The organism is Pseudomonas sp. BP11-1-1, from assembly GCF_052112105.1.
GTDB lineage: Bacteria > Pseudomonadota > Gammaproteobacteria > Pseudomonadales > Pseudomonadaceae > Aquipseudomonas > Aquipseudomonas alvandae.
On the sequence record NZ_JAUTYU010000010.1, the window covers coordinates 113,418 to 168,661 of the forward strand.

At 56.3% G+C, this 55,244-nt stretch carries 54 protein-coding genes and 1 pseudogene (1 of these 55 only partly in view); 31 read left to right on the forward strand and 24 right to left on the reverse strand.

Going from position 1 to position 55,244, the window contains the following annotated elements; genetic code table 11:
• Positions 1 to 140, reverse strand: partial view of a GMP/IMP nucleotidase gene (gene yrfG / locus Q7C33_RS19430; protein WP_030141534.1) — the beginning only. It extends 523 nt beyond the left edge of the window; only the first 140 of its 663 coding nucleotides appear in the window; the start codon lies at positions 138 to 140; its stop codon lies off the left edge, out of view.
• Between the two features lie 88 nt (positions 141 to 228).
• Between yrfG and nudE the strand changes: the two genes are divergently transcribed.
• Both nudE and cysQ read left to right on the forward strand, forming a co-directional pair.
• Positions 229 to 795: an ADP compounds hydrolase NudE gene (gene nudE, locus Q7C33_RS19435; RefSeq protein WP_030141533.1), complete on the forward strand. Its 567-nt coding sequence runs from the start codon at positions 229 to 231 to the stop codon at positions 793 to 795.
• Positions 792 to 1,619 (forward strand): 3'(2'),5'-bisphosphate nucleotidase CysQ, encoded by an 828-nt coding sequence (cysQ, locus tag Q7C33_RS19440; RefSeq protein ID WP_407683959.1) that lies wholly within the window; start codon positions 792 to 794, stop codon positions 1,617 to 1,619. Before nudE ends, cysQ begins: the two co-directional genes overlap by 4 nt.
• Positions 1,620 to 1,775: 156 nt before the next feature.
• On the opposite strand, the gene Q7C33_RS19445 is transcribed toward cysQ, so the two are convergent.
• Genes Q7C33_RS19445 through rfbB form a run of 7 tightly spaced genes read right to left on the reverse strand, consistent with a single transcriptional unit; the run spans position 1,776 to position 8,874 of the window.
• Positions 1,776 to 2,231, reverse strand: coding sequence for a YiiD C-terminal domain-containing protein (locus Q7C33_RS19445; RefSeq protein ID WP_407683960.1), 456 nt, complete (start codon positions 2,229 to 2,231; stop codon positions 1,776 to 1,778).
• A gap of 38 nt (positions 2,232 to 2,269) precedes the next feature.
• Complete coding sequence (locus Q7C33_RS19450) at positions 2,270 to 3,658, reverse strand: sigma-54-dependent transcriptional regulator (RefSeq protein WP_407683961.1); 1,389 nt, start codon at positions 3,656 to 3,658, stop codon at positions 2,270 to 2,272.
• Positions 3,655 to 5,463, reverse strand: coding sequence for a sensor histidine kinase (locus Q7C33_RS19455; RefSeq protein ID WP_030141529.1), 1,809 nt, complete (start codon positions 5,461 to 5,463; stop codon positions 3,655 to 3,657). The genes Q7C33_RS19450 and Q7C33_RS19455 overlap by 4 nt, the downstream gene beginning before the upstream one ends.
• A 36-nt stretch (positions 5,464 to 5,499) precedes the next feature.
• Complete coding sequence (gene rfbD, locus Q7C33_RS19460) at positions 5,500 to 6,381, reverse strand: dTDP-4-dehydrorhamnose reductase (RefSeq protein WP_407683962.1); 882 nt, start codon at positions 6,379 to 6,381, stop codon at positions 5,500 to 5,502.
• Entirely contained in the window at positions 6,378 to 6,923 is a 546-nt protein-coding gene (rfbC, locus tag Q7C33_RS19465; RefSeq protein WP_407683963.1) for a dTDP-4-dehydrorhamnose 3,5-epimerase, read from the reverse strand. The genes rfbD and rfbC overlap by 4 nt, the downstream gene beginning before the upstream one ends.
• Positions 6,920 to 7,795 (reverse strand): glucose-1-phosphate thymidylyltransferase RfbA, encoded by an 876-nt coding sequence (rfbA, locus tag Q7C33_RS19470; protein ID WP_407683964.1) that lies wholly within the window; start codon positions 7,793 to 7,795, stop codon positions 6,920 to 6,922. Before rfbA ends, rfbC begins: the two co-directional genes overlap by 4 nt.
• Entirely contained in the window at positions 7,792 to 8,874 is a 1,083-nt protein-coding gene (gene rfbB / locus Q7C33_RS19475) for a dTDP-glucose 4,6-dehydratase (RefSeq protein WP_407683965.1), read from the reverse strand. The genes rfbA and rfbB overlap by 4 nt, the downstream gene beginning before the upstream one ends.
• 199 nt (positions 8,875 to 9,073) lie before the next feature.
• Between rfbB and Q7C33_RS19480 the strand changes: the two genes are divergently transcribed.
• The 6 genes from Q7C33_RS19480 (at position 9,074) to Q7C33_RS19505 (ending at position 17,055) form a co-directional block, all read left to right on the forward strand.
• Complete coding sequence (locus tag Q7C33_RS19480) at positions 9,074 to 11,986, forward strand: aminotransferase (protein ID WP_407683966.1); 2,913 nt, start codon at positions 9,074 to 9,076, stop codon at positions 11,984 to 11,986.
• 252 nt (positions 11,987 to 12,238) lie between these two features.
• A complete protein-coding gene (gene aguB, locus Q7C33_RS19485; RefSeq protein WP_407683967.1) occupies positions 12,239 to 13,117 on the forward strand; it encodes an N-carbamoylputrescine amidase in 879 nt (292 codons plus the stop codon).
• A gap of 3 nt (positions 13,118 to 13,120) precedes the next feature.
• The gene (gene aguA, locus Q7C33_RS19490) at positions 13,121 to 14,227 is read left to right on the forward strand and encodes an agmatine deiminase (RefSeq protein ID WP_323154297.1); all 1,107 of its coding nucleotides are present in this window, start codon (positions 13,121 to 13,123) and stop codon (positions 14,225 to 14,227) included.
• A gap of 243 nt (positions 14,228 to 14,470) precedes the next feature.
• Complete coding sequence (locus tag Q7C33_RS19495) at positions 14,471 to 14,671, forward strand: hypothetical protein (protein WP_030141521.1); 201 nt, start codon at positions 14,471 to 14,473, stop codon at positions 14,669 to 14,671.
• Between the two features lie 176 nt (positions 14,672 to 14,847).
• A complete protein-coding gene (locus Q7C33_RS19500) occupies positions 14,848 to 15,519 on the forward strand; it encodes a DsbA family protein (RefSeq protein WP_407683968.1) in 672 nt (223 codons plus the stop codon).
• Positions 15,520 to 15,768: 249 nt separating this feature from the next.
• Positions 15,769 to 17,055: an OprD family porin gene (locus tag Q7C33_RS19505; RefSeq protein WP_258648712.1), complete on the forward strand. Its 1,287-nt coding sequence runs from the start codon at positions 15,769 to 15,771 to the stop codon at positions 17,053 to 17,055.
• 60 nt (positions 17,056 to 17,115) lie between these two features.
• Here Q7C33_RS19505 and Q7C33_RS19510 read toward each other — a convergent pair whose 3' ends face one another.
• From Q7C33_RS19510 to Q7C33_RS19540, 7 genes are all read right to left on the reverse strand, one after another.
• Positions 17,116 to 17,616, reverse strand: coding sequence for a DUF2247 family protein (locus tag Q7C33_RS19510; RefSeq protein WP_407683969.1), 501 nt, complete (start codon positions 17,614 to 17,616; stop codon positions 17,116 to 17,118).
• A 199-nt stretch (positions 17,617 to 17,815) separates the two neighbouring features.
• Positions 17,816 to 18,241, reverse strand: coding sequence for a hypothetical protein (locus Q7C33_RS19515; protein WP_217861016.1), 426 nt, complete (start codon positions 18,239 to 18,241; stop codon positions 17,816 to 17,818).
• Positions 18,242 to 18,284: 43 nt separating this feature from the next.
• The gene (locus Q7C33_RS19520) at positions 18,285 to 18,683 is read right to left on the reverse strand and encodes a hypothetical protein (RefSeq protein ID WP_225936082.1); all 399 of its coding nucleotides are present in this window, start codon (positions 18,681 to 18,683) and stop codon (positions 18,285 to 18,287) included.
• 204 nt (positions 18,684 to 18,887) lie between these two features.
• Positions 18,888 to 19,277: an Imm50 family immunity protein gene (locus tag Q7C33_RS19525; RefSeq protein WP_407683970.1), complete on the reverse strand. Its 390-nt coding sequence runs from the start codon at positions 19,275 to 19,277 to the stop codon at positions 18,888 to 18,890.
• Positions 19,278 to 19,841: 564 nt separating this feature from the next.
• Positions 19,842 to 20,234 carry a hypothetical protein gene (locus tag Q7C33_RS19530; RefSeq protein WP_217861020.1) on the reverse strand — a complete coding sequence of 131 codons (393 nt, stop codon included), beginning with the start codon at positions 20,232 to 20,234 and terminating at the stop codon, positions 19,842 to 19,844.
• On the reverse strand, positions 20,231 to 24,955 hold the full coding sequence (locus tag Q7C33_RS19535; protein ID WP_407683971.1) for an RHS repeat-associated core domain-containing protein: 4,725 nt from the start codon (positions 24,953 to 24,955) through the stop codon (positions 20,231 to 20,233). Before Q7C33_RS19535 ends, Q7C33_RS19530 begins: the two co-directional genes overlap by 4 nt.
• Positions 24,955 to 25,701, reverse strand: a complete 747-nt coding sequence (locus Q7C33_RS19540; protein ID WP_198797066.1) for a DUF4123 domain-containing protein — start codon at positions 25,699 to 25,701, stop codon at positions 24,955 to 24,957. Before Q7C33_RS19540 ends, Q7C33_RS19535 begins: the two co-directional genes overlap by 1 nt.
• 390 nt (positions 25,702 to 26,091) lie before the next feature.
• Here Q7C33_RS19540 and Q7C33_RS19545 point away from each other — a divergent pair, with 390 nt between their 5' ends.
• From Q7C33_RS19545 to Q7C33_RS19560, 4 genes are all read left to right on the forward strand, one after another.
• Complete coding sequence (locus Q7C33_RS19545; RefSeq protein WP_030141513.1) at positions 26,092 to 26,838, forward strand: 2OG-Fe dioxygenase family protein; 747 nt, start codon at positions 26,092 to 26,094, stop codon at positions 26,836 to 26,838.
• 73 nt (positions 26,839 to 26,911) lie between these two features.
• The gene (locus Q7C33_RS19550; protein ID WP_030141512.1) at positions 26,912 to 27,289 is read left to right on the forward strand and encodes a GNAT family N-acetyltransferase; all 378 of its coding nucleotides are present in this window, start codon (positions 26,912 to 26,914) and stop codon (positions 27,287 to 27,289) included.
• Complete coding sequence (locus tag Q7C33_RS19555) at positions 27,286 to 27,999, forward strand: AzlC family ABC transporter permease (RefSeq protein ID WP_030141511.1); 714 nt, start codon at positions 27,286 to 27,288, stop codon at positions 27,997 to 27,999. The genes Q7C33_RS19550 and Q7C33_RS19555 overlap by 4 nt, the downstream gene beginning before the upstream one ends.
• A complete protein-coding gene (locus tag Q7C33_RS19560; RefSeq protein WP_030141510.1) occupies positions 27,978 to 28,295 on the forward strand; it encodes an AzlD domain-containing protein in 318 nt (105 codons plus the stop codon). The genes Q7C33_RS19555 and Q7C33_RS19560 overlap by 22 nt, the downstream gene beginning before the upstream one ends.
• Here Q7C33_RS19560 and Q7C33_RS19565 read toward each other — a convergent pair.
• On the reverse strand, positions 28,212 to 29,135 hold the full coding sequence (locus Q7C33_RS19565; protein ID WP_198797067.1) for a LysR family transcriptional regulator: 924 nt from the start codon (positions 29,133 to 29,135) through the stop codon (positions 28,212 to 28,214). The two genes, Q7C33_RS19560 and Q7C33_RS19565, sit on opposite strands and share 84 nt — an antisense overlap.
• A 327-nt stretch (positions 29,136 to 29,462) precedes the next feature.
• Between Q7C33_RS19565 and Q7C33_RS19570 the strand changes: the two genes are divergently transcribed.
• Both Q7C33_RS19570 and Q7C33_RS19575 read left to right on the forward strand, forming a co-directional pair.
• Positions 29,463 to 29,873 (forward strand): MbcA/ParS/Xre antitoxin family protein, encoded by a 411-nt coding sequence (locus Q7C33_RS19570; RefSeq protein ID WP_198797068.1) that lies wholly within the window; start codon positions 29,463 to 29,465, stop codon positions 29,871 to 29,873.
• Positions 29,873 to 30,550, forward strand: a complete 678-nt coding sequence (locus Q7C33_RS19575) for an RES family NAD+ phosphorylase (RefSeq protein WP_030141507.1) — start codon at positions 29,873 to 29,875, stop codon at positions 30,548 to 30,550. Before Q7C33_RS19570 ends, Q7C33_RS19575 begins: the two co-directional genes overlap by 1 nt.
• Positions 30,551 to 30,632: 82 nt before the next feature.
• Here Q7C33_RS19575 and Q7C33_RS19580 read toward each other — a convergent pair whose 3' ends face one another.
• Positions 30,633 to 32,240, reverse strand: coding sequence for a methyl-accepting chemotaxis protein (locus Q7C33_RS19580; RefSeq protein WP_407683972.1), 1,608 nt, complete (start codon positions 32,238 to 32,240; stop codon positions 30,633 to 30,635).
• Positions 32,241 to 32,411: 171 nt separating this feature from the next.
• Complete coding sequence (locus Q7C33_RS19585) at positions 32,412 to 33,368, reverse strand: LysR family transcriptional regulator (RefSeq protein WP_198797096.1); 957 nt, start codon at positions 33,366 to 33,368, stop codon at positions 32,412 to 32,414.
• A 97-nt stretch (positions 33,369 to 33,465) separates the two neighbouring features.
• Between Q7C33_RS19585 and Q7C33_RS19590 the strand changes: the two genes are divergently transcribed.
• On the forward strand, positions 33,466 to 34,212 hold the full coding sequence (locus Q7C33_RS19590; protein ID WP_407683973.1) for an SDR family oxidoreductase: 747 nt from the start codon (positions 33,466 to 33,468) through the stop codon (positions 34,210 to 34,212).
• Positions 34,213 to 34,322: 110 nt separating this feature from the next.
• Here the strand turns inward: Q7C33_RS19590 and Q7C33_RS19595 are convergent, their stop codons facing one another.
• A complete protein-coding gene (locus Q7C33_RS19595; RefSeq protein ID WP_334598653.1) occupies positions 34,323 to 34,601 on the reverse strand; it encodes a DUF3077 domain-containing protein in 279 nt (92 codons plus the stop codon).
• Between the two features lie 474 nt (positions 34,602 to 35,075).
• Here Q7C33_RS19595 and Q7C33_RS19600 point away from each other — a divergent pair, with 474 nt between their 5' ends.
• The 5 genes and pseudogenes from Q7C33_RS19600 to Q7C33_RS19620 all read left to right on the forward strand — a co-directional run bounded on the left by Q7C33_RS19600 (position 35,076) and on the right by Q7C33_RS19620 (position 39,667).
• Positions 35,076 to 35,282, forward strand: coding sequence for a type II toxin-antitoxin system RelB/DinJ family antitoxin (locus Q7C33_RS19600; RefSeq protein ID WP_334598654.1), 207 nt, complete (start codon positions 35,076 to 35,078; stop codon positions 35,280 to 35,282).
• Between the two features lie 67 nt (positions 35,283 to 35,349).
• Positions 35,350 to 35,511, forward strand: a pseudogene (locus tag Q7C33_RS19605) (BRCT domain-containing protein); the annotation flags it as partial.
• Between the two features lie 594 nt (positions 35,512 to 36,105).
• A complete protein-coding gene (locus Q7C33_RS19610; protein ID WP_407683974.1) occupies positions 36,106 to 37,104 on the forward strand; it encodes a CBASS cGAMP-activated phospholipase in 999 nt (332 codons plus the stop codon).
• A gap of 2 nt (positions 37,105 to 37,106) precedes the next feature.
• A complete protein-coding gene (locus Q7C33_RS19615; RefSeq protein WP_407683975.1) occupies positions 37,107 to 38,516 on the forward strand; it encodes a cyclic GMP-AMP synthase DncV-like nucleotidyltransferase in 1,410 nt (469 codons plus the stop codon).
• 575 nt (positions 38,517 to 39,091) lie between these two features.
• Entirely contained in the window at positions 39,092 to 39,667 is a 576-nt protein-coding gene (locus Q7C33_RS19620) for a hypothetical protein (RefSeq protein ID WP_407683976.1), read from the forward strand.
• A 433-nt stretch (positions 39,668 to 40,100) separates the two neighbouring features.
• Here Q7C33_RS19620 and Q7C33_RS19625 read toward each other — a convergent pair whose 3' ends face one another.
• Positions 40,101 to 40,805, reverse strand: a complete 705-nt coding sequence (locus Q7C33_RS19625) for a hypothetical protein (RefSeq protein WP_407683977.1) — start codon at positions 40,803 to 40,805, stop codon at positions 40,101 to 40,103.
• A gap of 88 nt (positions 40,806 to 40,893) precedes the next feature.
• Here Q7C33_RS19625 and Q7C33_RS19630 point away from each other — a divergent pair, with 88 nt between their 5' ends.
• Genes Q7C33_RS19630 through Q7C33_RS19640 form a run of 3 tightly spaced genes read left to right on the forward strand, consistent with a single transcriptional unit; the run spans position 40,894 to position 44,186 of the window.
• Positions 40,894 to 42,060, forward strand: coding sequence for a CBASS cGAMP synthase (locus Q7C33_RS19630; RefSeq protein ID WP_407683978.1), 1,167 nt, complete (start codon positions 40,894 to 40,896; stop codon positions 42,058 to 42,060).
• Between the two features lie 3 nt (positions 42,061 to 42,063).
• Entirely contained in the window at positions 42,064 to 43,743 is a 1,680-nt protein-coding gene (locus tag Q7C33_RS19635; RefSeq protein WP_407683979.1) for a ThiF family adenylyltransferase, read from the forward strand.
• 17 nt (positions 43,744 to 43,760) lie between these two features.
• Positions 43,761 to 44,186, forward strand: coding sequence for a Mov34/MPN/PAD-1 family protein (locus Q7C33_RS19640; protein WP_407684017.1), 426 nt, complete (start codon positions 43,761 to 43,763; stop codon positions 44,184 to 44,186).
• 126 nt (positions 44,187 to 44,312) lie between these two features.
• Here the strand turns inward: Q7C33_RS19640 and Q7C33_RS19645 are convergent, their stop codons facing one another.
• The 3 genes from Q7C33_RS19645 to Q7C33_RS19655 form a co-directional block, all read right to left on the reverse strand.
• The gene (locus tag Q7C33_RS19645) at positions 44,313 to 44,579 is read right to left on the reverse strand and encodes a hypothetical protein (RefSeq protein ID WP_407683980.1); all 267 of its coding nucleotides are present in this window, start codon (positions 44,577 to 44,579) and stop codon (positions 44,313 to 44,315) included.
• Positions 44,576 to 45,556, reverse strand: coding sequence for an integrase domain-containing protein (locus Q7C33_RS19650; protein ID WP_407683981.1), 981 nt, complete (start codon positions 45,554 to 45,556; stop codon positions 44,576 to 44,578). Before Q7C33_RS19650 ends, Q7C33_RS19645 begins: the two co-directional genes overlap by 4 nt.
• Positions 45,557 to 46,467: 911 nt before the next feature.
• Positions 46,468 to 47,790 (reverse strand): tyrosine-type recombinase/integrase, encoded by a 1,323-nt coding sequence (locus tag Q7C33_RS19655; RefSeq protein ID WP_407683982.1) that lies wholly within the window; start codon positions 47,788 to 47,790, stop codon positions 46,468 to 46,470.
• 854 nt (positions 47,791 to 48,644) lie between these two features.
• Between Q7C33_RS19655 and Q7C33_RS19660 the strand changes: the two genes are divergently transcribed.
• Together Q7C33_RS19660 and Q7C33_RS19665 are read left to right on the forward strand one after the other, a co-directional pair.
• Positions 48,645 to 48,950, forward strand: a complete 306-nt coding sequence (locus tag Q7C33_RS19660; RefSeq protein ID WP_407683983.1) for a type II toxin-antitoxin system TacA family antitoxin — start codon at positions 48,645 to 48,647, stop codon at positions 48,948 to 48,950.
• The gene (locus tag Q7C33_RS19665; protein WP_407683984.1) at positions 48,908 to 49,426 is read left to right on the forward strand and encodes a GNAT family N-acetyltransferase; all 519 of its coding nucleotides are present in this window, start codon (positions 48,908 to 48,910) and stop codon (positions 49,424 to 49,426) included. The genes Q7C33_RS19660 and Q7C33_RS19665 overlap by 43 nt, the downstream gene beginning before the upstream one ends.
• 97 nt (positions 49,427 to 49,523) lie before the next feature.
• On the opposite strand, the gene Q7C33_RS19670 is transcribed toward Q7C33_RS19665, so the two are convergent.
• Positions 49,524 to 50,222, reverse strand: coding sequence for an SOS response-associated peptidase family protein (locus Q7C33_RS19670; protein ID WP_407683985.1), 699 nt, complete (start codon positions 50,220 to 50,222; stop codon positions 49,524 to 49,526).
• Between the two features lie 97 nt (positions 50,223 to 50,319).
• Here Q7C33_RS19670 and Q7C33_RS19675 point away from each other — a divergent pair, with 97 nt between their 5' ends.
• From Q7C33_RS19675 to Q7C33_RS19700, 6 genes are all read left to right on the forward strand, one after another.
• Positions 50,320 to 50,751 (forward strand): LexA family protein, encoded by a 432-nt coding sequence (locus Q7C33_RS19675; protein ID WP_057452066.1) that lies wholly within the window; start codon positions 50,320 to 50,322, stop codon positions 50,749 to 50,751.
• On the forward strand, positions 50,738 to 52,018 hold the full coding sequence (locus Q7C33_RS19680) for a Y-family DNA polymerase (protein ID WP_407683986.1): 1,281 nt from the start codon (positions 50,738 to 50,740) through the stop codon (positions 52,016 to 52,018). The genes Q7C33_RS19675 and Q7C33_RS19680 overlap by 14 nt, the downstream gene beginning before the upstream one ends.
• A gap of 1,300 nt (positions 52,019 to 53,318) precedes the next feature.
• Positions 53,319 to 53,729 carry a hypothetical protein gene (locus Q7C33_RS19685; protein ID WP_407683988.1) on the forward strand — a complete coding sequence of 137 codons (411 nt, stop codon included), beginning with the start codon at positions 53,319 to 53,321 and terminating at the stop codon, positions 53,727 to 53,729.
• A gap of 182 nt (positions 53,730 to 53,911) precedes the next feature.
• Positions 53,912 to 54,094: a hypothetical protein gene (locus tag Q7C33_RS19690; protein ID WP_407684018.1), complete on the forward strand. Its 183-nt coding sequence runs from the start codon at positions 53,912 to 53,914 to the stop codon at positions 54,092 to 54,094.
• Between the two features lie 45 nt (positions 54,095 to 54,139).
• The gene (locus tag Q7C33_RS19695; protein ID WP_407683989.1) at positions 54,140 to 54,436 is read left to right on the forward strand and encodes an XRE family transcriptional regulator; all 297 of its coding nucleotides are present in this window, start codon (positions 54,140 to 54,142) and stop codon (positions 54,434 to 54,436) included.
• 68 nt (positions 54,437 to 54,504) lie between these two features.
• A complete protein-coding gene (locus tag Q7C33_RS19700) occupies positions 54,505 to 55,044 on the forward strand; it encodes a hypothetical protein (RefSeq protein ID WP_407683990.1) in 540 nt (179 codons plus the stop codon).
• The last annotated feature ends 200 nt before the right edge of the window (positions 55,045 to 55,244 follow it).

Here is a 55,244-nt window from a genome sequence, read left to right on the forward strand (position 1 = left end):
GCGCGGCTGACGCCATGCAGTTCGGCGTAGCGCTGGGGCAGGTGCTCCAGCCAGAAATGGTTGTCGTAATGCAGGTCCAGCAAGGTGCCGTCCATGTCCAACAGCACCGTGTCGATCTCGTGCCAGGGCAATAAAGCCATCAAACTTCTCCAGCGGTAATCAGATATCCGACACAAACAATCAGGATAGGCCGGGTATAGTAGCCCGCTATCGCCCAGGGAGCCGTTTATGCGCCAGAAGCCCACCATACTCGACCGACGGATCGTCGCCACCAGCCGCCTGTTTTGCGTTGAAGAATTGCAATTGCGTTTTTCCAACGGTGTGGAACGCACCTATGAGCGGCTGGCGAGCAAGGGCGCAGGCTACGGCGCGGTGATGATCGTGGCGATGCTCGACGCCGACCACGCGGTCTTGGTGGAAGAGTACTGCGGCGGTACCGATGCCTACGAGCTGTCCCTGCCCAAAGGTCTGATCGAGCCCGGGGAGGACGTGCTGGCGGCGGCTGAACGGGAGCTCAAGGAAGAGGCCGGTTTTGGCGCGCGACAACTGGAGCACTTGACCGAGCTGTCATTGTCGCCTGGCTACATGAGCCAGAAAATCCAAGTAGTGTTGGCGACCGATCTGTATGAAGAACGGTTGGAGGGCGACGAGCCCGAGGCGATGCGCGTCGAGAAGGTCAACCTGGGCGAGCTCTGGGCCCTGGCGCAGAATCCACAATTCACCGAAGGCCGGGCGCTGGCGGCGCTGTATCTGGCTCGCGACCTGCTGACCCAGCGTGGAGCCTACCTGCCATGAATTACCCACATCCCCTGATCGCCCCGGTGATCGAGCTGGCGCTCAAGGCCGGCGCGGCGATCCTGCCATTCTGGCGAGCCAATGTGGAAGTCGTGCAAAAGGCTGACGAATCACCCGTCACCGCCGCCGACATGGCCGCTCACGATGTCATCGTCGCTGGATTGGCTGCGCTGGCGCCGGATATCCCGATCCTTTCCGAAGAGGACGCCAATATTGCACAAAGCGTGCGCGCGACCTGGAAACGCTGGTGGCTGGTGGACCCGCTGGATGGCACCAAGGAATTCATTTCCGGCAGCGAAGAGTTCACCGTCAACATCGCCTTGGTCGAAGAGGGGCGGGTGGTGTTCGGCGTGGTTTCGATGCCTACCAACGGGCGCTTTTATGTCGGCGGCGCTGGGCTTGGCGCCTGGCGTGGCGATAAAAATGCCGAGCCTTTGCCCATCGCCGTGCGTAACGTATTGGCGCCAGGGGAAGTGTTTACCGTCGTCGCCAGCCGCCGCCACACCAGTGCGGAGCAGGAGCGCTTGTTGGCCGGCTTGAGCGAGAGCCTTGGCGCCTTGCAATTGACCAATATCGGCAGTTCGTTGAAGTTCTGCCTGCTGGCCGAAGGTGCGGCGGATTGCTATCCACGGTTGGCGCCAACGTCCCAGTGGGACACCGCCGCCGCCCAGGGTGTGTTGGAAGGTGCCGGGGGCGAGGTGTTGGACCTGGGCGGCGAACCGTTCTGCTATCCGCCACGGGCGTCGCTGTTGAATGCCTCGTTCCTGGCTTTGCCGGCGAAGGCGGCGTGGCGTGGGAAGTTGTTGGAGCTTGCCCGCGCCTAAGATCAAATCTGACCTTTTGGCTCGGACTGCTTCTGTGGCGAGGGAGCTTGCTCCCGCTGGGCCGCGAAGCGGCCCCAAAGGCGTCTGCTGCGCCCGAGGCGTCGGACCGGCCGAACGGGAGCAAGCTCCCTCGCCACGGGTTTTATGCTGCTTTGATCAACGGTGCAGCACGTACTGCCCTTCGAATTGCACCGCCACGTCCTCGCTGTCCACGTTCATCACCCGCGTCTGCAGGGCCAGCCGCGCCCGTCCGTAGCGCCGATACGTGGCCAGGAAGCGCTTCCAGGTTTTTTCATCAGGCGCTTCGCAGACGACGTGCGCATCCCGGGTGACCGGCAGCGGATAGCTGATCTGCCCCTCCTGGATCACGATGTGTCCGTCCTCGATCCCTTCCTCGCGCAAGGCCAGGTGCAGCCAGCCCCAGCCGCCCAGTACCGCGCCGCAGTACAGACTGCCGCCGAACATGGTGCTCTTGTGGTTGACGTTGGCCTCGAGGGGCAGGAACAGGCGCAGTTCCCGGCCCTGCCAATCGAGCACTTTCAGGCCCATGTCCCGCGTCAACGGGATGTCCCGGTGCAGAATCGATTCCAGGTAGGTGCTGTCGCGGTTCATGCTGGGCCTCTTGCTTGAAAGGGAAGATGGGCGGGCATTCAATCAGACTCTTCGGCCGAGCCATGGCTGCTATCGAAGGCCAGCCCATGCTTGCGCAGCTTGTCGTGCAGCGTCTTGCGCGGGATGCCCAATGCTTCGGCAAGGCTGCGTACCGAACTGTGTGGGCGGGCCAGCTCGGCGGCGATCAGGGTCTTTTCGAAGTTCTCCACCTGCTCGCTCAAGCCGCCGCTGACCACTTCCATCGGCGTGCCTGGATGACTTTCCGGCGCGCTGTTATCCAGGGCCAATTCCAGGCCCAGGGCAAAACGTTCGGCGGCGTTCTGCAACTCGCGCACGTTGCCCGGCCAGCCATGGCGCAGCAGCAGCGCCCGATGGGCCGGTTGCAGCTCGTGGGGCGGCAGGCCGTGGCGGGCGCTGGCCTCGTCGGCGAAATATTGGAACAGCAACAACACGTCCTCACCTCGTTCGCGCAACGGTGGTATGCGCAGTGGCGCGACGTTCAGGCGGTAATACAAGTCGGCGCGGAACCGCCCCTGATCGGCGGCCTGGCGCAGGTCTTCCTTGGTCGCGGCAATGATGCGGATATCCAGCGGGATCTGCTGATTGCCACCCAGCCGTTCCACCACGCGTTCTTGCAGCAGGCGAAGCAACTTGACCTGTACGTCCAGGCTCATGCTTTCGATTTCATCGAGGAACAACGTGCCACCGTTGGCGAACTCGAATTTGCCGATACGGCGTTTCTGCGCGCCGGTAAAGGCGCCGGGTTCGTGGCCGAACAATTCGCTCTCCACCACCGACTCCGCCAAGGCGCCGGCATTAATGGCCACGAATGGCCCGTTGCGCCGGCTGGAGAGGTCGTGCAGGGCGCGGGCCACCACTTCCTTGCCGGCGCCGGTTTCACCGAGGATCAGCACATCGGCGCGGGTCGCCGCCAGGGCACCGATCTGCTCGCGCAGGCGCAACATGGGCGCCGATTGACCCACCAGCCGCGCGCTGAGTTCGTGGCGGTCGCTCAGGGCCAGGCGCAGGCTGCGGTTGTCCAGCACCAGGCGGCGCAAGGCCAGGGCTCGGCGAACGCTGTCGAGCAGATGATCGCTGGCGAACGGTTTCTCCAGGAAGTCGTACGCGCCAGCGCGCATGGCCTGCACGGCGAGCGGTACATCGCCGTGACCGGTGATCAGCAGCACCGGCAGTTCCGGATCCTGGGCGTGCAGTTGGCTCAGCAGTTCCAGGCCGTCCATGCCCGGCATGCGAATGTCGCTGACCACCACCCCCGGCCAGTCGCGGGGCAATTGCCCGGCCAGGCCATTGGCCTCGCCCAGGGGCAGGATGTTCAGCCCGGCCAGGTCGAGGGTCTGGCTCAAGGCCTGACGCAGATGGGGATCGTCGTCGATCAGCACCACCTCAATCTGGTTGTCGATGGTCATACACTACGGTCCTCGGAGGGTTGCAGGCTTACCCCGGGCGCGCCCGCGCGCAGCTTCAGGGTGATCAGGGCGCCGCCTTCCTTGTGGTTGGCGAACAACAGCTCGCCGCCAAAGGCGCGCATCAGGGTGTCGCAGATCGCCAGCCCCAGGCCAAGCCCCTGGGTACGGGTCTTGGTGGTGTAGAACGGCTCGCCGGCGCGGCCGAGGGCTTCCATGCAAAACCCCGGGCCGTTATCGCGGATGTACAGGTTGACGCCGGTTTCGGTCGCCTGGGCACTGAGCCAGAGTTTACGTGGCGGGCCTTTTTCGGTCAGCGCATCCAGGGCGTTTGCCAGGAGGTTACCCAGCACCTGGCGCAAGCGCGTTTCGCCGGCCTCGACCCACAGTGTGGCGGCCGGCAGGTCGCGGATCAGTTCCACTTCCATGCTCCGCCGCCGTTTGGCGAGTAACGCCAAGGCATCGTCCAGCGCCGGTTGCAAGGCGACACTTTCTGGCGCATGGCGGTCGCGACGGGCGAAGGCGCGCAAGTGGGCAATGATCGACGCCATGCGCCCGGTCAGTTCGTTGATCAACCTGAGATTGCCACGGGCATCTTCGGTACGCTGGTGGTCGAGCAATACCTCGGCGTTTTCGGCATAGCTTCGAATCGCCGCCAACGGCTGGTTGAGTTCATGGCTGATGCTGGCCGACATGGTGCCGAGTGCCGACAGCTTGCCGGCCTGGACCAGGTCATCCTGGGCCCGGACCAGTTCCTGCTGGGCGTGCTCGCGCTCCAGGACCTCCTGCTTTAGGCGCCGGTTAAGGCCTTCAAGGTCGCTGGTGCGTTCCGCGACCCGGCCTTCCAGTTCGTGGCGAGCCTTGGCCTCGAAGGCGATGCGGTCCAGGTAATGGCGCCTGCGCTGCATCATCAGGCCGAGCAACAGCATCAAGACCAGGAGCGCTGCGCCGCCGATGATCACCACCGTGCGCACCGGACGATCGATCAGGGTGCGCGGGGCGAGGATGCTGACGCTCCAGCCTGTTTCTTCGATGGTCTGGGTCTGGGGCAGCCAGGCGCTGGCGTCGAGGTTCAGCGGCTTGGGGTCGCGTGTCGGGTAGGGTTGTATCGCGCTGATCGCCTTGCTTTCCGCATCGCTCAAGGGGCGGGTCGAGCGGAAGCGCCATTCCTGGCGCGAGGTGAGGATGACCACGCCATTGGGGTCAGTCACCAGCAGTTGCTCCGGGGTCTTGCCCCAGAGGCTTTCGGTGTGGTCCAGGTCAACCTTGACCACCAGCACGCCGATGACTTTCTCACGGTCGCGGACGGCGGCGGCAAAGAAATAACCGCGTTTGCCCGATGTGGTGCCCAGGCCGAAGAAGCGTCCCAGGCGCCCGGCCATGGCTTCGATGTAGTAAGGGCGAAAAGCGAAATTGCGGCCGACGAAGCTGTCGTGCTTGTCCCAGTTCGACGCCGCCAGGGTCTTGCCCGTGGTGTCCATCAAGTACATGACTTCGGCGCCGGTCTGGGCGCTGATGTTTTTCAGCAGCCGGTTGGCGTTGCCCTGGGTGACGCCATCGTCCGGTGCCGACAGGGCCGCGCGCAGGGCCGGCAGTTCACCGAGAATCTGCGGCAGCACTTCATAGCGATGCAGGGTGCCCAGCAGGTTCGCGACGTAAAGATCGAGCGTCTGGCGATTCTGTCCGGCCAGCTCGCTGCGGTAATACCGCTCGGCCAGATGCTCCAGCGGCCACAGCAAAGGCGCCAGGCACAATGCGAGCAAGGCCAGGCTGCGCCAACGGGGTCTGCGGGGGAGGGTGGAATTCATGAGCAGGATGCGCCTGTGGTTACAGACGCATTATGCCTAGGCTTGTCCGGCAAGGCACTGTCGCAAAGCGCTTCGCCAGTCTGGCTGGCTCACGCCCCATTCCCGGAGCAGGCGCGTGCAATCGAGCCGCGAATTCAGTGGGCGCGGTGCCGGTGTCGGGTACTCGCTGGTGGGGATTGGCTCAAGCACGGCGCAAGGCTTGTGCTGCTCCACCAGGTTTTCACCGATGGCCTGGGCGAAGCCGAACCATGACGTCTGGCCCTGGGCCGTCAGATGATAAGTGCCCCAGGCTCCGCACTGTCCGGCCTGCCAGCGCTCGATCAACTTTGCGGTGCTGTCGGCAATGGTGCCGGCCCAGGTCGGTGCGCCGATCTGATCGGCCACCACTCGCAGGTGGGGTTTTTCCTGGAGCAGGCGTTGCATGGTCAGCAGGAAGTTACGCCCCGCGTTGGAATACACCCAACTGGTGCGCAGGATCAGATGCTGCCCGCCAGCCTCGCGGATGACCTCTTCGCCCGCCAGTTTGCTGCGACCGTAGACACTCAGGGGATTGGGCGCATCGTCTTCGGTGTAGGGCTCGGGCTTGCGACCGTCAAAGACATAATCGGTGGAGTAGTGAAACAGTGGAACGCCCAGCCCAAGCGCCGCCCGGGCGAGCACGCCCGGTGCCGTGGCGTTGATGGCAAACGCCCGCTCCGCTTCGCTTTCGGCCTGGTCGACGGCGGTGTGGGCGGCGGCATTGATGATCAGGTCGGGCCGCAATGCATCGATAGGCGCGCGGATGTCATCCGTACGCGCCATGTCGAGCTGGTTGCTGCCCAGCACGATCAGTTCGCCCACAGCCGTGAGGCGCTTTTGCAACGCCTGGGAGACCTGGCCGTTCTGGCCGATGATCAGGATGCGCAAGGATGAATTCATGGGAACAGGTCGGCCTCGCGAAGGGCGCTGCCGGCCTGATCCTTGGCGGACAGGATCGGCGCGCCCTGCAGTTCCCAGTCGATCGCCAGTTCCGGATCGTCCCAGCGAATGCAGCGTTCGGCTGATGGGGCGTAGTAATCGGTGGTCTTGTAGAGGAAATCGGCTGACTCGCTCAGCACCACGAATCCATGGGCGAATCCTGGTGGAATCCACAGCTGCCGATGGTTCTGTCCCGACAGGCGTACGCTTGTCCACTGGCCGAAAGTCGGGGAGCTGCGGCGAATGTCCACCGCAACGTCCAGGACCTCACCTTCGGTGACGCGCACCAGTTTCCCCTGGGATTGTTCGATCTGGTAATGCAGGCCGCGCAGCACGCCCTTGGCCGAGCGCGAATGATTGTCCTGGACGAACTGCACCACGCGGCCAGTGGCTTCGGCGAATGCCCGGGCGTTGAAGCTTTCATAGAAAAAGCCGCGTTCGTCGCCGAAGACCTTCGGCTCGATGATCAGGACGTCCGGCAGGTGGGTGGCGATGACGTTCAACGTGTCTCTCCGGCGATCTTGAACAGGTACTGGCCGTAACCGGTCTTGCCAAAATATTGGGCGCGCGCAAGAACGTGCTCTCGACTGACCCAACCCTGCTGGTAAGCGATTTCTTCCAGGCACGCGACCTTCAAGCCCTGTCGATGCTCAATGGTCTGTACGTATTGCGAGGCCTCCAGCAGGCTGTCATGGGTACCGGTATCCAGCCAGGCAAAACCACGTCCAAACCGCTCGACATGCAAATCTCCGCGTTGCAGGTAAGCGTTGTTGACGTCGGTAATCTCCAGTTCGCCTCGTTTGGACGGCTTGATGGTCTTGGCGATCTGTATGACATCGTTGTCATAGAAATACAGGCCGGTCACCGCATAGCTGGACTTGGGCTCGGTGGGTTTTTCTTCGATGGAAACGGCGCGTCCTTCCGGGTCGAAGTCGATCACGCCGAAACGCTCGGGGTCCTTGACCCAATAACCGAACACCGTCGCACCGCGCTCGCGATTGACGGCGGTCTGCAACTGCTCGCCGAAATGCTGGCCGTGAAAGATGTTGTCGCCGAGGATCAAGCACACCGGGTCGCTGCCAATGAATTGCTCGCCAATCAGGAATGCCTGGGCCAGTCCGTCGGGGGCGGGCTGTTCGGCGTAGCTGAAACGCACGCCGAACTGAGAACCATCGCCCAGCAGGTTGCGATATTGCGGCAAGTCCAGTGGGGTGGAGATGATCAGGATTTCCTTGATGCCAGCGAGCATCAACACCGAGATTGGATAATAGATCATCGGTTTGTCGTAGATCGGCAGCAGTTGTTTCGAAACCCCGAGGGTAATCGGGTGCAGCCGCGTACCGGAACCGCCGGCCAGAACAATGCCTTTCATCATGCAATCGTATCCTTGTTGTCGAGTGAGCCCAGGCGCTCGCCCTGATAACTGCCATCCTGGACGCGCCGGCACCACAGCAGGTTTTCGAGGTACCACTGCACGGTCTTGCGCAGTCCGGTCTCGAAGGTTTCCGAAGGTGTCCAGCCCAGCTCCCGTTCGATCTTGCCGGCATCGATGGCGTAGCGCAGGTCGTGGCCGGGACGATCCTTGACGAAGGTGATCAGGTCGGCGTAGTGCTCGACGCCCGCGGGCTTGTGCGGCGCCAGTTCTTCAAGCAGCGTACAAATGTTGCGCACTACGTCGATGTTCTTTTGTTCATTGTGGCCGCCGATGTTGTAGGTCTCACCGACCACCCCTTCGGTGACGACTTTGAGTAGCGCCCGGGCGTGGTCCTCGACGAACAGCCAGTCGCGCACTTGCAGCCCATCGCCATACACCGGCAGCGGTTTACCGGCCAGGGCGTTGAGGATCACCAGCGGAATCAGCTTTTCGGGGAAGTGAAAGGGCCCGTAGTTATTCGAGCAGTTGGTCAGCAGCACGGGCAAGCCATACGTACGCTGCCAGGCGCGGACCAGATGGTCGGACGCCGCCTTGCTGGCCGAATACGGCGAGCTTGGGGCGTAGGCGGTGGTTTCGGTGAACAGGTCATCCACGCCATGCAGGTCGCCATACACTTCGTCGGTGGAAATGTGGTGGAAGCGAAACGCCCGCTTTTGCGGTTCGGCCAGGGTTTGCCAATAGGCGCGGGTGGCTTCCAGCAGGCTGTAGGTGCCGACAATATTGGTCTGGATGAAATCCGCCGGACCGTCGATGGAGCGGTCCACATGGGATTCTGCGGCCAGGTGCATGATGGCGTCAGGTTTGAATCGCCCCAGCACCGCGCTGATCGTCGGTTGGTCGACGATGTCGGCCTGCACGAACTCGTAGCGGCTATCGTGATCGATGCTGCTCAGCGACTCCAGGTTGCCAGCGTAGGTCAGTTTGTCGAGGTTCAGGACCTGATGGTCAGTATGGTCAATCAAATGTCGTATTAAAGCCGAGCCGATGAAGCCGGCGCCGCCGGTAATGAGAATGCGCATCCGGTTAAGCCTTTTTTCGATAAGACGATACAGCGATGGAGCATAGCTTGTCGGCATGACGAAGAGGGTGCAAGCGAATATCCGCAAGGAGCGCGTCATGGCAGGCAGGCTATCGGCGGAGCAAAAAGAAGGGGTTGCTAATTCCCCCGACTCAATGGCGTGATAGGCATCCAAAACAAAACCACACAGGGGTCGTTGTATGCCGCTCGCTACGTTGGTTCACCGTGCCAGTTTGCCAAGCCCACAGATCAGCGCCGAACAGGCGTTGGTGCTGTTGCGCTTGAATTACGGACTCAGCGGCGACCTGCGACCCCTCGGCAGCCACCAGGACCTCAACTACCGCGTCGATAGCGAGCGCGGCCGGTATGTGCTGAAAATTTGCCATGGCGACTACGCCATCCAGGAACTCCAGGCCCAGCATGCGGCCCTGAAGGCGCTGGCCGGGCACGGCACGGTGAAGGTGCCAGCGGTTATCGCGGCCAGCAGTGGCGAGGATCTGTTGACGCTTGAAGTCGCCGGACAAACGGTCCATGTACGCCTGCTGGAATACATCGACGGCCAATCCCTGACCCAGCTCAAGCACTTGACCCCGGACCTGGTAACCGGGTTGGGACGGCTGTGTGCGGAGATGAACCTGGCCCTTGTCACCTTCGATCATCCGGGCCTGGAGCGCACCCTGCAATGGGATGCGCGCCATGCCCCGGCGTTGATCGACCACCTGCTGCCTGTCATCCGGGATGACCAGCGGCGCCAATTGATCGCCGACGTCGCGCAACAGGCCGAACGACGCTTGCAGCCACTCAAGGCCAGCCTGCCAATACAGGCGATCCACATGGACATCACGGATGACAACGTGGTCTGGCAGCGCGACGCCCAGCGCCAGTGGCAGATGCAGGGCGTGATTGATTTTGGCGACTTGATCCGCACCTGGCGCATCACCGACCTGTCGGTGACCTGTGCAGCGCTGCTGCACCATGCCGATGGCGATCCGTTTTTCATCCTGCCCGCGATCAAGGCCTATCACTCGACCAATCCGTTGCAGCGCGAAGAACTCCTGGCGCTCTGGCCGTTGATCGTGGCCCGTGCCGCTGTGCTGGTACTCAGCGGTGAACAACAAGTCGCGATCGACCCGGACAACCAATACTCCCGTGACAATCTTGAACATGAGTGGGAAATCTTCAACGTCGCCCGTTCCGTGCCGCTTGAGCTGATGGAGACGGCGATTCTCACTGCCGCCGGCCATAGCCTGCCGCCCGTTGCCAACGAGGGCTTCGCGCCGCTGTTGCCGACGCTGGTGGGGCGCGACTTTGCCTTGATCGATCTCGGCGTCCTCAGCCCGCATTTCGAGGCCGGTAACTGGGAGCAGGCGGGAATCGACCAACGCCTGTTGAGCGAAGCCGCCGCCGTACACGGTCTGGCGGCCAGCCGTTACGGCCAGTACCGCTTATCCCGCACCCAGCCAGACAACGCCGTCGAGCCCGATACTTATCCGCTGCATGTCGAATTGCACGTACCGCAAGGCGCACCACTGGAGTCACCCTTCGCCGGCGTGGTGCACAAGGGCGTCGATGGCCTGCTGCGGCTCGATGGCCCGCAGTTGAGCGTGTGCCTGTGGGGCGTGGCATCGTCGTTGCTGCCCGGGGCCGCGCTGGTCAAGGGGCAGGTGATCGGCGAAGTGACCGGGCCGTTGCGGGTCCAACTGTGCCGGGGCGCGCATTTGAATCCCCCGCTGTTCTGCTCGCCGGCGCGGGCGCAAGCGTGGCAAGCGCTATGCCCGTCCCCCGCGGCCCTGCTGGGACTGGCGTGTAACGCCGAGCCGGAAATCGATCCCGAGGCGCTGCTGGCCCGTCGCGATGCGAGTTTTGCCCGTTCGCAGAAGCACTACTACGTCGATCCACCGCGCATCGAGCGCGGCTGGCGCAACCACCTGATCGACATGCAAGGCCGCTCCTACCTCGACATGCTCAACAACGTCGCGGTGCTGGGCCATGGTCATCCGCGCATGGCGGCGGTAGCGGCGCGGCAGTGGTCGCTGCTCAATACCAACTCGCGCTTCCACTACGCGGCGATCGCCGAGTTCTCCGAACGTCTGTTGGCGCTGGCGCCGTCGAACATGGATCGCGTGTTCCTGGTCAACAGCGGCACCGAGGCCAACGACCTGGCGATTCGCCTGGCCTGGGCCTACAGCGGCGGGCGCGACATGCTCAGCGTGCTGGAGGCGTACCACGGCTGGTCGGTGGCGGCCGATGCCGTCTCGACGTCCATCGCCGACAATCCAAAGGCCCTCAGCAGTCGTCCGGATTGGGTGCATCCGGTCACGGCGCCGAACACGTATCGCGGTGAATTCCGTGGGGCCGACAGTGCGCCGGACTACGTGCGCAGCGTCGAACACAACCTGGCGAAAATCGCCGAGCAGAAACGCCAGCTCGCCGGCTTCATCTGCGAACCGGTATACGGCAACGCCGGTGGCATCGCGCTGCCGCCGGGGTATCTTAAACAGGTCTACGCCATGGTGCGCGAGCGTGGTGGCGTCTGCATCGCCGACGAGGTGCAGGTTGGCTACGGGCGCATGGGCGAGTTTTTCTGGGGCTTCGAAGAGCAAGGCGTGGTGCCGGACATCATCACCATGGCCAAGGGCATGGGCAACGGCCAGCCGTTGGGTGCCGTCATCACCCGCCGGGAGATCGCCGAGGCGCTGGAAGCCGAAGGGTATTTCTTCTCGTCTGCCGGCGGCAGTCCGGTCAGCTGCCAGATCGGCATGGCCGTGCTGGATGTCATGGAGGAAGAAAACCTCTGGGAAAACGCCCGGGTGGTCGGCGGACATTTCAAAGCCCGCCTGGAAGCCTTGATCGACCAATACCCGTTGGTCGGAGCGGTGCATGGTTCGGGCTTCTACCTGGGCGTGGAGCTGATCCGCAACCGCGTCACCCTGGAGCCGGCCACCGAAGAAACCACGGCGCTGTGCAATCGCTTGAGGGAGCTGGGCATTTTCATGCAACCGACCGGTGATTACTTGAACGTCCTCAAGATCAAGCCGCCGATGGTCACCAGCCGTCAAAGTGTGGATTTCTTCGTCGATATGCTGGCGAAGGTATTGGAGGAGGGGTTGTAGCCAATCTGACACGCCACGCTGTTCCCCTGTGGGAGCGAGCTTGCTCGCGATGAGCGGTTCAAGGCCGATAGTGATTTGGTTGGCCTACCGCTATCGCGAGCAAGCTCGCTCCCACAGGTTTTTCGGTGCTCTTAAAGTCGATTTTTGTCGGGATTTTAAGTCTTGATTATAGAGTTTTTGATTTTATTTCCTTTAAAAGCCGATTTTTATCGGCTATAAATACGCCTCTGTCCATCGCCCAGGAGATGATTCATGAGTCGTATCGTTACCGTAGCCGCTACTCAAATGGCCTGCTCCTGGGATCTCGAAGCCAATATCGAGACCGCCGAGAAGCTGGTTCGCCAAGCGGCCGTCCAAGGCGCGCAGGTCATCCTGATCCAGGAGTTGTTCGAGACGCCATACTTCTGCCAGAAGCCGAACCCGGACTACTTGCAGCTGGCGACTTCGGTTGACGACAACGTTGCCATCAAGCATTTCCAGAAAGTCGCCGAAGAGTTGCAAGTCGTGTTGCCCATCAGTTTTTTTGAACTGGCCGGTCGTGCGCGCTTCAACAGTATTGCGATCATCGATTCCGACGGGCGGAACCTGGGCGTCTATCGCAAGAGCCACATTCCGGACGGTCCTGGCTACCATGAAAAGTACTACTTCAATCCTGGCGATACCGGTTTCAAAGTGTGGAATACCCGCTACGCAAAAATTGGCGTAGGCATCTGTTGGGACCAGTGGTTTCCGGAATGCGCCCGCAGCATGGCGCTGCAAGGCGCGGAAATCCTGCTGTACCCGACCGCCATCGGCAGTGAGCCGCACGACAAGACCATCTCGTCGCGTGACCACTGGCAACGCGTTCAACAAGGCCATGCGGGCGCCAACCTGATGCCGCTGGTGGCGAGCAATCGCATCGGCAATGAAGAGCAGGATGGCTACGACATCACATTCTACGGCTCGTCGTTCATCGCCAATCAGTTCGGTGAAAAAGTCCAGGAACTGAACGAAACCGAAGAAGGTGTGCTAGTACACAGCTTTGACCTCGACGAGCTGGAACACATTCGCAGTGCCTGGGGCACTTTCCGTGATCGGCGGCCGAACCTGTACGGCGCGATCAAAACCCTCGACGGCTCATTGGAGTCCTGATTGATGACAACTTTGCATAGCACTCCGCGCGCGGACGGTTTCCACATGCCTGCCGAGTGGGCGACCCAGAGCCAGGTCTGGATGATCTGGCCCGAGCGCCCGGACAACTGGCGCCTGGGTGGCAAGCCCGCGCAGGCCGCCCATGTAGCGGTGGCCAAGGCCATCGCCCGCTTCGAACCGGTGACCGTGGCGGTGTCCGCAGCCCAATATGAAAACGCCCGGGCGCGCCTCGATGTGCCGAATATCCGCCTGGTAGAAATGTCCAGCGACGACGCGTGGGTCCGCGATACGGGCCCGACGTTTGTCATCAACGACAACGGTGAAATACGCGGTGTCGATTGGGATTTCAACGCCTGGGGTGGTTTCGACGGTGGCCTGTATTCGCCGTGGAACCGCGATTCGCAAGTGGCCGGCAAGATCCTGGAAATCGAGCGTAGCCCGCGTTACCGCACCGAAGGTTTCGTGCTCGAAGGCGGCTCGATCCATGTCGACGGTGAAGGCACCGTGATCACCACCGAGGAATGCCTGCTAAACCGCAATCGCAACCCGCACATGAGCCGCGAAGAGATCGAGGCCGTACTCGGCGCTCAATTGGCTGTGGATAAAGTCATCTGGCTGCCGGACGGTCTGTTCAATGACGAAACCGACGGTCATGTGGATAACTTCTGCTGCTACGTGCGCCCGGGTGAAGTGTTGCTCGCCTGGACCGACGATCCGCAGGACCCGAACTACGCCCGTTGCCAAGCGGCCATGAATGTCCTGCAAAACAGCACCGACGCCAAGGGCCGCCCGTTCACGGTGCATAAAATGCCGATTCCCGGGCCGTTGTATGCCACCGAAGAAGAATGTGCCGGCGTGGACGCGGTAGAAGGTTCCCAGGAGCGCAATCCGAGCGTGCGACTGGCGGGCTCCTATGTGAACTTCCTGATCGTCAACGGCGGCATTATCGCGCCGAGTTTCGACGACCCACTGGACGCCACGGCCAGGGAGATCCTGCAGAAGCTGTTTCCGCAGCATGAAGTCGTCATGGTGCCGGGACGGGAACTGTTACTGGGGGGCGGAAACATCCATTGCCTTACCCAACAACAACCGGCGCCGCGCATGAAATGAGTGGCTATGTAACAGCCTGGTGATATCAATCGCAGCGGTCCGGTGCCGCTGTTTTTGGATCCATGCAGAGCAAGCCCGCGCCCCAATTGGAGCGCGGGCTTTTTTGTGTCTGGCTTGTTGCCGACGTGATGACATTGGCATAGCTCTTGTATCGGCATACAGGCGGTTCTGAAGAGAGGAGCTGCGTTGTTTTGTCATAAACCTCGGATAAATTGGCCGCTCATCAACCAGGAGGGCGCTGGAATGAACATGATAAGCGAGCGCACATGCCATCCTTTGGCCGTTAATGGTGAGTCGCTTCAAGCCGTGGCGCAGTGGTTGAAGTCCAATGGAACGCGTCAGATCAGAGAGCCTGATCCGCGCCGGACGATCATGGAGCGCTACCCCGCTGGCCTGTTCAGCGAGGCGGAAATGGAAGCGTTGTGGGATGTGATGCAAGGATAGAATTCAACGGATTGATCAAGGCGCTGCCTGCAAGGGCGGCGCTTTTTTATGCCTGTGGATTTCCCACAGATTCGACCGATCCACGAAACAGACTGAACACCATTCCGGCGTTTTTCCGCGCGGTCCTCCAAGGCTAACCTGCCGCTACAGAAACCAAAGCCCCGGCGGAAGTCTTCATGACCCAACTTCACTATATCTATGATCCACTGTGCGGCTGGTGCTACGGCGCGAAGCCGCTGATCCAGGCCGCCAGGACAGTGTTGCCAGTTATTGCCCATGGTGGTGGCATGATGACCGGCGCTAATCGCCAGAAAGTCTCCGTCCAGTTGCGCAATTACGTGACGCCCCATGACCGGAGAATCGCTGAATACACCGGGCAGCCGTTTGGCGAGGCCTATTTCGAGGGGCTTTTGCGGGACGAGGAGGCGGTCTTCGACTCGGCGCCTCCGACTGCGGCGGTTCTTGCGGCTGAACAGCTCGAGGGCCGAGGCCTGGCGTTGTTGGAGCGCTTGCAAACGGCCCATTACGTTGAAGGCCGGCGAATTGCTGACGAAACGGTGCTGTTGGAATTGGCCAACTCCATCGGCTTCGGGGCCGAGGTATTCCGGCGTTCATTCATCGAAGTCGATGTGCAAGCGCATTTCGTTGCAAGTCGGGCCTTGTTGGCCAAGGTTGGCGGGCAGGGTTTCCCGACGCTCGCCCTGGAGCGGGACGGCCGGCTGACGCTGATCGATATCGGTCCCTGGCTGGGCAAGCCCGAGGCGTTCGCCCAGTGGCTGAAGCAAGCCATGCCATTGCACGATTCTGCACCCGCAGCGGTCTGTGGCTTGGACGGCTGTTCAAACTGATCTGTTCTTAGACGTTTTTCGCCTAATCACAGATGATTCACGAAATTGACACAGGGTTCATGGCGCGACTAGGATTCGTCCACGCCTGTGGCCAACAGCCATGACTCTTAAATAATAAAAGGGCCCGACACGATCATCGTGGGCGGGCCTTTTCATTATTTTCAGGAGCAAGAGTCCGAATAAAGAGCGCAAAAGCGCCATTCCGGTTGCCGGTTGCAGTGCGAATCAACCCGTATAAGGAAAATAATCATGTTGAACAAGCGCATCAGTTTGATCGCACTGGGGATCTTGAGCACCACACAAGCCATGGCCAATGACCAGGCCGAGTCCAAGGGCTTCGTTGAAGACAGCAGCTTGAAAGTGCTGTTGCGCAACGCCTATATCAATCGCGACTACAAGGACGGCAACAAGGACAAGGCCGAATGGGGCCAATCAGCTATCGGTACGTTCTCGTCCGGCTTCACCCAAGGCACGGTGGGCGTGGGTGTGGATGCATTCGGCTTGTATGCGTTGCGTCTGGACGGCGGCAAAGGACGTACCGGTGCGCAAGGCATCGATTTCTTCAAGAAAGGCGACAGCGGCAACGCGGCCGATGACCTGTCCAAGTTCGGTGCCGCGGTGAAGTTCCGCGTCTCCAACACCGTACTGGCCTACGGCGACCAGATGCCGGCCTTGCCCGTATTAAGTTATGACAACGGGCGCCTGCTGCCGGAAAGCTACACCGGCACACTGATCACCTCCAAGGAAATCAAAGGGCTCGAACTGAACGCCGGTCGTTTCACCGCCGAGTCGCGTAAAAGCGCCGAAGGTCGTGACAGCGGTGGCTTGAAGTCGATCAACGTACTGGGCGGCAGCTACCAGTTCACCGAACAGTTCAAGGCTTCGCTCTACGCCTCGGATGTCGAGGACGTGCTGAAGAAACAATACGTGAACGCCAACTACGTATTCCCGCTGGCCAAGGACCAATCCCTGACCCTGGACTTCAACGGCTATCGCACCAAGCTGGATAACAGCTACGTGCGGGAAAACAACGTCACCGGCGACGACAACAAGATCTGGAGCCTGGCGGCCACCTTCGCCACCGGTCCGCACAGCTTTACCCTTGCCCACCAGCGCAGCACCGGCGACAGCAACCTCGGCTACGCCTACGGCGGCTACCAGCGAGATCAGAATCGTGTCGGCGATGGCGGCAATACCATCTACCTGGCCAACTCCTACTGGTCGGACTTCAACGCCGAAGACGAACGCAGCTGGCAGTTGGGCTACGGCCTGGACTTCACCACCTTCGGCGTCCCGGGCCTGACCTATAACGTGGCCTATGTGCGTGGCGATAACATCACCACCTCCACCAGCGAAGGCGGTACCGAGCGCGAGATCTTCAACCAGTTCAAATACGTCGTCCAGGGCGGCCCGGCCAAGGACCTGAGCGTGCGCTTGCGCAGTTCGGTGTTGCGTGTGTCGCAGAAGTCCAGTGAGTACAACGTCAGCGGTAATGAGCTGCGGGTGTTTGTGGATTATCCGATTGATGTTTTTTGATGGGTGATGGGGTTTAAAAGCCTTCCATGGAACCCCGGCATGGCGATTGGCCGGGGTTTTTTATTGTGGGTTTCGCCGTTCTGCGAATAGTTGTTCATACTGCGATAGAGCGGCTTTCCAATTTTTGAGCAGGTAGTCTTTGGAGCCTTCCGTGCCATCCGATGCTGGCATGTAGCGGATCAATGGTGCTAGCTCCTCTGGATAGTTGAAGTCCGAATATAATATTTCTAGTTCTTCATAAATGTTGTTGTATAGATGTTTATTGTCAAATAAAAAAGAAAGGGACAGGAATAGCCAGGGTTCGGTTGTGTTTGTCGTTTTTTCTTTGCTTTGGCTCGCCAGGGTGCTTAGCAGTTGATGTATGAGGTGCTGGTTTTCTATCGGAGTAACCGCAATTTCATATGCCTCTTTAGGGTGTGTGATCGTCAAGCTGCAGCAGATGTAATCTGAAATTTCCTTTTCATCTATATAGTTTTGTTCGAGTCCATATAGAAGATCGCTCCAGCTTAACCAAGGCGCTAGCTTATAGATGTAATGGCCGTCGAGAGACAAAGAATGCATCGTTTTATCACACTTTGATGGGCGAAGGGCAATGATTTCTTCGGGAGCTATATTTCGATTGCAATATTGATTTCATTCGTTATATAGCTCGTTGTGATACCAATATGTCTCGTGTGGTTGGTTTGTTGTGTGATTTGCCCAGGATTTAATCCTTTTGCCGTTGAGTGAGGCCTTTTGTGCGCATTGTCTAGGCCAGTGGTTAGTCCAGCGGGTAGTCGCACGTCCACGGAGGCGTAAATAGTTGCGGGTCGACTCCTTTGTTCGTTAGGAAAACATTTATTTCCTCTTCTGTATCCATTGTTTGGCTATATATAATGGTCACGTTACTGGTGTCGATACCGTCATTGATTTCAAGAGTTGATTTTGGAATTGTAAATTCAATTGCGACATACCTCGATCCTTTAGCATTCTCCAAAAATTCGTAGTAACGGTGCCAAGGAAACCTGTTGTCGAAATTTAAATGATAAACCGCATAGATAGCGATCCATTTCCTTAAACTTTCATCTGATGATGGCAGCTCCTGTGCAATTTCGATGTACGATTTTGCTTCTAAGCCCCACCATACCTTTCTGGAAATATGGTTTTTTTTGTTGTTTGATTTGGTGGTGGTTTCATTTTCAATCATGTGCGTTATCCATTTGGGGGGTTAAGTTAAGGTTGGCTAATTGCTATAAGGGGTAGTCGCACCTCCATGGAGGTGTAAATAGCTGTAGGTCTACTCCTTTGTGTGTAAGGAAATCATTTATTTCCTCTTCTGTGTCCATTGTTTGGCTATATGTAATTGTCACGTCACGGTCGTCGACACCGTCGTTGATTTCAAAAGTTAATTTTGGAATTGTAAATTCAATTGCGACATATCTCGAACCTTGAGCGTTCTCCAAAAAATCGTAGTAGCTGTCGCCAGGGAATCTGTCGTCGAAATTTAAATGATAAACCGCATAGATAGCGCTCCATTTTCTTGATTTTTCATCTGGTGATGGCAACTCCTGTGCAATTCTGGTGTACGATTTTGCTTCCAAGCCCCACCATACTTTTCTGGGAATGAGTTCTTGATCGTTTATGTTCATTGATGCGCCTGATATAGAGATTACTTCATTATGTTTTTGTAAGCCGAGGGGCTACATAGCAGAAAATGTTTGGTTTTTAGTTCTATAAGTTAAGTGTCGTTGAAGGCTTGAAGTAAAAGGCTATCTTGTTGTTTGGTTGTCTTGACGGTTAGCTTATTATTTGTTGGGGTGTCAATGATTTTTTAAGATTTCATTCGATGGTCACTATTCGGAGTAGTCATTGTGATAGGCTTTTATGTTGGAGATGTACACGCCTCTCGCCGTACATTTCGTTATGCACTTGTCTAAAGTATTTAAGTGGATTTCGTGATCTGTTTTGTTCTTTTCAATGGATATGCAGATGGGGCCGGAAAAATTAAATTCGTTGATGGTAATTGAGTTGACCTGGTCAAGTAGTAGTTCGAATTCAAATTCATTGTACCCTTTGTCGGTCCATTTAGAGGGGCAGTGGTCGGGCTCTATTGGGCTGTTTAATTTTAATCTCATTGATTGGTTTTCAAAAATCGCATAAGAGATGTTGATGTTTTTTGGTGTGTGGTTTTTTCCAAATACATAGATCCACTGTGCATTGTTTTGAATGTTATATGGCCACATGGCTTACTTCTCGCTGAATGTTATCTGGCGAATGCGCTTCCTGTACTGTTGCGCTATATGGGTGTGGCTTTACTGGTATACACGCAATCGTGATCATCCATGTAGGTGAGGAAGTTTAAATTTTTACTGGTGATCCAGAATGGATATCCGGTGGTTTCACTCAATAATGTCGTCAAGTCGCGTGAGGTTTCGAACTCCCATCCGTGAGTTTTTGTGTCTTGTACTATTAGTATGGGGGCTTGTATATGAATTATCTTGTCGATTTTGTTCCAGAAAGCAGGGTCATACGTTTTTTTAGGGGCTCTCAGATTTGTCGGGTCGAGGGTTTTTGTCCCAAAAACCAAGAACGATTCTATTAATTTCAATGTTAATTTTTCGACAGCCTGAGTGCTTAATTTTTTGTGCGGTAGAAAATTGGTTTTGATTGCAATATCGATTTCGTTCGCTATATAGCTCATTGTGATGCCCATATGTCTGGGGTGATTGGTTTGTTATATGATATGTCCAGGATTTTAACCTCTTGCTGTTGAATGAAGCTTTTTGTCTCATCGTCTAGGCTGGTGGTTAGTCCAATGGGTAATCGCATGTCCACGGAGGTGTAAATAGTTGCTGGTCCACTCCTTTGCTCGTTAGGAAATCATTTATTTCCTCTTCGCTATCCATTGTTTGACTATATGTAATGGTTGTGTCGTTGGCGCCAATGCTATCTCTAGTCTCAAGTAGTATTTTTTCAATTGTGAATTCAACGACTAAATATTTTGAGCCTCTAGCCTTTTCCAGAAAGCTGTAATAGCGTCTGCCAGGCAGTCTATTATTAAAATTTAGGTGATAAATTGCATAAATAGCTATCCATCTTCGCAAGCTATTATCTGGCGATGGCAATTCTTGTGCGATTTCGGTATACGACTTTGCTTCTAAACCCCACCATACTTTTTTTGGAACATTTACCTTAATCATTTTTGGTTCTCGTATGGGTTTTGCCAATAGATTCTTATAGCTTCGCCTTTTGTTGGGTGAAGTTGTAAGTGTGGATGATCGCCATGTGGGTCGGCAGGGTCATGATTTGCCATTGTTACTTTCCTGGTTTTTATATTCGAAATCGGTGTGTCGTCCCAATGGTAATAGTTCTCTGGCTCTTTTGTTTTTCTGAAATGCTTTTTTGCTGTTGCTGAATTAAATTCTTCGGCGTTTCTGTATCCGTCGCCTACATATCTACCTAAAAAAATCTCTTCTGCTTCCGCACGGCTCTTTACGGTGACAGAGATTTCACCTCTATCCAGAGCTTCAGAAGCTCTCCTTACACTAGGGCTTGACCACTTGATATCTGGAAGCGGCGGTTCCCCGGTGTCAACTCTGGCTCTCTTCTCAGGAGAGGTCGATTTCTCCTGATCTCCATCAGGAGGACACCCATCCAACCCCAACGGATCCACCCACCCCGTCGGGTTGCGCACGTACCGGTAGGCATTCAACCCACCTGCCAGCTTTATCGGGTCAGCCGTCAGATACCGCCCCGTCTCCGGATTGTAGTACCGGTGCCGGTTGTAATGCAGGCCGCTTTCCCGGTCGTGGTATTGGCCTTGGAAGCGCAGCGGCTGTTCCAGGCGCTTGCTGTTGCCGTGCCTTAGTTCGGTGAGTTTGCCGTAGCCGTTGTAGCGCGCGGCCCAGACGATTTCGCCTTGGTGGCTGGTCAGTTCCTGGGGCGTGCCGAGGTGGTCGTTGTGGTAGTGGAACGGCGTGGCGTTTTGTGGGCCTTCGCCTTCGAGCAGGGCCAATGGGCGGAAGGTGCCGGGTTCGTAGACGTAGCTTTGGTAGTGGCGGTCGCTGCTTTCGGCGATGACTTGATCGCCTTGCCAGATAAATTCCGTGGTCTGGCCGGCCACGGTCTTTTCGATGCGTCGGCCGAAGGCATCGTAGCGGTAGGACGTTTCGTTGCCGTCCGGGCTGGTGACGCCGATGAGGCGGTGTTGGCTGTCGTAGCGGTAGTGCGTGACGAGGCACTGGGTTTTGCCGCGGCGTTCGCGGATGAGGTTGCCGTAGGCGTCGTAGTCGTAGTGACGGTCGCCCTCCATGAGCAAGCGGTTTGCCTTGAGGGTGGTCGGGCCGGGGCGGTCTTGCAGCAACAGGTTGCCGGCTGGGTCGTGGGCGAAGCGTTCGGGGCCTTGGCTGTGGGCATGGTCGATGCGGACTAGGCGATCTTGCGCGTCGTATTGGTAGCTGCGGCGGTTTCGATTGTCGGAAAGCGCGGCGAGGTTGCCGTTGGCGCTGTAGGAATAGTCACGCCAGAACAGTTGGTGCTGCTGGGTCTGCCACACGGTTTGGGCTTTGAGGCGACCCTGTTCGTCGTAGCGGTAGTCGCTGAGCAGCAGGCCTTGCTGACGTTGGGTTTCGCGGCCGCCCTTGAAGCGGTGTTCGGTCAGGCAGGTGCCGTTGAGGTCGATGGCGATCAGCGCGCCGCCGCGGGCGTGGCGGTAGTCGAGGGTGCTGCGGTCGGGCAGGCGACAGTGGATCAGGCGACCAACGCTGTCGTAGCGATAACGCAGGGTGGCCCAGCCCTGGTGTTCGGCGACGAGACGGTCTTGGGCGTCGTACTCGTAGGCCAGCGGCCAATGGCCGTCGTCGACGCTGACCAAACGGCCAAGGGCGTCGTAGCAGTAATCGACCGCCTCGCCATCTGGCAAGGTCTTGCGCAGCAGGCGACCGGCGCTGTCGCGCTGATAGGCGGTGATCAGTTGGCTGCCATCGGCGCCGAACTCGGTCTTTTCCAGCAGGTGACCGTTGAGGTCGTAGGCATAACCGGTGCGCTGGCCGTCGAATCCGGTTTCCTGTCGGATCAGTCCGTTGGGCGTGTAGTCCAGCCGATAGTGTTCGCCGGATTCGTTCTCGATTTCCGTCAGCAACAGCCGCGCCGAGTCGTAGCGATATTTCAGTTCGCTGCCGTCGGGGCTGAGGCGGCGGCTGATCAGGTGCAAATCGTCGGCGTATTCGTAGCGGGTGGTGCGGCCCAGTTCGTCCCGTTCGGCGATGACCTTGCCGTAGGCGTTGTAGCGCCAGGTGCGGGTGGCGCCACCGGGCAAGGTGATTTGCAGCAAGCGGCCCACGGCGTCCCATTGGTAATGGGTGATGGCGCCGTGTTCGTCCTGGCGGCTGGCCTGCCGGCCGAGCGTGTCGTAGGTGTATAGAAGCTGACTGCCGTCGGGCAGGCATTCTTCAACCAGTTGACCGAGGTTGTTCCAGGCCAAGGAGTGAGCGCTACCGTCGGGGTGGCTGATGAGCCTCAGGCGCCCCTGGTCGCTGTAGTGGTAGTAAGTAATGTTTCCGTCAGGATCGATCTGCCGGGGTATATCGCCCTGCCGATTGCGGCGGTATTTCCAGCTGGCTTTGCCACGATGTACATCGCTCACGAAGCCGTTGATGTGTTCGTAGACGACCGCTTCGTCTTCCGGCGGGATGACGGCTGTGAGCAAGCCGTCCTCGTCGTAGCGGTATTCGGTCACGGCGCCCAGCGGATCTTTTTCTGCTATCAGCTGGCCCTTTTCGTTATAGGCCTTTCGATGTTGCGCGCCGTCCGGATCGGTCTTGCTGATGAGCCGGGCCTTGTCGTCGTGGGTGTAGATCTCTTCACTGCCGTCGCCATGGGTAACGGTGACGCTGCCCTTATCGTCCCAGGCATACCTCGCATGCATTTGCGAGAAGCTGGCCCAGTGACGAACGCAACGGGCCTGCTTCCCTTCGTTTTCCCACTCCCAGAAAAAACTGGCGCCACCGGCTAACTGTCGTTCGGTGATGACGTGTTGCTCGTCGTAGCGATAACGCTCGGTCTCCCCGCTGGCGTTGGTCGCCTCGACCAGACGATGCTGGGCGTCATAGTGGTAGGTGATCAGCGTCTGGACGGTCGTCCAGCACCGTTCCAGCATGTTCTGAGCATTAAGTTGTTGGTAATCGACCGCGACGATGCGACTGCCGTTGTAGCGCAAGAGCAACCCGCGCCCGGCACCGTTGTCCAGGCGCTTGATCTGCCCAAGCACGTCGCGAGTAACGCGCAGCCGATTGCCATAGCTGTCGCTGATGGCAACCAAGCTCGCGCCATCGTTGTGCAAATGAAAGTGATAGAACGAGGGCCGTTGCCCGGCTTGAGCCACGATCAGCTCGTTGGGAGCGTCGCCCAGGTAAATAGCCGCACGGGACAGACTGTTGCTAATCGCTGGACGCTGCTTGCTCGGGCGCGGGAAGCGGATGGATCGATTTTCGTGATCGGTCCAAATGACTTCTTCAGCATTGATTTCAAGCCGATGGGCCAGTGCGTGGCTCCAGCCATAACCCAGGCCGCAGTCGATTTCCGCTGCGCTGGTTCGGTACAGGCGAGTCCACTCGAACGGCAGCAGGCCATCGAGTTGGCCATCGTTGAGCGTCAACAGTTCTTCGCCGGTCACCATCGAGACCGGGCATTTGTCGGTGCAGGTACGGGCGGCGGGCTCGGCGCTCTTGCCGGTCGGCGTCGTCGCCTGCTTCGAAGCATCGTCGACCGTCTTGCCAGCGGCGATCCTGGCGTTCCTCTTGCCATCGATGCGCAGCTCGACCGCGCCTTTTTTCATGGGCGCCGCCGTGCCCCGCACCGCTACTGGAATGTACTTGGCGACGTACCCCATGAAGCCGTCGATGATGGCAAACACTGACTCTACGAAACCGATCACCGCCTTGAGGATGATTTCCCCATATTTCTTCAACCGTGCCGCGAGATAAATGACCCCGGTACCCTCGGCAACCACCGTCAGGACAATTGCCAACACGATGTCGATCACGATTCCCATGACCGCAGCGGTGGTCATCCTTGCGGCATCGCCGGCCATTTGCATCGGCGGCAGGCTTGCCAACCAGATCAGCGCACAACGCATCATCAGGAAGAGCGCAGCCTCGTCGCTGGCCAGCAGCATGGCCTTTTTCATGACCTCGGGTGCTTGTCTGGCGACTTCAATGAGCCGATCGGCCCCTTCGCCCAGTTCAACCATGAACTTCGCCGGGTTTTTCAGCATTTCCAGCACCAGGCTGATGCCGTCCCACACACCCTTGATGGCTTCCCAGCCGCCTTCGAGGATGCCGCTGCCCACCGCCAGGGCCGTGCCGGACAAAGACAGGCTCGACCATTGCTGCCGATGCCCCGCCGGGCCTTCCCATTTATTGCGCAGGAATTTTTCCAGCTCGCCCGTCAGCCCGTCATAAGTGCTGAACAACGCGTCGATCTGGGCAGGCGTGACGTTGCTGTGCACGCGTATCTGGTAGTACTTGCCGGGTACACCGTCGGTCCAGCTGGCCTTTCCCTGGGCGTCGAGTCTGATTTTGCTGGTGGCCCCACTCTCCACATCGATGATTTCAACGTCGATATCGCCGATCGGGATGTCGTAGACCGACTCGAATTTGCTTTCGATCAGCAACGGCCCCTTCAGCGGACACCGCGCTACATTCGAGTTGAATTCGCCGTCAGTCATGGCCACGGTTTTTTGGCCGTCACCGACCTTGATGACCCGCTCCATGCCCATCAGAGAAGGCAAGTCATTGAGTCTGCTGACGTCATCGGCCCACTGCGAATACCAGGCTCGGGTCTGCTCTTGATAGCGCTTCAAACTGTCCTTGAAGGCCGCAAGTTCCTCATCGACGAAAGCAATGTGATCCGTTGCGGACATCAACATTGCTCCAGGATCAGCTCGCTCAGCAGGGTTGCCTGCAGCGCTTCCTGAACCTTTGCACGGCGTACGCAGCGGCTGACTTTCAATCTCAGATTGTCCGTGGGCCAAGCGCTATAAAGATCCAGGCGCTCCTCCTCAAGCCACTGCATCAGGCCGTCCACCCGTGCCGAGGGGTTCTGCTCCGCCAGTGCGTCCGACAGCTCCTTCGGCACCTCCCACCACGGCCAATCCTTGACCGCCGGAACCTTTCTCGCAGGGTTTTCCAAGCATTTGCCGTTGATCAAATAACGCTCAAACACCGGCAACATATCCCCGGCGGCTTCACCGAGGTGTTCGAGGATCGGATGGATGAAGCGCCCATCCCAGAACCGGAAAAAGACCTCGCTGCCGTCCGGCATCTTCACTTGCGTGAGGCTGCGCAGGTGCGCCAACACTTCTTCCGGATCACACCGGGAAACGGCCAGCCAGCCCCAGTCGAGGCTGTCGGTTTCGGCAATCCAGGACAGGAATGCCGAGCCGGGGTCGAGTTCGGTCACGTAGGGCATCACGGCTTGCCAGGTGGCGTAGGGGGTGTCGCTCCAGACGGGTTGCAACGGATGGAGCGGGACCGAAGTGCGAAGGGCTTGCAGCGCATCGGCCTCGCTTGCCGCACTGATGATCAGATAAAGGTGCTCGTTTTCCTGCAATGGCTGTTGCGCCAGCCATGTCCTGGGGTCGAGTGGAATGAACGTCGGGGTGGCCATTGGGCTCTCCTTGCCGAAGGTGCGAGGCCGGGGATTGCCCCGGTGAGGGCCGCACATCTATCAAGGAATGAGCCAGGTTTCAGGAAGGCCCGTGAACAGCCGGGCTGAAGCGTTTTTTGGATGTTTGAAGGCAAGTCGTGCGGGGCGAAAACGCCTAGTAAATTGCGCAGTGCTGCGTCACTTATTGCGCAGTTAGGACAAAAACGGAATTCGCCGTCGCTCACTGCAAAAATGACGTCGCAAACGCGTTTTTCCGTGCAAAAAAGTCGTACTGACGAAACTTTTTGTACCGTTTCAAGTACGGCTTGAAATGCTTCAAATACTTTCTCATGGACGCAAATCCTGCACCTACTAGATTAGTCCGCTCAATGCAGCGGAGACCTTTGAAAAATGATCGTTCTGAACAGGGAAGTGGGCGAAGCGCTACGACGAGACAAATACGTCAACGTCCGCGGTGGAGACTTCAATCTCTACGGTCATTTCGGCGACTTTGTCCGGCTGACCAAAAGCTGGGAAAACATGGAGCCCGACAGTTATTACGGCCAGGCCGAGTCAGGCATGCGTTTTCGCCGCTACAGCGACTTCGAATACAACCCCGCGACCCGTGAACTCAAGCAGCTCGAACACCGGGCCTACGTCCAGTCCAAGGCCAATAACAGCTATGTCGGCGGATTGGAGCGGCACTTCCAGGACTTTTCCAATGAAGTGATCAACTCGCCCGTGATGCGCAGCCTGATCGACACGGACTTCGAGGTGTACAAGAACGTCCTGCCGCCGGAGTTGCATGATGAAGTCTGGCAGTGCCAGATCCATCAGATCCGCATCGAGATCAAGCCGGGCAAGCAATTGGAAATCACCCCTGAAGGCATTCATTGCGATGGCTACCCGTTCAGCGGCGTGCATTTCTGGGGCCGACACAATGTGGCGGGCGCGGAAAGTCGTCTGTACAGCGCTCAGGAAGAGCAACTGGCGGCAACCACTTACGAGGATATCCTCGATACGACATTCTTCCTCGACCGCGACATGCGCCACTATGTGACCCCTGCCCGCAACGTCCATAGTCATGAAATGGCGTTCAGGCAGATTCTGGCGATTTCGTTTTCGCGGCCCGGGACCGCTTTCGACATTGTTCGCTGAGCAGCTCGAGCCCTTGGATGATTCGGTGCAACAAGTGCTGTTGCGCCGGGCCATGGTCAGGGATGCCGAACGACTGGAGCAGTTCTTTCGCGGTTTTGACGAAGTGTCATTCTGCGAGTGGCAGGATGCCCGGTTCTTGCGTGGGGTGTTGTTGCAGGAAACCACGACCGCCTACATGGCCTTCGATGCCCAGGGTGAGGTCGTGGGTGCGGTGATCGGCGGTATGCTCGGCACGCGCGGAACGATCAACCACCTGGCCGTCAGCCCCAGGCATCGTACCCAAGGCCTCGGGCAACGCCTGGTGGAAGCGGCGTCAGCCGACATGAAACGGGTAGGCGTGCTGCGCATGTTCCTGTTCGTCGACGAAAGCAATCTGGCCGGCAAGCGTTTCTGGGCTGCCCAGGGGTTCTGCGAGCCCCGGGGCGAAATTACTTTCGAGAGGGATTTATGAACAAGACTTCCAGCCAGCCGCTGGCGGTCGAACCACAAGCCTCACGAACCTTTGCTGAAGCCAGTCCGGTGGTAGCAGGTTATTTCACGGTTTCGTTTGTGTTCGGTCTGATGGCAGTCAACGCCGGGTTGCCCTTGTGGCTCCCGGTCGCGATGTGCCTGTTCGTCTACGCAGGCGCCTCGCAATTCGCGGCGCTGGCGTTGATTTCCAGCGGCGCGTCGTTGACCACCATCGTGTTGACCACGTTCCTGATCAATGCCCGTCACATGCTGATGTCGGTCTACATGGCCAAGGCATTGCGTGCGCTGGGGCTCAGTCGTTTCGAGCGCTGGTGCTATGCGGTGGGGCTCACGGACGAGTCGTTCGCCTTTCACAGCGTCAAGCTAGGCAGCGGGGCGCCGGTCAGTGTTCGCTACCTGATCGGTTTCAATTTGTTCTGCCATACATCCTGGGTGCTCGGCGGCTTGCTGGGCGCCATCTGCGCCCAATACGCGGCGCACCTGATCAAGTATCAGCTCGACTACGCCCTGACCGCCATGATGCTCTACGTACTGGTTTCGTTGTGCAACACGCGCAACAAGCTGATCGCGGCGTTGGCGGCAGTCGTCTGCATGGGTGCGCTGAGCCTGGTGGGCAGTTCGCCCTTCAATGTCTTCATCGCCACGTTCGTTGGCTGCGGGGTGGGCGTATGCCTGACCAAACGTTCCTGATCCTGGCCGTTGCGCTGATGATGGCCGTGACCTTCCTGCCACGGGCCCTGCCGCTGCAGGTCAATACCGAAAACTGGCCGCCCTTCGTCGCACGTGCCCTGGAATACCTGCCGGTGGCGATCGTCGCCGCGATCAGCCTGACGCCGTTGCTGATCAAGGATCAGCACATCCAGCTCGACCGCCCCGAGTTCTATGCCGCGATTCCGACGCTGCTATGTGCGTATTTCAGCCGCAACCTGTTTCTCAGCGTAGCGGTGGGGACGGCGGCGTATATCGCGCTCGGCTCGTTCCTGTAGCGTCAGGTCGACCACGTCGTGCAACGCCTGGTCGGACAGTTCGGGATTGTTCACCGCCAGGCGTACTTCAAGGAAATCCTCGAAGTCCGGGAAAATCGCCAAACCGTTGCGAAGCGCCGCGTCGCGGGACACAAGCCCCAAGCCATCAAGCTGGGTGATCAACGACAGCGTCAGCGTTTCGCTGCAGGAATAAACCATTCGCTGGCTTGGCCCATATTCGCCGAGACCCGCGTCGAGAAAGCGAAGAAAGCTGTGGGAATACGGACATTCTTGCGCAGGACGCACCTGGAATTTGTCGCCCAGCAGGCCAAGGGAATCGTCTTCGTCACCACAGTGGGCGCCAACCACCCGCACCTGTACATCCGGCATCGGAATGCTGGAAAAACCGCTCTGTTGTCCGATCAGGATGGCCAGGTCAAAGTCTTCGTTCTTGAGTTTGCTCAGGTTCTCCATCGATTCGGCGTAGCTGAATTCCAATTGATAATGAGGGAACACAGCGATCAGGCGATCGATCATCCGACGATTGAAATCACCAGGCAGGGTGGTATTGAGCGCCACTTTCAGGCTGCGTTGCCTGGGCGTCTTGAGCGCCGTGACTTTCTCTTCCAATTGCCGAGTGGCCGCAAGGACCTGGTCCATGAAAGGCGTCAGTTCCGAGCCCTGGCTGGTCAACGTGAGGCCTTTGTTCGAGCGCCGGAACAACCTGAACCCGAACTGCTCCTCGACCTTGTTCAACTGCGCCGCCAATGCCTGCACCGTCAGGCACGACTGCTCCGCCGCCGCCGACAACGAACCGGTCTGAACGATGCGCATGAGGTTACGTAAGGTTCTGCTATCCATGAGGTAATGCCCTCTGCTCAAGTGGGCTCGCTATTGTTGTGCACCCGGCCCGGGCCCGGCGGTGCGATGGTGGCTATCATCAAGCACCTTGCCACGGTTGTCGCGGTTTTGTAGCGAAAAGCGCCGGCAGCCGATAACTGGAGCTTATGTGGGATTTGAGGTTTTTGCTGGTTTGGCTTGCAGGTCGGTCTTTATCAAAACAATCACGTCGAGATGAATGAGCCGTTACTGGGGCTCTTGTTTGTCCGCTTGCGAATTAAAACTTAAACTTTATCCATATGTGTACTACTCTCTAGGCATCAGTCAGCAACAAGGGAGCCAAGACTCATGGCGATTTCCTCCGTCAGCCTCAACGCACAGCAACAATTGGATTCCCCGGATGCGGGACGAGTCGCGTTGAAATTTTTCTTCAATCTCATGGAGCTGTGGGGTTGCAGCGTCGAGCAGCAGCGTACGTTGTTGGGCAAAGTAGGCAACACGACCTTCTACAAGTACAAACAGCTGCCCGATAACGTAAGGCTGCCGCGAGACACCCTCGAGCGCATTTCCTATCTCATGGGAATACACAAGGCGTTGAGCATCATCTTCAGCAACAGCCGGGACCGTGCGTATCAGTGGATCAGCAGTCCTAACACCGCTGCGCCGTTCAATGGCCAGTCGGCATTGTCCTACATGCTGGCCGGCCGGGTGGTGGACATTGCCGATGTGCGGCGATACCTCGATGGAGTGCGCGGCTAATGACGCCACCTTTGGCGGACCCGCAATGGAAACGGGCCTATCGGATCGTCAACAGTAGTTTTCCGCCGATCACGTTGTTCGAAGATGTGCTCGATCCTGAAGACTTGCCCACGGCCTATGCCCTGGAAGCATTGACCAACGACCGGCTCATGGAAGAAGCCGGCGTGCTCTCCCGGGTGCGTCCCGAAGACCGCGTCTCCGGGCCGGGCTCCTCACCGGTGATGGCGGCATTTACCCACATTGGCAAAAGCAGCCGCTTCAGCGATGGCACCTTCGGCGTTTATTACGCCGCCAGCAGCCAAGAAGCCGCGATTGCCGAGACGTGTTATCACCAGGCCCGGTTCCTGGGGGCTACCAACGAACCGGATCTGGAATTGACGATGCGCACCTACGTCAACCAAGTGGTCAAACCCCTGCACGACATCCGTCACGATTACCCACATCTGTACAACCCCGACCCCGCCGCCTATGGCCCGTCGCAGGTGTTCGCCCGGGACCTGCGTGAAACCTTGTCATGGGGCCTGCTGTACAACAGCGTCCGCCTGCCCGGTCACGAATGTGTGGCCGCGTTCCGCCCGCCGGCGGTATCGATCCCGGTGCAGGGCAAGCATATTCGGTATGTCTGGAGCGCCCAGAAGCGGGAGATTTCGTTTGTGTTCGAGGTGAGCCAGGTTTGAGTGAGCCAGCAACCTGATTCACACCGGGTAACCCGTGGCGAGGGAGCTTGCTCCCGCTGGGCTGCGTAGCAGCCCCGATTGATCAAATCTTGAACTGCTGCACCGAAGCCTGCATCGAACCCGCCGCGTCGTTCAACTGATCCGCCGTTTGCGTCAGGTTATGAATCGAACGGGTGTTCTCCCTGGACTGCTCGGCAATCGACTCCACCCGCTGGGCCATCTCGTCACTGGCCTTGGATTGCTCGGCAATGGTCTGGGAAATCTCTTCCACCACCTCGGCGGCATGCCGGGCGCCGGTGCGGATTTCGCTGATGGACACCCCGGCCTGCTGGGCCAGGTTGACACCTTCGTCCACGCGGCTGACGCATGCCTGCATGTTCGCCACCGCGTCCCGGGCGCTGGACTGGATGCGCTCGATCATCGCAGTGATTTCCTGGGTGGACTGCGTCGTGCGCGCTGCCAGGTTGCGCACTTCGTCGGCCACTACCGCAAAACCACGGCCCGCCTCACCGGCGCGAGCGGCCTCGATGGCGGCGTTGAGGGCCAGCAAATTGGTTTGCTCGGCGATGCTCTTGATCACCTGGATGATGGAATGAATGTCCTCGGATGACGCGTCCAACGCCGTGATCTTGCTGGACGATTGGTTAACCACCTCGGCGATCCGGTTCATGCCTTCCACCACCCCGAGAATCACCTGGCCGCCGCTGCTCGCCAATTGTTCGGATTGCGCCGAAATCGTCCGCGCACTGTCGGCGTGCTGATGGATCTGGCTGATGTTCGCCATCATCTGCTCCATGCTCGCCGCCATGCTGGTCGCGCTCTGGGCCTGCTGGTCAGCGCTGGAAACGATCTGCCGCGCCGTATCACCCAGATTCCGCGACGTGCCGTGCAACTCGTCGCTCTGACCGCGAATGGTGGCGATCATCTGCCGCAGATTGGTCTGCATCTGCTCGATCACGCCTTGCAACTGACCCAGCTCATCCTTGCTTTGAGCCCCCATCGAGCGCTGTAGATCGCCTTGGGAAATCGCCTGGGTATTAACGATGATTTTGTTCAGTGGCGTGAGCACCGCCTTGAGCAGGCTCCATGACAACAACGCCAGGGCGACACAGGTCGCCAGCAAGGTCACGATCAGCCAGCGCTCCGAGGTCTGAATGCTGCTGTCCTGATGTTCGCGCGATGATTGCGCCTGGTTTTCGATCAGCTCGCTGACCGCCTCGTTGCGTTCTTCCAGTGCTGAAAACGCGCCATCGAACTCCGCCCGCAGTGCATGGGCATCCTGGGCGCCGCCCAGCGCCTGGTCGATGATCTGCTTGGCTTTACCGATGTAGGTCTCGACTTGCGGTTTGAGTTCGCCAATCGCCTTGGCGACATCCCCTGGCAACTTCGCCTCGGCATTCTCGGCGATGACCTTGCGCATCCGTTGCGTATGCTCATCGAACCCGTCCAACACTTCCTTCGCCCCCTGCGCATCCCCCGGCTTCACCAGCAGGGCGGCCAGCACATCGGCACGAATGGCGTCGTGCATCATGTCCGCCTCCATGTGCTTGCGCATGGCCGAAATACTGGTCTCGTTCTGCACCAGGGCCTCGGTCATGGAGTGATAGCCCCACAACCCGATTCCGCCTAGCAGCAGCGCAAAAGAAAGACTGACCAACCCCGAGCCTATGACTTTGGTGCGGATCTTCATCGCTAACTGCTCCTGGAGCGAGATGTCTGGGCAAGTGTAGTCGAGCGCCAGCAGAGCCTTGGGACGGCTCATACCTGAAGCTATCGGCGAGGCAAATGATTAGATGAGGCTGTGGCGAGGGAGCTTGCTCCCGCTGGGCTGCGAAGCAGTCCTTTTCCGCAAGCAAACATTCTAGAGTGGATTCAAAGAGCCCTTCGCGACGATCTCATCCCACGCGGTAGGAGTGGGAAACAGCTCGTTCAGGAAACTCACGAACGCCTTGACGTTCGGACTTCCGCGGCGGCTTTCCGGCCACAACGCCGTAATGGAGGAGCGATCAATGGCAAATTGTGGAAACAGCGGCGTCAGTTCACCCCGGGCAACATAGGGCGCCGCGACATAGGTCGGTGAAATTCCAATGCCGCCGCCAGCAGCGAGTACCGCAGCCACCGCATCGCTGGCGTCGATGACGATGGAGGCGTCGGGCGCGATCTCCACCGTGCGATCCCCCACGCTGAACGGCCAGCGCAGCGCTTGGCCCGAGCTCTGGTAGCGAAAATTCACGCAATCATGGTTGGCCAGGTCGCTCAGTTCCAGCGGCGTGCCGCGTTTGGCCAGATAGGCTGGCGAAGCAAAAGCGCAAATTCGATGCGGGCCCAGCGTGCGAGAGATAAGACGGGAATCGGCCAGGTTGCCCACGCGCACGGCCACGTCGATGCCCTGCTCGACGATGTCGGCAAACTGATCGCCCAAGCGCAGGTCGATGGCGAGCTTGGGGTAGCGCTCGCGAAACCTGGGGATCGCCGGCGCCAAAATGTTCAGCCCGATAGGCGGTGGCGCTGTCACTTTCAAGGTGCCGGAGGGTTCAGCGCGCGAGGCCACGGCGGCCTGCTCGATGTCTTCCACCTCCCGCAGAATCCGCAGCGCCCGTTCGTACAGGTCCCGGCCCTCGACGGTGAGAGTCAACGAGCGGGTGGTGCGGCTGAACAGACTCAACCCGAAATGCTGCTCCAGCCGTTGCACGCTCTTGCTGATGGCCGACGGCGACACCGACAGATCGCGAGCCGCAGCGGTATAGCTGCCCAAAGAGGCGGCGCGGGCAAAGGCAATAAGACCGGTCAGGCGGTCCAAACCTATTTGTTCCTTCATGGCATTAGTAAAGCGACTTGCGACCCAATTATCAACGTTGGCTCGAATCTTTAGTCTTTGCCCATCGACGCCATCCAGGCGTTCAAGGAGATAGACCATGAGCCATTCATTCGCCCAACCATTGCCTGCCCAACTGCAGGACCGCACCGTAGTGATATTCGGCGGCACCTCCGGCATCGGTCTTGCCGCCGCGATTCAAGCCAAGGCCGCCGGCGCATCCGTCATCGTGATCGGTTCCAACGCCGAGCGTGCCGAGCAAGCCGCCCTGGAACACGGCCTTGCCGGCTGGCGCGCCGCCGACGTCACCCAAAGCGAAGCCATCTACGCCGCCTTGGCGGACATCCCGCAGGTGGACCATCTGGTTCTGTTCGCCGGCACCTTCGTGGCGGGCAAAGTGCTGGATGCAGAAATCGACTACCTGCGCCGGGCGTTCGAAGAGCGCATGTGGGCCTCTATCCATGCGATCCGAGCGCTCGGGGATCGCTTGTCCAAGGAAGGCTCCATCACCTTTATATCAGGCTGCCTGGCCGACCGGCCCAATGCCCATGGCACCGCGATAATTGCTGCCGCTTCGGCCGCAATGGAAGCATTGGCCCGTGGCCTGGCCTTGGAACTGGCGCCCATCCGCGTCAACACGCTGTCTCCAGGCCCGATCGATACGCCTATCTTCAGCAAAGCCTTGGGTGACGGGCGCGATGCGTACGTTCGCGCATGGGAACAGGTGCTGCCGCTGCATCGCGTGGGCACTGCCGCTGAGGCAGGCGCGGCTACGGTTTTCCTGATGACGAACACGTTCATAAACGGCGCCACGCTGAACATCGATGGCGGTGCGCGGTTGGTCTGACTCAAACCCCGTGGCGAGGGAGCTTGCTCCCGCTGGGCTGTAAAGCAGCCCCTCTTTATCCGCTCAAGCCAATGCTGCCCCATCCAGCGAGCAGCATTGGCCCGCTACCCTTAAGCCGGATGACTCCCCGGCGCCTCCAGCACCTTCACCACGTCATCAATGACGGCCTTGCTCATATCCTGCAAATAATACGAAGCCCAGGCATACCGATCCGTGCCGCGAATCATCGCCGCTTCCTCGGCGAGGACCTTGGCAACGTGAAGCAGGTCGGAAGCGTGGGATAGGGCTTCGCCAATAGGGATGCCGCTGTTGACGCGGAATAGCGGGCGGTCGGAGTGGTAGGAGAAGGGGGTTAGGCCTGGGGTTTTGAGGTCCTTGGGATGGGTCATTGCGCACCTCCAATCGCCAACTGGCGGCGGGTGGCTGGCAACGTGATAAAGCGAGACTGCAGCAGATCCATGGCGTGCATCGATGAACTCCCATATCAGATATGAGCTGCCACGTTCGTTCTCAGGCGAATGGGTGGCAGCTGTGCGCAGGCTGAGAAACCGGAGATACAGGAACCCGGCAGACCCGAAGGTCTCCCACGCACAGCCGCCATTGCACGGAATGCGGACATAAAAAAACGCCGCAAAACGTGGTTCGGGCGCTGTAGCGCCTGCATCTTACTCGGGTTCTCAGGCCCGGTCGCTGAATTGGCAGCGACGGTTGGAGAGTAGCGGGCGATTGGGTAGGGTGCAATCGTGGCCTGATGCTGGCGGGGGAGGTTTAGGTGATTCTATGGATGGGCAATAGTTTGCGTTTTGGCCGATGTAGCCGACTATAGGGCGCGCGCGAAAACACGCGTTCGGAGGAGCGTTGCAATGGATGATGAATACAAGAAATTTCAGCGAGACGTGCTTACGGCTGCGCATCAGACGGGGGAGAGATCACGCCAGGTTGTGCCCAATCAGGATCAGCTATCTTCCAAGACCGCCATGATGATCGACGATGATTTGGCCTTGATTCATAAGGTTCGAGAGCGGCTTGCTGACCCACAACGAGTTAAAGTTTCAACGGATGATCTGTGACCCAAAGCCCGGTGACGGGTGGAAATGGCGTAGTCGGAAGGATATTCACCGCGATCAATCGCAGAAAAGCGAGAAGGTGCATTATCTGGTGGTCGGCAGCGTGGGTAATGAGCAGTGGCGCCACAGTACCTACGGAACGAAGATCATGAAGGCAGTGGAGCTGCGGGAAGCGGGTGCTTCGATTGCCATTGTGGGTGAGGATCACTGGCAGAGGATGTTGTTTGGTTGAGCTGGCCTGGGAAAGGCTGCCCGTTGTCTTGGACGAGAAGATTGTCGGTGGGTTGATGGCTTCATCGCGAGCAAGCTCGCTCCCACAGGTTTTTCAGGGGGGCGGAGGAAAATTGAGCACCCCATAAACAACAAAGCCCCCACATTTCTGCGAGGGCTTCGTTTTGTATGGTGCGGCACCAGGAGTCGAACTGAACGCTAACTAATTATGAAATAATATTTTTTCAGAATTGGTATCTGTTTCTACCCCTAAAACTACCTCAAAAATTTGAGAATATTTTTGGTGGATGTTGCCCTTAGGCCGATTTAAATAATAAATATGTCATGGTTTTTAATACTATTTAGTAATTTAACCGCGCGTTTTAATAGTTAAATGCGCTGGAGTTTGAATGCCTTTTCTCCCCATTAGATGAGCTAAGCTGTTCCAGCAATTCGAGAGTTACTCCATACGAAGATTTTTTTGGGTAACACCTGATGGTAAGGACTATTCAAGCTTCCGTAGTCAGTACTGAGCTCCGTTCAGAGATGAACGCTGCGGTAAATTACGACTGGTGGCATGGTGCAACTTGGACCTCTTGGCTCATAGGCATTACTCATGGAATGGACTGCAGAAGCACCTTTTCAGGCACTAGCGCTTACCGGTGGAGGCTACCGTGGTCTATTCACAGCACGTGTATTAGACGTGATGGAAAAAGAGGTAGGGCATCCGATTGCGAGGCGTTTTGACCTAGTTTGCGGCACCTCCATCGGAGGCATCATCGCTTTGGCTGCAGCTTTTGAGGTGCCCATGGCGAAAGTAGTTAAAGTGTTCATCGAACACGGCCCCTCCATTTTCCCTCTTTATAAAAAACCAAGTCATGCAGCAGCGAAAGCATGGGACTTATGGGTCCATAGGTCCAAGCCACGCTACAGAACCGAGCCGCTTCGGGCCGTCATAACAAAGCTCATCCCAGAAAATGCCTTAATCGGCGATGCACTACACCCATTGGCAATACCCGCGGTTAATGTTACTGAGGGCAAACCCCAAGTATTTAAAACCCGACACTTTCAAGAATGGAATCGCGACTGGAAGCTGAAGGCTGTGGAAGTGGCGCTGGCAACCGCAGCTGCACCTACATTTTTTGAACTGGCCAAAATTAGCGATAGCCTTTATGCCGATGGAGGACTTTTCGCGAATGCTCCAGATTTAGTCGCGCAGCATGAGGCAGAGCACTTTTTCAACGTACCTAAAGACGCCTTTCGGCTTTTAAGTATTGGTACTACAACTCAAAAGTATTCCATTTCTCACGCTGCCGGCCGCGAATTCGGAATACTTGATTGGATGTCTGAACAGCGACTGTTTAACGTCATTATTTCGTCCCAACAGCAGTTGGTCGACCAACTTGTCGCGCACCGATTAGGTAGCAATTACCTACGTATTGATCAGGTACCGTCGAATGAGCAAGCACAGGACTTGGGCCTAGATGTTACAACCGATGCTGCGAGAAGCACGCTTTTGGCTTTAGCTGAAAAGTCAGTTACAGACATTCTAGGGTCCAAGCTTCAGCCATACCTTAATCACCAACCGCAACTTCAATTATTGAAGGATTCCTGACAATGGGAAAAGCCGTACGCTTGTTCAATGGTGCCGCCGAGCAGACTCTTTATTCGCGTGTCACTCCAACAACGGAACAACGAGCGTTTCTGCAAGAACAGTGGAATGCGTTGGCAGAGTATTTGAAGGAGCGGCTTGCGGTGCAGGGCTACCCGGTTTCAACTTGGCTTCAAGGTTCCTACAAATATGGGACACTCATTAAGCCAGTTCATAAGGGAGAGGAGTACGATGTTGATGTCGGTGTATATTTTGCGTGGAACCCAGAAGAGGAAGATGGAGCGCCCACAGCTCAGGAATTGAGGAGTTGGGTGCAAAGCGTGTTATGTGAATATAAGAGCTCCTGCGTCGAGCTAACGGAGGTACTGGAACCTCCCAAGGAGCGATGCTCCCGTGCGGTCTATGTGAAGCAGTTTCATATTGATACGCCGACATATCGTCTCATTCCTTCGACGGATCAGCGTCGACTTGCTTGTCTCTCCGGTAGATGGGAAGACAGCGATCCTAAGCAGCTCTATAAATGGTTCAGGGATACCGTAGATCCCGACAGCCGCTCACAATTGCGACGTCTTGTTCGCTATCTAAAGGGATGGGCTGCTGTGGCGTTCGATGATGTGCCGGAGGCTCGCCCGTCTTCTATTTTCCTTACAGTGACCTCTGCTGAGGCATGTTGCGAGGTATGGGGGGAGCATATTCCAAGTATTGGCGATGATGATGTCCTTGTTGCGGTTGTTGACAGGATTTACAAGCGATTGGCACAAGATCGGAGCATTCCGAATCCAGTCGATAAAACCGAGGACCTTAATCGCATACCTATGGACGCTTGGGATGCATTCCTGCAAAGGCTGAGGGGGCTGAACGATTCGGCTCAGGCTGCAAACGCTGCTGAAGATGAATCCTCTGCGGTCCTCGCTTGGGAGCAGGCATTTTCGTTCTTGATGCCTCTGCCCGAAACAGATGAGCTTGAGGTAGTCGAGTCCGCCACTGAGAAGGCGCTGATGCAGGTCCCGGATATTGATATCGCGGTGTATGACCGTAAGGGAGGAGCCTTACTAACAACCTACCGCAATGAGGTACCTAACGTAGAACGGAACCGATGGCTGGTGTTTAGCATTGTTAATAAGCAAGCGGTTCCTGACTCTGCTGAGATTGGCTGGACCGTAAGGAATGATGGAGAAAAGGCTGATTACATCGGTGATTTGGGGCACTCGAAAAAGGGGCGCGGCATGTTCACTGTGGAGGAAAGCACTGCGTATCTTGGAAAACATTATATGGACTGTGTCGTTTTTTGTGACGGATCGGTTTTTGCTGTGCGAAGAGTGACAGTCTCCATCAATCCTGGTCAGCAAAAGCTAGCTGCGCAGGCTCCTCGCGCATGGGTTAAGCTGCGGACACGCCGAGGTAGGCGCGGTTAGGATCTATGGATTAGTTTTTTAACATATTTGCAAAAGCCTAGAGATCCTATTTCTCCTAGCTGATTTGGAAGCAATCGGCAAGCTGCGCGTCAGAGAGCCATGCTTGAGTCGTCCACCAAACTTGAATTTTTCTGCTGATGAGTAGCCCTGAAATCGTGACACGTCTAGCTGCGATGCTTCGTAAGGCACAATCTTGTACCACTTCTGCCTTCACCGGCCTTGGGGTCATTGTGTGGGATGGTGTGACGGAGTTACCTGTTTGTGCGTTGACTGACGAACAACCAACTCTTGCCAAGGGAACGTTGGCTTCCCACCTCGCTGCGCTTGGTGAGCAGGAATGCCCTGTGCACGACGGGTTTCATATTCTTACCGAAGACTTTGTGTTGGTAGCTTCTGGTATGTATTTTTCTCCTCCAATCGTCCCAGGAGTAAATTGGGATCGTACACGTCACTACGGGGGGCGGTATGCCGCTGCGTTGTTCGGATCCTACCTTCCAGGGGTACTGGCTACTGGTGTGTTAAGTGCCTCCTACGGGATGGCTATATTTCCCCATAAGAAGACGGGTAATTACTGAATGTTTTCCTTATTCTCTCCGATTAAAATCATTGCCGTTATTGCTGGGATCTACGCCACTATATGGGCGTTCGTCGTTTCTTGTTATGGAAACGCTGATCTCGCCCAGGTTTTTCGGACCGTAACTATTCTCGAGTTTCTGTTATTGGCTTTCACTGCATGGGGGTGGCGAAAAATCTGGAAGCTTGTTCCGGCACTCAATCGCTTGCTATTTCCGGACCTAAATGGTCAGTGGCTGGCAACTATCGACTGGAATATGGATGCCAAATCCGGGCAAGCAAAAGGAAAGGTTCACATTATTCAGGACTTTTTCAAAATTTCTCTTGAGGTTGTAACCGATAGTTCTGAGTCAAATACACAGGCAGTGATAGTTAAGCGCGATCCAGAATCCGGTCGACCGATTTTACATTATGTCTATACTGTTCGTCCAAAACAGATAAGTGTTGGGGCTGAACCGACTTACGATGGAGCTGCACTACTAAAAGTTAGTCACGATGACTATGAGCAGTTGCAAGGAAATTATTTTACCAGTCTCTCCACAAATGGATATTTTAGCTTTGTTCGTACTGCTCCGTGACTTTTTGAGTCAATGCATATAAGTGCAATGCAGCGAGAGTTTTATGTTTGATTTTGCATGGCATTATGCATAACTTTATTTTGTTTTCGTGTTTTCGTGTTTTCGTGTTTTCGTGTTTTCGTGTTTTCGTGTTTTCGTGTTTTCGTGTTTTCGTGTTTTCGTGTTTTCGTGTTTTCGTGTTTTCGTGTTTTCGTGTTTTCGTGTTTTCGTGTTTGCTTAAGGCCTACTAAATCTTAGCCATCTAGAGGGTCTAAGATATGTGTGGCAAAGACTAGATACTCTCTTCCTATTTTAATGCTTCTATTGTTTGAATTGTTTTTCAAGCGGTCTAGAGCTCAGCTGCAAACGATGGCGGTAACTAGGGCTAGAACTAGATCCGGAAAAAGTCAAGGGCGTTAGTCGCAATTAGATTCTCTGCTGCGCGAGCTGGGAATCAAGTTTTGACTCGTTTGAAAGTCAATGCGCCGGCCGTATTACTTGCTCTTCGCCAATTGCGAGACGTCCAGTAGGTGCCTTGGAGCATGAGCGAATCGTTTTCTCGGGTCAGGAGTAGATGAGCTGCCCCTATATGTGATGAGGTGTCATCTGCTTCTGGATTGAGTCGTGAAGATTGGAATATGTAGGCCAAACTATGAGGCTCGCCATTGACTGAAACCAAAGGCTTAACGGCTATGCTGTGAGATTGCGATTTCTTGTCCCTACTCGTGACGACCATGGTCACATCGATTTTTAGAATGTTCGCATTGATCGTGATACGAGCCGGAATTTTTAGCAATTTGATCGTCTCCACCTGCTCCGGATCGAATTGATCAAATTGCCTGTCAGTAGACCGCGCAGCTTCACGCAGTATTTCCTGAACCGTGACATTCGACTCCAGGTATCCCTCCCATTCTCCCGTAATGTTGGGAAACGAACTGGGCAGTATTCGATTCATGACGTTCCAGAAAAATCCAAATACGGGTTTGATGCTCCCGAGAGCCAAAAAGCCGCTAACAGTGTATGTACCGACCTTCATTGCTAGCAGCCCGATGCTAATTGCATCTCCAGGCATCTGAATCAGCATCACGATGCCGGTGAACAAAATGACCATCGTAACGATGGCAGCAAGAAGGTTTCTGATTCCAAAAACGGCGTACATGCGCGCATTCCTACTAAAATTGACCGCTGATGATGCTACCCCATATAGTGCTGGCAATGTGAAATGACAGTGGGCAGGGATCGATCCAATGGAACTCCTCAATCTACACAGCTTGTTCAGTAGCAAGGTCTACCAAGACACCTTCATCAACAACCTGACGCTGGAGGAGGATGCATCCAAGACGATGCTTGAGGCTCGAACGGATATCCGCAACACGTTGCGTACCGAGCTGCCCAAACGTTTGAGAGTGGCCTTAGAGGAAGCTGGAAGAGTCCCAGTTCCGCGCTTTTTCACCCAAGGATCTTGGGCGTACAAAACGCTAAACGCTCCCTGTAAGCCTCCTCAGCAGGCTGACTTGGACGACGGTACATATCTGCCCTTCAGTTACATGGAGTCAGCTCCGCCGTCCGAGATGAGCAGCATTCTGTTTAATACGGTTGAGGCCATCCTGGATGAGCTAGCTGAGGAAAAGGGATGGGGGCTGGTCACAGACAACCCCAATTGCACCAGACTTGTCATCGATTCGGAGACGCATATCGACGTCCCGGTCTACAGCATTCCAGATGATGAGTTCTTACAGCTCAATGAAGCACGGGCCTCAATGGAGCAAAAAGGTCTTACCATGGATTCTGCTTTCTCCATTGATGACAATTGGGATTTGCTCCCTACCCAAGGTGTCCTCATGGCGACCAAAAAAAATGGTTGGCGGGATAGTGACCCTAGGCCGGTTAAGGAGTGGGTGGAGGGTGAGGTCAATCTTAAGGGGGATCAGCTCCGGCGAATCATGCGCTATATAAAGGCGTGGCGTGATAATCAGGACTGGGAAGCTGACAAGGATCCAAAGTCAATTCTGCTGATGGTGGCTACTGCAGAGGCTTTCGATGTCGCCATCCATGGCCGGGATGATCTAGCTTTAGTAAAAGTCTGCAAGGAGTTGCCGCGGATATTGCGCGGGAAGGTCATAAATCCAGTGACAGCCCATCGCTCCGCAGCCGATCAGGAAGATCTCGCCGCTAGATTGGACAAAGATGGAATTCGAGACTTGTTGGTCAGCCGTGTTGAGAAGCTTGCGAAGCATCTGGAGCAAGCGATCAATGATTGCAAAGATCCGAGTGTGGCTTGTTTCATTCTTCGTGCAGAGTTCGGAAGCCGGCTACCGAATGATCCAAATCGAGTTGGAATCGAGTCCGTTAAAACCGCAGTGCCCGTTGCAACAGTCGCTGTTAAACCTGTTGGCGACATTACTGCTGGTTAATCAATGAACGTTAATTTTGTAAGAATTCACGAGGCTCTTGTTTGCAGGGGCTTCGAGTTAATTAAGAGCTATCCTCTCCCAAAGTACTTTGGATCTTTGACTGTTGATGGTGTTGGTTATTCTTCGGTCATCTCTTTCAGCGATGTTGGTTTTACTAAGCTGCCAAACATCCGTGTCATCGAACGTCCGCCTGGAATACCGGCTAACTGTGCTCATCTCACGTCTAATGGCTATCTCTGCTATATCGGGCCTAATCAAGCACATCTACCTAGAGATAACTTGGTTGGTGGGATACTTGGATGCATTGAAATCGCTGAAAAATTACTGTCTCGATTGGCTGCTGGAGATGCCCTTAAGGACACTCAGGACGAGTTTCACGCGTCATGGCTTGGCGATAGTTTACTTATCGATATAGATAGCGGCGACTTCGGAAGCATTCTCGATTCACAAATGATACGAGTCATGAGCGAGAGTGAGAAGTCCGGAGTTTTCTTGTTGGGTCGTGAAAAAGAAAAGCTGCTCCAAAGATATAAATACTGGAGTCCCAGACTTGTCGATCTTCCATTTATTGTTCGGGTGGTTGAGGCGCAACTACCGCTTGGGGCCAGAGAGCATGATTGGCCGCTAGAAGATCTTTTTATGCTCCTGAATTGGCTGTCTTCAGACATTAAGGCCATAAATGGAGTTTACTCTGGAATAAAGGACATATACTCGGCTAAATGCCAAAATCTCATTCTGATCATTCAGGCGCCAAATGCTTCATGTGCGGCGTGGCTTACCTTTCCCGCATTGTGGTCTGATACGCCGTCTGTAAAGTCCCCAATTAAGTTTCTGCATACAGTTCTACGCAAGAAATCGAAGAGTATAAGTATGCTTCGCCTCCAACCCATTCGAATTGACCCGAAATCTTGGTTGGAGCGAAACCTTCAAGACGACCAGCGCGGTCTTTCAGGTAAGAAAATTATTATGGTTGGCTGTGGCGCGATTGGTGGTTATCTCGCTGACTTGCTCGCAAAAAGCGGCGCGGGTTTTTTGGGGGGGCATCTTGTACTGATAGACGACGATTACCTGTCATCTGGAAATCTTGGGCGCCACGTTCTGGGTTTCAGAGATATTTACAAAAGCAAGGCGATGACTTTGGCTGAGGAACTTCGTAATCGGTACCCCTCAATCAACGTTCTGGGCTTATGCGACAATATCCTCGATTTGAAGATCATGCATGGGGGGGATTTGATAGTCAATGCAACAGGCGATCAAGCCCTTTCTTATCACATGAGCGAGCAATGGTTAGAAGGTCGCATATCTCGAATCCTGTTTACGTGGATTACCGGAACCGGATGTGGTGCCCAGGCCTATTTTCTGGAAAAGAAGGGGCAGGCTTGCTTATCCTGTCTCGATTACAGCATTCCCGGTGGCCAGTACTCGATAATGTCTTCTGAGTACCAGCACAACTTTAAACATGCGCCTTCTTGTGGTGATTGGCTGGTGCCATATTCGGCATCAGCTGCTATGCATGCTGCTGGCCTGGCAAATGACCTAGCTTTAGCTTGGGTGCGAGGTGAAATTACATCATCACCTACGTTCAGAAGCATTACGCTTAATCATAAAACAGGAAAGTTAGTTCCTCCTGTATCACCTTCTCGTAGAAGTGATTGTTTCATATGCAGCCGCTATCACTTATAGATCGTTGTACTTACCGGATGGTGATTATCGCTCCCGAAGTGTTGGAGTTGATCCACCATTATAGGCAAGTTTCGACAGATGATTGTGAGTCTGGAGGGATTCTAATTGGTATTGCAAGAGGGATTCACTTAGAGGTCACAGCAGCGACTCCACCACAAATCTCCGACCAGCGCTCTCGCATGCGGTTTCGTCGATTCGAGGCTGGTCACAAGGAGATCTTGCTCAAACGTTGGAGAGCGAGCGAAGGAATGGAGAATTATGTGGGCGAGTGGCATACGCATCCCGAGCAAGATGCAAATCCAAGCCCTCTTGACTTGCGAGAGTGGTCTAGAGCCTCAAAGAGGCTCAAAGAACCCCTTCTTGTGATCATCGGGGGGACCGTCTCTAATTTTTATGCATTTGCGGATAATCAGAAGTGTCAACGACTTCAAGATATTGTATAGATGGTGCTATCGGAATTTATTTAAATATATCTGTAGTCCAGATTTTAGCTTGTAATCGGCATAGCCTGCCTTAATTGATTAATGCTTTCTATTTTTCAAGGGTGGCAGTTTTGAATTAAGTTACGCCTAGAACCATGATTTTCCTAAGCGAAGAGTAATTAACTTAGTAGTTAGTCCATAGTAGTAGCGTGTCGCTTCAGTTTTATGCGTTATCGAGTAATTCAGAAACCATAAGACGTGCTTTCGTTGCCAAGTCCACGGACTGTCACGTTGCCAACGTTCGGAAATTGCTGCTTGGATCGCTTTGGCTTGTCTTATGTGGCGCTGACGACTGGCATGCGAACCTGTCAACACTCCAGTCAGGAATAGCTCCATGTCATATGGTTTATTCATACTCGGCCACCGATATACGCCGAGACTACGTCAGTACGACCATGCCCTAGTTCGCGGCTGATTTGTATCCGAGCTTGTTGATCGAGGGCATGGTCTTTTCGATAGCAGGTACCACCATTGACGGGTGCCGAGCATCCTGTGATGTCTTCGTAACGTTTGCAGGCGTAGGCCACACGTAGTTCGTGAAAGCCTTTTAGATCGAACGCGTGCAGCACGTCTCGGGCAGGTCGAACGACTTTCCGTATGAATTCGGCATAGCTTTCTTCCGGCGCCAGCAGATTGTGGCTCCCATGTGGCGCTGTCTCTTGCGCAAATGCTATTGCCTCACGGATATGGGCATTCACTGACACCCAGCGTGGAGCCGAAGCCCCTGATCGGCCACCTTTGGTGCCATCTTGAATGTTGATCTTGCCAAGCTGGTTGGCTTCACGCTGCAATCGAGGCAGATCGGCTAAGATAGCCTCGCGCAGTCGCATTCCGATCTCACGCGCAAGATAGAGAATGGCAACAACTCGATATTGCTGTTGATCTCTGAGCGCCAAGATAATCCGATCAAATTGCGTTTTGTTCTGGCCCTGCGGTGCTGCATTACGAACGCTTGAACGCTGCATCCCTAATGTTTTACTCGGGCTCGGTACCCTGATGTGGTAATCACCGCGAAGTGCGGCCATCGTTCGGTTAACGCTGGACAGGCGGTTGTGAGCAGTGGCAACACTTAGTCCGCCTCGCTCGACCTGATTCCGAAGGTGATGGGCATACTGCATCAGAGTTTCTCGGTCTATCTGTCGGGCATCGTTATAGCCCGGTCCTTCTTCGGATCGGCACCAACGTACAAATGCCTGCCAGCGATCACTGTGTGCTTTGACCGTGCCGTAATGGCCGCCGCCAAACAGATCTTTCAACGCCTGTGGCCCGGCATAGCTCAGCTGCCGGCCATAGCCAAAATTCCGCCCATCCCGTCTACCTACCAATCCCATGACCAAACTCCTCTTGAAGCCAAAACTTTTAAGATCTTCCCCACGTCATCCCGCCAAGAGTGTTGAGTGTTATCAGGGATCAAGGCCCCTGCGACCTGTGAGGGTTGTCCACTAACGCGGGACTAACGGCTCCTTACGACCGGGAGTTTGGGCATCTCATGATCTGGCCTCCTGAGCACTTCCGAGGAAGTGGGCGGGTGGAGGCTGCACTGGCTGACGAGACCAATGCCGCGAGATCCTGAGTCGGGTGAAGGCAGTGAAGCGATGACCGGGGCATGCCTGACTGTCAGTCAGGTGCAGTCCATTCCGTGGGCTGCGGCACCATCATCTGCATCGCTGTTGCTGGTGATTTCGGTGTTTGTCACGCCGATTGTCACGAGGGGGAATGCCGCAAAGCCTTGTGCGAGTTGGGCTGCAGCAGCGGTAGGAGCGCCCGTCTCTTTCCGGGAGAAAGAGACGGGCGCAGGCTGGCGCAATGAAATGGCAACGCGGATAGGTTGCTGCAGGGCAGCTATGAAAGGGGATGAGTTGCCGCAGTGGGCACACTGGTAAAAGTAGGCATCCATCACATCGCTGTGACCGTGCGAGCTACCGGACGCTAATCGCACTTTGGGAGAACCACCACGGTGTGGCGTAGCCTTAAAGGTTCTGGCTACCTGGGTTGCTGTCAACGACAGCGCTTTGCCCGATCTTTTCTACGCCTGTGGATAATTCAGGTCAAGGCTCGAGTTTCTGCGAGTTCTGCGGCTGTGGATGAAATTATCCACCGGTGGAAATCTGTGGTTTTCCACAGACAGTTGGGTGGGCTTTAGATTTTTTAAGTGAGGTCCATCCAAGCAGGGCGGCTTTGCAGCCCTGTTTGGGTGGACCCGCGTGGACAAGCGGATCACTCAGATATGAAGACTGAGCGCTTACTCAGTTGCGCCACGTTTTACTTTTAGGCGAGTGACGTTCGCTCCGGTCTGGTTCGCGAATTCGTGTGGAGAGACATGCTCCTGCCGGTTGGCCTCCAGGTACCGGCTCCACCAGTTCATGATCAGCCTGCGCTCCTCGATGAACTCTGCCTTATGGATGTAAGCGGCGCGGACGTTGTTCCGCTCTTTGTGGCTCATCTGCCTTTCAATGGCAGTCTCGGACCACAGTCCTGATTCAATCAGTGCGCTACAGGCCATTGAGCGAAAGCCATGGCCGCAGATTTCGGTTTTGGTGTCGAAGCCCATCTTTCGAAGTGCGCTGTTTACCGTGTTTTCAGACATGGGTTTCCAGGGCTTGGCATCGCCTGCAAACACCAGGTCGAATTTGCCGGTGAGGGCGTGGATCTGTTCAAGCAGGACCACGGCTTGCGGCGATAAGGGTACAAGGTGGATGTCCCCGGCCATCTTCGTGCCCCTTGTTGAAAAGGGCACGCCGTCCAACGCGGGTCGAGTGTCCGGTATCTCCCAGGTGCCGCGCTTGAGGTCGAACTCGCTCCAACGGGCGAAGCGCAGTTCGCTGGAGCGGACGAACACATGCAGCGAGAGCATGACCGTCAGCCGGGTAAGTGCGCGGCCTCGGTAGGTGTCGATACGCTCCTGCAATTCAGGCAGACGCGATAAGGGTAAAGCAGGGCGGTGAATCACCCTCGGGGCTTTGATCAAACCTTCAAGGTCGTAGGCGGGGTTTGCGGTGATCTGCCGAGAACGCTTCGCCTCGCGCATGATGCTTTGCAGGTAGTTTTGTACCCTTAAAGCGACGTCAATCGTGCCGCGCTTCTGGATCGCTTCCAGAGGTTGCATCAGGTCATGGGTATCCAGATCGACAATGGAGCGAGCGCCGATCAGTGGGAAGACATGGGTTTTGAGGCGGCTCAGAACCGTCTTTGCATGACCCGGTGCCCATTTGGCAGACATCGCTTTGTGCCATTCCAGTGCAGCGCTTTCAAAGGTTCGGCCTTTGATTGCGGCCTGCGTCTTGGCTTGGTGTTTGGTCTCTATGGGATCGATGCCTTTCGCCAGCATCCGCTTGACCTCTAGGCGCTTGTTGCGCGCATCGGCGAGGCCGACCACGGGGTAGCTGCCGAACGAGGTCAGTCCTTCGCGTCCATCAGGTTTGACATACCTGAGACGCCAGCCTTTACGGCCATTGGGTTGGATTAAAAGATAGAGGCCATCGCCGTCGAAAAGCTTGTAGGCGCGGTCGGTGGGCTTGGCTGAGCGGCAAGCCGAATCGGAGAGTGGAGCGGTGGTTCGCGACATAAGGGTACTCCCCCTTTATCGAATTACCTTACCCCTAACATTACCCCTAAAACGGCTGGAATCCACCAGATTTTGACGTAACCTGACGGAACGCCAAAACGAAAAAACCCGCCATAAGGCGGGTCTTTCGGGGGTTTCAGAGATTTTGAAAGCCTTCTCTGGAACCTTGTATGGTGCCGGCACCAGGAGTCGAACCCGGGACCTACTGATTACAAGCCCGGTTTCATGCACTGTGTTCGTTGGGGAAAACCAGCAAAATCGGTAGTTTTCTCAGCGTTGTGTGCATATATGCAGGATATAAAATCGCCTAAATTGGACGGGGATTGGACGGAGGATTGGCTCCTGCTGTCCCCTCCTTTCCAAACGCTACACATAATGAAAACCGGGGCTTCTTGGAGCACTCCCCACCGGCCTGAGCGGAGGGCTCAATTGCCCTTCTGGCGCGATTGCACAAAACAATCACACGGACCCCGTCGGCGGGAGGGGGAAAAGTGCTTTCCCTTCGAGATTTTTCTTGTCGCGCTGATTTTTGGTCGGACAGGTCAAGCCAGCTCATGCAAAGCTTGGTGTAGCTACCGTCTTGGGCTCCATCGGGCTTCAGATCGCCCAGGCCAACCCCCCGGCCTATGAAATCCTGTGTAGCTATTAGCGATACGTGTAGACAAATGCTACACGCTTTTGGTATGATCCGTGTCGGGGAAAACGATCCCCTCTAAACCAGAATGTATTTACGACCACCGCGTCGAATTAACCGAGGTATCACCATGACTTACATAAGCAGCCGAGAAGCTACTTCAAATGCATAATTAGGAGAAAAATCAGACACTTAACCGAATCACACGAAGGAAATAATCATGACCAGTTCTTTGCATGCGGAGTCCGCATCAACAGAGAAAACCAAACCCGTCCCTATCAACATGAGGGTCGATTTCAAAAAACGAGACTTGATCGATGTGGCCGCAGCCATGTCGGGTAGCGATAGAACCAGCTTCATCCTGGATGCTGCTTGTAAAAAAGCAGAGGAAGTCATTCTGGATCAGCGCTTGTTCGTCCTTGCCGACGATGACTTCGACGCGTTCGAGAAAGCCTTACAGAACAATCCCGTAAGGAGCAATAAATGCCTACAAAAACTGCTGAACAGACCGTCCCGTTGGAGCTAAGCGCACCGGTAAAGCTGGACGAAACCCACGATCTAGATACTTTTGATTGTGGTGAGGACTCGATCAACGAGTTTCTGAAGAAAAAAGCCTTGAAAGCTCAGGCTGCCAAAACCGCCACAGTATTTGTGGTTTGCGTCAAGGGCACCAATACCGTTGTCGGTTACCACACGCTTTCGAGCGGTACCATCATGCGGGCAAACGTCGTCCCCAAGAAGGCGCAACGCAACTCCCCCGACCAGCATCCGATCACGATTTTGGGTCGCATGGGTGTGTGTAAGACGCTTCAGGGTACGGGACTGTCCCTCGACTTGATTCAAGATGCAGCGCTTCGGGCTCTCGCCGCCTCTGAGGATGTCGCCTCCACCGCGCTGGTAGTCCATCCTCTGAATGAGCGGTTGGTGAAGCTTTACGAGAAAGCAGGGTTCATTCGCTGCCCAGCACTTTCGCCAGTCACGATGATGCTTCCCTTCACCTGATTGACGTCATGCAGAAACTGGCCGTGCTCAACCGCGGCCAGTTCCGTTCCACTCCTTCCAATGAATCCTCGGCGCGTTGGGTTTCTGACCGAACCGGCTACTCATGCTCATCCAGCGGAAGGATCAGTTGCGCCCCCTGATTCCTGACGTTTCCCACCTCCCGACCCACCCGAAACCACTCAAAGTCCTCAGTCGGTCGACACGCGGTTTTCGCAATCTCTTCAGCCCTCGCCGCGTCCAGTTCCGGATCGAGCCATTCCCGCGCCATTGAAGGCGCAAGCACCAGCGGACGCCGATCATGAATATCAACCATCCCCTGATCACTGGCGGCGGTGACGATCACATACCCATCCTGGTCGTTCGGCTCCAGTCCAGGCGTCACCTGAGCCAGCGCGCCGAAGAACATCGGCGCCTGGCTTTTCAGGCGGATGAAGTAGGGCTGCTTCTTCTTCGGATCGGCCGGATCCTTGACCCACTCAAACCATCCGTTGGCAGGCGCGATGGCCCGCCCGTTCGGCCAAAGCTGTTTGAAGAATTTCCCAGTAGTAACCGTCTCTACCCGGGCGTTGATCGGATCAGGCCTTTTGCCCTTCGCCCAGAACGGCGACCATCCCCATCGCACCTTATCAACGCTCAATCCGCCTTCCGCTGGCCGGATGATCTCGACGCGAGTCGTAGGCGCTACGTTGTACCGATCGATGGCCCAAAGGTCGTACCCGTTAATGACCAGTTGCTGCGGGGCCAGCTCCCGCAGGTAGTGGTCCATCGGCTCGTAAATCGAATAGCGTCCGCACATGCTGTCACCCGTCGAAATTTCCTACGCACCAATTGACCACGTGAACAACGCCGAGTTTACTGTATACACATACAGTAAATTACGTTGAGTTTGCGTCATGAGTGTCACCATCCTTGGCCCGCTGTTGGAAGGGGGCGAAAAGCTCCCGCTGTATTCGTTCCAGATTCCTGCAGGTTTTCCTTCGCCGGCAGCCGACCACATCGAAAAACACATCTCCCTGGATGAGCTGTTCGAGATCCGCGCCCCGCACGTCTACTTAGCCAAGATCGAGGGCGAGAGCATGCAAGGCGCCGGGATATTTTGCGGCGACTTGGTCGTCGTCAATCGAAGCCTGACCGCCGAGCACGGCGACATCGTTATCGCCGGGCTTAACTCCGAGCCCATCTGTAAGCGCCTGCACATGCGTGACAACACAATCATCCTGCTATCAGCAAACAGCAAGTACCCGCCGCGCTACGTGATGGAGGGTGACGAGCTGATTATCTGGGGTGTCGTTACCTACAGCGTGCGCGACCATGGCAAACCGTGAACAAGTCTTTGCGCTGATCGACTGCAACAGCTTCTACGCCAGTTGCGAGCGTGTCTTCCGGCCGGACCTGGCGAAGACTCCCATCGTCGTGCTGAGCAACAACGACGGCTGCGTCATCGCGCGCAGCTACGACGCCAAGCCTTTCGTGAAAATGGGCGCGCCGTACTTCCAGATAAAGGACGTACTGCGCCGTAACGGCGTTCAGGTGTTCAGCAGCAATTACGCGCTCTATGGCGACATGAGCGAGCGCGTGATGACGATCATTGAATCCATGGTGCCCGCCGTCGAGGTGTACAGCATCGACGAAGCCTTTGCCGACCTCACAGGTATTCGCGGCGATCTGACGGCGTTCGGTCGCACCATTCGCGCCGCGGTCCACAAGCGCACCGGCATTCCGGTGGGCGTCGGCATCGCTCCCACAAAGACCCTGGCCAAGCTCGCCAACCACACCGCCAAACGTCTTCAAGCCCATACCGGTGGCGTCGTGGATATCTGCGATCAGGTCAAACGCGATTGGGTGCTGCGCAATACCGACGTGAGCGAAGTCTGGGGCGTGGGGCGCCGGATGAAGGTCCACCTCGAAGGCCTGGGCCTCAAGACGGCCATGGACCTGGCGAAAGCCGACCCCTGGATGCTCCGGCAGAAATTCAGCGTGGTGATCGAGAAGACCGCGCGCGAGCTGGCTGGAACTTCCTGCCTGGAGCTATCCGAGACCGAACCGCCCAAGCAGGAGATCTGCAGTAGCCGCATGTTCGGCAAGCGCCTGACGACCATAGAGCCGATCAAGGAAGCGGTGGCCACCTATGTTCACCGGGCAGCGGAAAAGCTTCGGGCGCAAAACTCGTTGTGCAAGAAGGTTCGCGTCAGCATCCGCACCGGCATGTTCAACCCAGAAGAGGCGAAGTATGCCAATGGCGCCCTGGTTGAATTGCCTTACCCAACCAACGATGTTCGATTGCTGACGAAGGCGGCGACCGAGGCAGTGGATCGTCTGTTCAGGCCGGGTTTCAAATACAGCAAAGCAGAGATCCTGCTGATGGATCTGCGCCAACCTGGTGAATTCACGGATGACTTGTTCGCTCAGTCTCAACCGCAGGCCGCTGAGAAGGTGATGGGCGTCCTGGATGAGATTAATCAACGGTGGGGGCGTGGAACCTTGCGTACTGGTAGCGTGCCGGTCAGTCCTGATTGGGGGATGCGGCGAGAGATGATGAGCCAGAGCTTCACCACGAGGCTCGATCAACTCTGGACGGTGAGGTGTTATTGAGATCCCGCCCCAAAAGAACAGGGGCCGAGGCCCCTGCTCACTCCATCTTAGAAGAGTATGCGGATCAAACGGATTGACCAATACGCGGCTTGCAGCGCACGGATCAACTCTTCAGGAATAAAACGAAAGGTGATTTTCACCATTTCTAAATGCTCCTCATATGGAAAGACTAGGTTCTGTTTAATAGAACCTCCATCCCGCCACTGCATCCAAACAATGATTAAAGTTTTCACCATGTCAATGTACGAATGCACTTTACGCAACTACGTACGTACTTACGTACGTTTAGTCAACGAAACCAGGTTGACTGAGGTGCGAACAGCCCATAACCTTTGTTTTGCGAAGACAAGTGAAATGGCTGAAGCGGCGGTTGAACGAATCATCAGGTTTTTTTGAAACCAGAGCAACCACGATTTTCAGCCCGTAAAGCCCGGCTCCAGCCGGGCTTTTTTGTGCGCGGAAGGTTCTGAAAATAATCTTCGAAGCGCCAACGCCTGACTGGTAAGGCTTTCACTGGGTTCTCCCCATTTGATCCAATTGACGCGGGTTTACTTATGTAAACCCCTAAAGGTATACATCTCGACTTGATCATCCGACGAACGGTAGGCCAAGAATTTTGTGGCTACGAAACTTCCGCCAACTGCGCAACAGAAGTGTTGCATAAGTGCGCAACACATCTGTTGCGCAACATCGCGCTATAGGAGGCAGCACAAGTAAACACAAAGCACGTGTTAACTGTGCTGTGTCCGTTGGGTTAGTTCCACATCAAGCTCTTTCATAAAAAACGCATCGTTATGCGTCGGGAGACCCGCAAGGAGCTCGTTACAAAATTAGGCTCATAGGGCCTAAAAAAAGCTGTTGTTGTAGGCTCAAGGAGCCTAGTATCGATTCCGTTGGTGGCATGCAGAAAGCCACTCGACTCTGAGGGGGCTAGCCATGCCGCCGGCGGAGAACGAGATGAAACTTTCTGAGATAGCGACCATCCGCACGCGCTTTCCCGAGGCACATTTCTGGATCGTACGGCGGGGCTCAATACAGCGGTGCGGCGAGCCCACCCGAAGCTACAACCCCGAGCACATCGGGTTACGGGTGGAACGAACTGATCTGTTGTTACCGGATTACCTGTTTTACTGTCTCGCGGCGATTCACCAGCGAGGCGACTGGCAAAGGGTAGCCACCGGGACGTTGAGTCTGGTCAATATCCGTGTTTCAGACGTTCGACGTATCGAGCTGTCGCCACGGTAAGCAAAGGGGGCCGCAAGGCCCCTGACGCTTCACAGGCGCTTAAGGAATTGGTTTTATGAACATCGATCTACCAAGCATTACCGAACAGCAGGCTTTCGTGTTCGAGGCGGCGACGAAGTCGGGCGTTGCGCAGCTCCAAGCCAACCTGAAAGCACCGAGACTGCCAGGGCAAACCGAGGTGGACGAAAGTCAGTACCCGCGTACCCACTTGCTGACCGAGCAAGAAGGATGGGAGCCTCCGCACCGGGATCTGATCGGTGCTTACTTTCGGCACTTTCAGGCGCATTTTCCGGCCTACAACACCGATGCCAAGTTGGCGGCACTGTTGGGGCTGTCATCGAATCGCCGGGTTAGGGCCTTCAAGGATGGCAGCAAGGCCCCGCCCTATGGCGTTTGGCGGCGCTTCCTGGTCCTCACCGGACGCGTCCCACAAGAGATAATTCCGGTCCTGGCTTTCATGGCATAGTGAGGTCGGATGAGCGACGCGCAATTGGTCGCGGCATCGAGCCGTCAAGAGTTCGAAAAGCTACACTAAGGGCAGAAAAAAAAGCTTGCGATTTGTACCCTAAAGGTACAGTATGGATCTCAGGGCAGCGCACAAAGCGCGACCCGTGACCCGAAAGGATGAACACCATGCAGGAATTCAGTATGAGCGGCGCAGAACTGGAAAAGGTCCACGTCGAAATCGCCAAGTTGATGGCCGAGACGAAGAAGCTCAACGCCGAGGCCGGGAAAATGACCCGCGAGACTTTCTGGTACCCAGTCGCGGTCGCCACCGGCTTGATCGGCACGGTGGCCACCGTCACCACGCTGCTGATCAAGTTCGTCTAACCCTACTGGCCCCGCAATCGCGGGGCCTTCTAGCAGCGAGCCCCCATGAAAATCATAGAACAGTACAGTCCGCCATCCGCGGACGCTTTGGCGCGCCTGAAAATCGACCTCGGCTATACAAGCCAGCAGATGGCCGAACTGGTCGGCCTGGCCCAGGGCGGACAGTGGCGTAAGTACACCGGCGGCGCCGCGCCGCGTACCTTGGGGGTGCACATGCATTTCTATATGGCGGCGCTGCTGACCCTCTCAGAGTCGGAGCTGGCCCGGGTGCTGGATACAATGCGTGCCCACGGGGCGGCGGTCACGGTCGGCGAAACTGGAAAAACGTCTACTAGTAGCTAAATCGTAGCGAAGCGGAACGTTTCGGCTTCGGTAGGGTAAAATGCCCTTCGGCCGGAACGGAGACCACAGTGACCGCCTATTTTCCAGCGCTGACCATTGGCGGTCAGACTTACGATTTTTCCCACCTCGAACCATTCAAATTCACGATACCCAGTCAACTGGCCAAACGTGATTTGAGGGTGCATGTCACCTTCTCCAATCATTGCTTTACCCGCGGCTACGAAGTGGAGACCCATCCAGTCGGACAGCCGGTCATTCCTGACGGCAAGCGACAGCGTACGTTTTGTCCGACCCGTTACCGTTTGTCACTGACGTTGCCGGACGTTATCCAGGGATTAGTGCATCCCAAAATCAAAGTGTGGGAGACAGCTGCCGAGCGTAACTGGTGCTATTCCATCACCATCGAAGACCCGACCGGACCCTACCACGTCTTTTTCGAAGTACGCCGGGCGGGGCAGGAGAAGCGCCAGTGGCAAGACCTGAATCTTGTGGTTGAAAGTGCGTATCACGAGGGTGAGGACGGCGGGCCGGCGCTGAAGGGCTCGATGGCGTTCGCGCTGTTGTGCGGGAAGGTTTATATGAGGCAGCCGACGTCGACGAAGCGGTAAGGCAGAAACGAAAAAAGACGCCATAGGCGTCTTCTTCGATTGGGTAAAGCAGATCCGGACACCACTTACGAACCGCCTTGCGCGGTTACGGCTTTCGCCGCTGGGAAGCGCTCAATCTCATCCGGTCAGTCGCTTCGATGGACAGATTATTGCGCAATTGCGCGGATGATACAAGATGAGCCCGGATGAAACAGCGTGAA

Bases quoted from the DNA above. Each gene is read 5' to 3' on its own strand.
- Q7C33_RS19630 (WP_407683978.1), top strand. From the start codon at position 40,894: ATGGAACTCCTCAATCTACACAGCTTGTTCAGTAGCAAGGTCTACCAA.
- Q7C33_RS19615 (WP_407683975.1), top strand. From the start codon at position 37,107: ATGGGAAAAGCCGTACGCTTGTTCAATGGTGCCGCCGAGCAGACTCTT.
- Q7C33_RS19505 (WP_258648712.1), top strand. From the start codon at position 15,769: ATGTTGAACAAGCGCATCAGTTTGATCGCACTGGGGATCTTGAGCACC.
- Q7C33_RS19660 (WP_407683983.1), top strand. From the start codon at position 48,645: ATGACCAGTTCTTTGCATGCGGAGTCCGCATCAACAGAGAAAACCAAA.
- Q7C33_RS19565 (WP_198797067.1), bottom strand. From the start codon at position 29,135: ATGGATAGCAGAACCTTACGTAACCTCATGCGCATCGTTCAGACCGGT.
- Q7C33_RS19525 (WP_407683970.1), bottom strand. From the start codon at position 19,277: ATGTGGCCATATAACATTCAAAACAATGCACAGTGGATCTATGTATTT.
- rfbA (WP_407683964.1), bottom strand. From the start codon at position 7,795: ATGATGAAAGGCATTGTTCTGGCCGGCGGTTCCGGTACGCGGCTGCAC.
- Q7C33_RS19455 (WP_030141529.1), bottom strand. From the start codon at position 5,463: ATGAATTCCACCCTCCCCCGCAGACCCCGTTGGCGCAGCCTGGCCTTG.
- Q7C33_RS19620 (WP_407683976.1), top strand. From the start codon at position 39,092: ATGTTTTCCTTATTCTCTCCGATTAAAATCATTGCCGTTATTGCTGGG.
- Q7C33_RS19555 (WP_030141511.1), top strand. From the start codon at position 27,286: ATGAACAAGACTTCCAGCCAGCCGCTGGCGGTCGAACCACAAGCCTCA.
- Q7C33_RS19675 (WP_057452066.1), top strand. From the start codon at position 50,320: ATGAGTGTCACCATCCTTGGCCCGCTGTTGGAAGGGGGCGAAAAGCTC.
- Q7C33_RS19665 (WP_407683984.1), top strand. From the start codon at position 48,908: ATGCCTACAAAAACTGCTGAACAGACCGTCCCGTTGGAGCTAAGCGCA.
- Q7C33_RS19450 (WP_407683961.1), bottom strand. From the start codon at position 3,658: ATGACCATCGACAACCAGATTGAGGTGGTGCTGATCGACGACGATCCC.
- Q7C33_RS19585 (WP_198797096.1), bottom strand. From the start codon at position 33,368: ATGAAGGAACAAATAGGTTTGGACCGCCTGACCGGTCTTATTGCCTTT.
- Q7C33_RS19520 (WP_225936082.1), bottom strand. From the start codon at position 18,683: ATGAACATAAACGATCAAGAACTCATTCCCAGAAAAGTATGGTGGGGC.
- Q7C33_RS19540 (WP_198797066.1), bottom strand. From the start codon at position 25,701: ATGGCCACCCCGACGTTCATTCCACTCGACCCCAGGACATGGCTGGCG.
- Q7C33_RS19690 (WP_407684018.1), top strand. From the start codon at position 53,912: ATGAGCGGCGCAGAACTGGAAAAGGTCCACGTCGAAATCGCCAAGTTG.
- nudE (WP_030141533.1), top strand. From the start codon at position 229: ATGCGCCAGAAGCCCACCATACTCGACCGACGGATCGTCGCCACCAGC.
- Q7C33_RS19640 (WP_407684017.1), top strand. From the start codon at position 43,761: ATGGTGATTATCGCTCCCGAAGTGTTGGAGTTGATCCACCATTATAGG.
- Q7C33_RS19680 (WP_407683986.1), top strand. From the start codon at position 50,738: ATGGCAAACCGTGAACAAGTCTTTGCGCTGATCGACTGCAACAGCTTC.
- Q7C33_RS19650 (WP_407683981.1), bottom strand. From the start codon at position 45,556: ATGGGATTGGTAGGTAGACGGGATGGGCGGAATTTTGGCTATGGCCGG.
- Q7C33_RS19545 (WP_030141513.1), top strand. From the start codon at position 26,092: ATGATCGTTCTGAACAGGGAAGTGGGCGAAGCGCTACGACGAGACAAA.
- Q7C33_RS19645 (WP_407683980.1), bottom strand. From the start codon at position 44,579: ATGAATAAACCATATGACATGGAGCTATTCCTGACTGGAGTGTTGACA.
- Q7C33_RS19495 (WP_030141521.1), top strand. From the start codon at position 14,471: ATGAACATGATAAGCGAGCGCACATGCCATCCTTTGGCCGTTAATGGT.
- rfbB (WP_407683965.1), bottom strand. From the start codon at position 8,874: ATGCGCATTCTCATTACCGGCGGCGCCGGCTTCATCGGCTCGGCTTTA.
- Q7C33_RS19600 (WP_334598654.1), top strand. From the start codon at position 35,076: ATGGATGATGAATACAAGAAATTTCAGCGAGACGTGCTTACGGCTGCG.
- Q7C33_RS19480 (WP_407683966.1), top strand. From the start codon at position 9,074: ATGCCGCTCGCTACGTTGGTTCACCGTGCCAGTTTGCCAAGCCCACAG.
- aguA (WP_323154297.1), top strand. From the start codon at position 13,121: ATGACAACTTTGCATAGCACTCCGCGCGCGGACGGTTTCCACATGCCT.
- Q7C33_RS19610 (WP_407683974.1), top strand. From the start codon at position 36,106: ATGGAATGGACTGCAGAAGCACCTTTTCAGGCACTAGCGCTTACCGGT.
- Q7C33_RS19500 (WP_407683968.1), top strand. From the start codon at position 14,848: ATGACCCAACTTCACTATATCTATGATCCACTGTGCGGCTGGTGCTAC.
- Q7C33_RS19595 (WP_334598653.1), bottom strand. From the start codon at position 34,601: ATGACCCATCCCAAGGACCTCAAAACCCCAGGCCTAACCCCCTTCTCC.
- Q7C33_RS19635 (WP_407683979.1), top strand. From the start codon at position 42,064: ATGAACGTTAATTTTGTAAGAATTCACGAGGCTCTTGTTTGCAGGGGC.
- Q7C33_RS19560 (WP_030141510.1), top strand. From the start codon at position 27,978: ATGCCTGACCAAACGTTCCTGATCCTGGCCGTTGCGCTGATGATGGCC.
- cysQ (WP_407683959.1), top strand. From the start codon at position 792: ATGAATTACCCACATCCCCTGATCGCCCCGGTGATCGAGCTGGCGCTC.
- Q7C33_RS19445 (WP_407683960.1), bottom strand. From the start codon at position 2,231: ATGAACCGCGACAGCACCTACCTGGAATCGATTCTGCACCGGGACATC.
- Q7C33_RS19625 (WP_407683977.1), bottom strand. From the start codon at position 40,805: ATGTACGCCGTTTTTGGAATCAGAAACCTTCTTGCTGCCATCGTTACG.
- Q7C33_RS19655 (WP_407683982.1), bottom strand. From the start codon at position 47,790: ATGTCGCGAACCACCGCTCCACTCTCCGATTCGGCTTGCCGCTCAGCC.
- aguB (WP_407683967.1), top strand. From the start codon at position 12,239: ATGAGTCGTATCGTTACCGTAGCCGCTACTCAAATGGCCTGCTCCTGG.
- Q7C33_RS19670 (WP_407683985.1), bottom strand. From the start codon at position 50,222: ATGTGCGGACGCTATTCGATTTACGAGCCGATGGACCACTACCTGCGG.
- Q7C33_RS19575 (WP_030141507.1), top strand. From the start codon at position 29,873: ATGACGCCACCTTTGGCGGACCCGCAATGGAAACGGGCCTATCGGATC.
- Q7C33_RS19695 (WP_407683989.1), top strand. From the start codon at position 54,140: ATGAAAATCATAGAACAGTACAGTCCGCCATCCGCGGACGCTTTGGCG.
- Q7C33_RS19510 (WP_407683969.1), bottom strand. From the start codon at position 17,616: ATGCATTCTTTGTCTCTCGACGGCCATTACATCTATAAGCTAGCGCCT.
- Q7C33_RS19570 (WP_198797068.1), top strand. From the start codon at position 29,463: ATGGCGATTTCCTCCGTCAGCCTCAACGCACAGCAACAATTGGATTCC.
- Q7C33_RS19535 (WP_407683971.1), bottom strand. From the start codon at position 24,955: ATGTCCGCAACGGATCACATTGCTTTCGTCGATGAGGAACTTGCGGCC.
- Q7C33_RS19515 (WP_217861016.1), bottom strand. From the start codon at position 18,241: ATGATTGAAAATGAAACCACCACCAAATCAAACAACAAAAAAAACCAT.
- rfbD (WP_407683962.1), bottom strand. From the start codon at position 6,381: ATGAATTCATCCTTGCGCATCCTGATCATCGGCCAGAACGGCCAGGTC.
- Q7C33_RS19530 (WP_217861020.1), bottom strand. From the start codon at position 20,234: ATGATTAAGGTAAATGTTCCAAAAAAAGTATGGTGGGGTTTAGAAGCA.
- Q7C33_RS19580 (WP_407683972.1), bottom strand. From the start codon at position 32,240: ATGAAGATCCGCACCAAAGTCATAGGCTCGGGGTTGGTCAGTCTTTCT.
- Q7C33_RS19590 (WP_407683973.1), top strand. From the start codon at position 33,466: ATGAGCCATTCATTCGCCCAACCATTGCCTGCCCAACTGCAGGACCGC.
- Q7C33_RS19685 (WP_407683988.1), top strand. From the start codon at position 53,319: ATGAACATCGATCTACCAAGCATTACCGAACAGCAGGCTTTCGTGTTC.